Origin of the sequence: Rhizobium sp. P28RR-XV, from assembly GCF_012641385.1 — a bacterium.
Lineage (GTDB): Bacteria > Pseudomonadota > Alphaproteobacteria > Rhizobiales > Rhizobiaceae > Rhizobium.
This window is the reverse complement of the sequence record NZ_JABAIG010000020.1, coordinates 1-54718: the sequence shown is the minus strand read 5'-3', so window position 1 is coordinate 54718 and position 54718 is coordinate 1. Positions and strand designations below refer to the sequence as shown.

Sequence of the window (54718 nt, the reverse complement as noted above, 5' to 3'; positions counted from 1 at the left end):
TGTCGGAAAAGCCAATGGCATGGACGATGAAGTCCAGCTTGCCCCAGCGCTCCTTGATCGCGTCGAAGACGGCATCAACGGAGGCCAGATCCTCGACATCGCAAGGCAGCAGGAAATCCGAGCCGACTTCGGCTGCGAGCGGCTTGACGCGTTTGCCGAGCGCCTCGCCCTGAAAGGTGAAAGCCAGTTCCGCGCCTTCGGCCGCAAGCGCCTTTGAAATACCCCAGGCAATCGAGTGATTGTTTGCGACGCCCATGATGAGGCCGCGCTTACCCTGCATGATTCCCGTCATTGCCTTATCCGTTGTAGCGCTGGAACACGAGCGTGGCGTTGGTGCCGCCGAAGCCGAAGGAATTCGAAAGAGCGATATCGAACTTCGCGTTGTCGATGCGCTTGCGCACGATCGGCACGCCTTCGAATTCCGGATCGAGTTCGGCGATATGGGCGCTTTCCCCGATGAAACGTTCCTGCATCATCAGGATCGAATAGATCGATTCCTGAACGCCTGCCGCGCCGAGCGAATGGCCCGTCAGCGACTTAGTCGACTGGATCGGCGGGATCTTGTCGCCGAAGACTTCGCGAATCGCGCCGATTTCCTTGCTGTCGCCCACCGGCGTCGAGGTGCCATGGGTGTTGACGTAATCGATATCGCCCTTCACCGTGGCAAGCGCCTGGCGCATGCAGCGCACGGCACCCTCGCCCGACGGTGCGACCATGTCGTAGCCGTCCGAGGTGGCACCATAGCCGACGATTTCGGCATAGATCTTGGCGCCGCGCGCCTTCGCATGCTCAAGCTCTTCCAGAACCAGCACGCCGGCGCCACCGGCGATGACGAAGCCATCACGCTTGGCATCATAGGCGCGCGAAGCAGTTTCCGGATGGTTGTCGTTGAAGTCGGACGACATGGCGCCCATGGCGTCGAAGAGGTTGGACATGGTCCAATCGAGATCCTCGTGGCCGCCGGCGAACATCACATCCTGCTTGCCCCACTGGATCATCTCGGCGGCGTTGCCGATGCAGTGCGCCGAGGTCGAGCATGCCGACGAGATGGAGTAGTTGACGCCGTGGATCTTGAACCAGGTCGCAAGCGTTGCAGACGCGGTCGACGACATCGACTTCGGCACGGCAAACGGACCGATGCGCTTCGGGCTGTTGTTCTTGCGGGTGATGTCGGCGGCTTCTATCAGCGTACGGGTCGACGGGCCGCCGGAGCCCATGATGATGCCGGTGCGCTCGTTGGTGATGTCGCCTTCCTCAAGACCGCTGTCGGCGATCGCCTGCTTCATGGCGACGTGGTTCCAAGCGCCACCCTGCGACAGGAAGCGCATGGCGCGGCGATCCACCAGATCGGTCGTATCGATCTTCGGCGAACCCCATACCTGGCACTTGAAACCGTGCTCGGCGAAATCGGGAGAGAAAGAAATGCCGGATTTGGCTTCGCGCAGCGAGGCGGTCACTTCTTGAGCATTGTTTCCAATCGAAGAGACAATACCCAGACCCGTAACAACTACCCGTCTCATGTCGATGACCTTTTCTAAAACGTCTGTCTTTGTGGAGGCGGCGGCGCCGCGGTTCAGGCGACCTTGTCCTTCGACAGGCCCACGCGCAGATCCATCGCCTGATAGATGACCTCGCCGTCGGCCTTCAGCCAGCCGTCAGCGGTGCCGAGGACCAGGCGGCCGCGCATGACGCGCTTGAAGTCGATGCCGTATTCGAGAAGCTTCGTTTCCGGGCGAACCATGCCCTTGAACTTCACTTCCCCTGTCGAAAGCGCCATGCCGCGGCCGGGCTCACCGAGCCAGCCGAGGAAGAAGCCGGTCAACTGCCACATGCCGTCGAGGCCGAGGCAGCCCGGCATGATCGGGTTGCCGGCAAAATGGCAAGGGAAATACCAGTCGTCGGGACGCACGTCGTATTCGGCGCGGATGAAGCCCTTGTCGAAAGCACCACCGGTCTCGGAAATTTCAGTAATGCGGTGGACCATCAGCATCGGCGGCAGGGGAAGCTGTGCGTTGCCGGGGCCGAACAGCTCGCCGCGGCCGCAGGCCAGGATTTCCTCGTAATTGAAGCTGGATTGTCTCGTCGTCATAAAATTCCGTTTCCCCCGCATGAATGCCGATGGATGTGAAGCTTTAGTGCAAGATCGATAGAAAATGAAGCGCAACCATCACACTCTCATTCACCCGTCCGATCGAACGCACTAGCTCTTATGTGGTGGTCGCATACAGGAACGCCAGAGCCGCTACCAGTGCCAAATGCGGCAAAAGCCCGATTTTTCCGGCTTTTGAGCACCTTCCCACCCCATTGAAACTATTGAAAGCAATCAAGGCAAAAGTTATATGGTTTAGTAAAGAATTATAGAAATCAGGAATCCGGAGTCCCTGAATGGCGGAAGAAGCCGAAATCGCGATCGAAACCAGGCTGCGCACTGTCGGCCTGAGGCCGACCCGACAGCGGATCGCGCTGGGGGACCTTCTCTTCGCCAAGGGCGACCGCCATCTGACCGTGGAGGAGCTTCACGAGGAAGCCGTTGCCGCCGGCGTCCCGGTTTCGCTCGCAACCGTCTACAACACGCTGCATCAGTTCACCGAGGCCGGCCTGATCCGCGTGTTGGCTGTCGAAAGCACCAAGACCTATTTCGACACCAACGTTTCCGATCACCATCACTTTTTCGTGGAAGGCCACAACGAGGTGCTGGATATCCCGATCAGCAATCTGACGATCGACAACCTGCCGGAACCGCCGAAGGGCATGGAAATCGCCCATGTCGACGTGGTGATCCGCCTGCGCCGCAAGCATGGGCAATAGGCAATAGGCAATAGGCAATAGGCAATAGGCAATAGAATTGTCTTCCAGCAATTTGCTATTGCCTACTGCGTAACTCCGATTGCCTCCCATCTACATCACATCATCCGGATGCCGGCCAGGCTTGTGGCGATAGGTCGGGAAGGTCCAGCCGAACCAGAGCGCGCCGCCGCGCACCGCAAAGGCGGCGATCACGCCTAACCCCGCCGAGGCATAAAGCGGCAACATCGTCGCATTGGCGGCGGTGAAGACACCTGCGCCGACGAGCGAAGCGGTCACATAGATTTCCGGACGCAGCAGCACTGAAGGCTCGTTTGCCAGGAGATCACGCAGGATGCCGCCGAACGTTGCCGTCAGCGCGCCGGTGACGATGGCAACCGTGGGCGAACCCGTCGCCGCCATGCCCTTGGCCGCCCCCATCACACAATAGGCTGACAGCCCCACCGCATCGAGCCAGATGAGCAGCCGATAGCGCGATTCGAACAGATGCGCGGTGAAGAAGACCAGGACGCCGACCACGGCGCAGATGATGATATAGGTCGGATTCAGCACCCAGAACACGGGCACCCTTCCCAGGACGATATCGCGCAGCGTGCCGCCGCCAATGCCGGTCACGGCCGCCAGAAACAAGAAGCCGATCAGATCGAGCTGTTTGCGCGAGGCCGCGAGCGCGCCGGTTGCGGCAAAAAGAGCGACGCCGGCATAGTCCAGAAACGAGAGAAGCGACATCGAAAACTCCAACGAGGCGCCGGCGATTTTCTCGAAATGAATCACGACGGCAAGGGCCGCGCAAGCCGGCAGGTGCAAAGATGTCGCAGCAGCTGCGGCGACCACCGTGGCTGCGACGGCGCTTCGAAGAGGAATCCCCCTTGAAATCCCTGCTGATCGTGATCTTCAATCTCATTGCATTCGTGATCATGCCCGCCGTGGCCGAGGCGCAGCAATCGATCCTGCAGGATCCCGTGGCATTCGAGAAGGATCACTTCACCAAGAGCTGCGACGGCCAGGTGAGCTTCGGCGACAAGTTCGCGACCCAGCAGGACATCAACAACGACAAGTTGATGGATATCGTCGTCAACGAGGGCGAAATCACCTGCAAAGGCGAAAAAGGCCCCTACTGCACGGACGAGGGCTGCCCCTATAACTTCTACGTCCAGGTGGCCGAGGGCGGTTACCTGCTCGTCGCTACTGCGCAGATCTACGGCTATGATTTCATCCAGCGCTTCGGCAATATGGTGCTGGTCATGAAGATGCATCCGCGCTTCTGCGACCGCGGTGATGGCGAGGACCGCTGCGAGATCACCGTCCGGGTGCGGGGCGTCAAATTCGTCACCATCTCAAAAAAATAGGCTTTACGGCCCGGGCATATAGTTACGGCCCGGGATAGAGCGCCGACGTGCGGCCGACGGCGTAATAGCCGACCAGGCCGACCCATTCGCGCAGGCCCGTCGCCAGGAGCTGCGCATTGCGCGACGGCTGGGTGAAATCGAGGCCGAGGCTTTCCTTGCCGGTGCTGCGATAGTCGACCGGCCAGGGCACGACATCGATGCCTTGCTTGCGGAAGATGCCCATCGAGCGGGGCATATGGAAGCCGGAGGTGATCAGCAGGCAATTCGAAAGCCCGTTCTGCGCCAGCAGCTCCTTCGTATTGACCGCATTCTCGAAGGTGGTGCGCGAGGTCTTGTCCTCAACCATGCGGTCTTTGGGAATACCGAGCGCGGTGAAGAAGCGCTCGGAGATGACGGCATCGCCCTCATAGGTGCCGCCGATCGAGCCATCGCCGCCCGAGATCACGATGCGCGTCTGTGGGTATTTCTGCGCCAGACGCAGCGCTTCGACGAGGCGATCGCCGGCCGAATCGAATTCGTAGCCACCGCGCTCCGTCGTCACCTCATTCTGCGTGGCGCCGCCGAGAACGATCATGCATTTCAGATCCGCCGGATCGGCGGCGGCGCGCGGAAAGCGTTCTTCCAGCCCCTGAACGACATAGGCGCCGGCCGTCGTATAAAGCGAGACGAACAGGATCAGCACCGACAGCAGCGACGAGGCAATCACGGTGGCGCGCCAGCGCAGGAGAGCGGCGATGAAGGTCACCAGGATGAAAAGAAACGCCAGCGAGAGCGGCTGACCAAAAATCCAGACAAGTTTCGAAAAAACGAACACGGCATATCCTTACGCTTGTCGGCAAAACGATTCGTTTTTTCCCTAGCAGATTTTTGTGCACTGCAATGTGGCTATTTCGCTCGCCGCACCATCGATGCCGAAATAATGAACCGCTGATTGAAGCGGCGCTGCAGCGGGCGGGGGATAAAAAGGGTCGACAGCGCCAGGACGAGGGCGACCATCGACACCAGCCAGAGCGCGTGCGCACCAAAGGCGCCGGCCAAAAGCGCGCCGATGATGGCGCCTGAGATCATGCCGCTCCAGGGCACGATCTGCACTGTCCAGAGAAAATCCCGATCCCCCAGCAGGAAACGGCCGAGACCGCGACCGAAGCGCGAGAGCGCGCCGGTGACATAGGTGAGGCCGATCGGCAGACCTTCGATATGCTCGACCGTGGCATTGACCATGCCCATGGCCAGCACCACCAGATAGAACTGCACCAGAACCAGCGACGGCTCCGCAAAGCCCGCCGCCATGGCGAGAAGAATGCTGACGCAGGCAAGCACCATGAAAGCCCGCCGGTCTGCCGCATGGGCAATGACGATCCCGAGCGCATTGCCGAGAATGAATGTCAGGATGGCCGAAAACAGCACCGCCGCATGGCCGAACTCGCCCGTCCCCAGCGCAATCGCCGCCCGCGTCGTATTGCCGGTCATGAAGGACACGAAATTGCCCGTCAGCATCAGGCCGACGGCATCGGTCATCCCAGCCAGAAAGGCGATCGAGGCTACGAGCAGAAACCCCGTCACCGTGCGGCGGGTCTTGATAAGGCGGCGGCGGCGCTGTCTGGTCATGGCCGAATCGACGTGGTTGGCGGAAGATTTGAGGTTAGCATGAAGTTGGGGGAATGCGGAGGATGGATTAGATTATCGATACGCGGAAAACAGGCAGGCTTATTCAGAGCAGCCTCTTCTTTGACTGTGAGGCTAAAGGCCCCCTGGGTCGCGAACTCCTACGAGAACGACCTTGGCTACATAGAGAAACACCATCTTCTCGATGCCCTCAAATCCATCGGAACGGCGGCAGCGTGAACGCACACGTCAAAATCCAAAAGATGCGTCGCGCGCAGTTGGAGGCCCACCGGAAGCTCGCTTGGCTCATGAACTTCAGCCTCCCCGAAGCGATATCGGGAAGGCGAAAGTTCATGGCTTTTTCTGCTTACTAGACTCGACCGCCTTGGTACCAAGAGTAGGCGCAGCAGCAGGAGCGGCCTTGTCCTTCTTGGGTTTGCGGACCTCTTTATTGCTTTTAGCTTGACCCTTGGCCATCGATTCCTCCTGTTTGCGATAACGGAACATTACCAAGCAGCGTCGGAAAGAATGCAAGCTATATCTTGGCTTGGAGCTTTGAGGAGGGCTCCAATCGAGAAAGCGGGCAATCGCTCGAGTAGGTCGGGGTTTGTGCGTGGCCGTTCCTTCCCGTCGAGAAGCACCGGGAGCGCTATACCCGGAGAGACATTGAAGCTGTCTCACAGCCCGATCGGCATAGCTGTTGGTCGGGCTTTACTTCACCGTTTTCGGATTGAAAGCCTTTCGATGGTCAATCAGCTCCTTTCTCCGAATCTTCTGAACTTGTTTCCGACGGTCAGATTTGCTTTTCACAGGCGCCGCATCTTTTGCGAATTTTGGCTTGGGTGGTCCTGCGCTTTTGTTGCCAATGTTTTTCTGATGATTGGATTGTATTTCGCGCAAAACCAATTGTGAAATTGTCGTCTGTTTTTGCAGCAATTTCAGCGCTTCAGCTTCGAATTTGTCCGAAGAAACGCCGTCCTGAAACTGCAGATACAGTGCAATTAGCGAAATAAAGACGGATTTCTTTTGAGCGCGGCGTGCCGTTAAGCGACTAGGAGGTCTGACGGCGGACGCCGCCCAAACCCTCCTTACAACTTATTGTCGTTTTCGATAGGAGCCGCATCGTGTACGAACTCATCGCCAAAATCTGCCCCCCGTCGCTGCTGGGCGGCATCGTCCTCTACGGTATTGCGTGCGCTTTATGGTTCCAACCTCTGGTCGAGCACCGCATGGCCGCAAAGACGGTTATCCCCCAATGCGAGGCCATAGTGCAGAACGGGCTCGCCAGTGACAATCGCGCCATGCGCCGGGAATACAACAAGCAAAAGGCGGCGGTCGATATCTACCGCCGCCTGACGGAAGGTTTCGCGGATATGCCGTTCAAGAACACCATGGACGATCTGGTTGAAGATCTCACGGTGCCCGAGTTTCCGGACTTAGCGGCGTCGAACGATATAGACACCAGCACAGTCTGCGGATGCGCCGTTGCAACGGCCTTTGATGAGGCCCGGTTTCCGATGCTCCTGCATGTCATGAGCCTCCGAGCCTATCGACCCGCCGCAATAGAGACATTGCCGCAGATCGCCGCTGGATTGGCGAAGTCGGGTCAATGCGGGCCTGCGACATAACGAAGAGGTCTATCATGAACGTCAGCACCATTTACTATCGTGATCGCAGCGGCATTGTCATAACCGGCAGATATTTGCGCACGAAACATAAGGATCAGGCGCTTGCGCCGATCACGTCAATTCGGATCGGGCGCGAACCGCTTTATCTATCGCTGGCCCTCGGGCTCGGTATCCTGCTCTTCGCGTGGCGGTTCGGCGACCTCTTGTACTTGGATGAACAGCTCACGATGGCTGCGGTCGCCTGCGCCCCTCTTACGGCCGGATATTCCGTCGCGTCCTTGCAGATGGGAACTTATATCCACGAAAAAACCATGCTGTGGGCAAGTTACTGGACGGTTCGCAAAATCCGCGATGCGATCATAGAGGCAAGGCGTGATTTCGGCGATCAGGCCGCATCCGCCATCATCATCGATGAACATGGCCATTGAGCCAGGCTAAAATCGATCTGTTAATTGTAGAGATTTTAGAGGGGACAGCCCTATGGAACAGAGGCGACGGGAGCAAACCCCGTTTTGCGCATGAGATTGTCCATGTCATCGGGCAAGGCCGGTGCGCTGGCTTCCGGTTTCGCGTCCGGCTTCGATTTTTCAAGGCCGAGCTTCTCGCGCACGGCGTCCGGCATGGTTTTCGACAGATCGGCCTTGATCGAATCCGTCTCCTTGGCCGTGATGTCGCCCTTGTCGAGGCGGGCGCGGGCCTTATCCAGCTTGGTTTGGTATTCAATGAGTTGCTCACGTTCATAGGTCAGGCGCGTATTTTCATCCATCGAATCCTTGTACGTTTCCCATTTCGGCTTTTTGTCATCGATGCTGGATGCTTCGATAACTTCGGGCGCAAGCTCCTGACCGTGCTCATCGAACACGCGTTTGCCGTCCATCGTTTTGAAGACCCTGCGGCCATCGGGCAGCACTTCAGCTCTATCCAGCATGTCGTCCATCTTATGCCGCACGGCTTCCATCGCTTCCCGATTGTCCATCAGGGCGTCAACGGTCTTGGCGTCATAGCTGTCCAGTTGGACCCTGAACGCGGCGACCTGTTCTGTCGTCGCAAGAACGGTCTCGGTCCACGTCTCTAAATCCTCGCGCTCCTGCTTTTCCAGCTTTTCGCGCTCGTCACGTTTGTCACGTTCTTGCAGATTGAAACGGATTGTCTTTTCCCGATCCAGCATGTCCTCGCGCCGACCGATGGCCGCACGCTGGAATTCCTCCTGCCATGCTCTGGGAAGGACTGTCTCCATCATTCACCGCATTTCTTTTTGACAAGCACGTCCATGATCGATCCCGGCGGATACGAGGGATACTTGTCGAAAGCTTCATAGAGCGCTGGCAAGGTCTTCTTATCCTCGTAGTACCAAGAATAGATGCAATTCATGCCCGCGTTCTGCTTGCCGTCCTTCATATAGCGGGCGATGGCAAGCCCTTCGACCACGCCCGCAAAATAGGCTGCGCGTTCTTCAGGCTTCATCTCGTTCATGACTTTCGCGGCGGTGAAGTCGTTGGCCGCTGTCGCTGGCGTGGCGGTAACGCTCGCGCTTCCGGCCATGACAACAAGCAATTGTCCGGCAAGTACAACGGAAATATTCAGCTTTTTAAACTCTCTCAAAACCGTCCCGTTTTGTTTAGAATTGTATAACGGCACTGGATTCTGGTAATATGTTATAGAAAATAAGGTTTTGAGGTGGGGCAGACTTGCGGCGTGGGACGCCGATATGCCCGAAGCGATAGGGGACGATTGTGTGAGCCCAAATTATCCCCTAACCCACTGAAAGTGCATGAAAAAGATAGCATACATCCGTGTTTCCACCCCTGATCAGCGCCATGACCGCCAAGTCGAGGGCCTGAAAAACCTCTGTGACGAGCTTCACATCGAAACCCTGTCGGCTTGCAGCGCCCGAAGGCCGGTTTACGACAAGGTGCTGAAACGGCTGAAGTCCGGCGATATGCTGGTGGTGTGGGATCTGGACAGGGCGTTTCGCTCGGTGGTCGATGCGCTGACCGAAGCCGAAAAACTGCGGGCGCGGGGCGTGCATTTCCAGATCGCCAATTTGAGCATCGACACTTCCACGCCGGCGGGGATTTTCGTCTACACCATGCTGTCCGCCTTGGCGGAATTCGAGCGGCGGACGCTGTCCCAACGTACCAAAGAAGGCATGGAAGCCGCCCGCAAGCGCATTGCAGCCAGCGGCAAAAGCACGGCCAGCGTAGCACGGGAGATGGGCGTCAAGCACTGGACACTCAGCCGGTCCCTCAAGCGCCAAGACGCCATGCAGGAACACGTCCTACCATAGCGCCTGATTCCGCCGGAATCATTCAGCCTGTAGGGTTTGGAACGGTTCAAGCTGGAAGTCATGCGGTCGAAAATCTCCGTATCGAGCCCGAACCAGTCGTTATCTACTATTAAGCGATTAGATTCCCCAGCTTAAAATCAAGTCTTGAACGTTTCTTATGGTTGCGGGCAAACTAAACAACTCGCCGCGTTTTAGTGGCAGCGTTTTCCTGGGGGCCGGGCATCTCAAGCCATAGCATCGCCCGGATCTGCTCTTACGAAGAAAAGACAGGTAGCAGGATTTACCGGCGGTAGTGGGCCAGCTCGATCACATTTGAGGCGCTTGCGGCCTTCCATTCCAGATGTACGGCTATGGCCTCTTCCGTCCATAACACCATGCGGCGCAAATACTCGGCCCGCCATGTCCAGTGCGGCACGGTCGCCAGCTCGGCGCGATACTCGTTCAGTTTTTGCCGCTGCCGGAGCGTCCAATTATCTATCATTACGAAAAGACCCATGGGCCACGCTTAAGGCGGTTGCGGCCTGTCATAGTGGAAAGCCGTGACGGGCGATAATATCGCGGTCTCGTGCCCATAATTCCGTTTCCAGATCATCGAACGGTTCGAGCTGCGAGGCCATGCGTCCGAATATCTCGGCATCGAGGGCGAAGCGGTCGCGCTGAAAGGCCGTCAACGCCCTGTCCCGAAGGCCTGCACGTCGATCCGCCGCCAGCTCGCGGAAAAACTCCGGTGTCATGCCGTTTGGCAACGGGTGCAGGATCGGCGCGGGCACGGCGGGCGAGCTGGCCGGAATCCCGATTGATGCGATTGCCGCCATGCCGATCAGGGCCGTAGGTCTGGTAATCATTCGGGTTCCTCGTCTACCTTGAGTTTCACGCGGCAAAGCAGTGTGGCAAGGGCAACCCCGCAAGCATAAACCTGCGCGTCGTAGGTGAGTTGTTGCAGCGGCGTCTTGTCCGGCCAATGATCTTCGGCCAGTTGATTGAACCCTATGATGTTCAATATCAGGGCCTCGACCCGCTCAAACTCGGCGGCGGTCATGACAACCCCCTACCAGATCGCTTCGTCCAAAATTGCCGCCATCAAACATAAAGCAGTCCTTGCCGGACGGCTTTGACCAGTTCGCACTCATAGGAGTATTCGAGACCGCTCGCCAAAATCAGTATTTCGTGCTTGTTCAAATTGCAGCCGTCGCGCTCGTTGATGTACTGCATCGCCTCCATCCAATCGAGGCCGGAGAGGTGCAACATGGCCATATCGAGGGGAATAGCTCCCTTCTTCTTGCGTTTTGTCTTCCGGCGCTTACCTTCTTCCATCGCGAAAATTCTCCGCCTGTCTGCTCGCTGACATAGTACGGCGGATCGGTAAGGCTGTGAATCCTTCGGACAGGACAAATTTTTACACTCTTCAGTGTCCAATCTGCGGCCATTTTTTCTGCCGGAATGCGTCTGTAGTCACTATTGATTCTGCAGCACAGCAAATCATGATTTCCCTATGGGAAAGTGTTTTGTTCTCCGCTTGAACAGGATATGGGGCCGGGCTGTCGGCCTTTCGAACTCGCTATGCGTTGGCTATGCCCGCGTTTCAACCAGGAGGCAAAATCTTGCCCTCCAACTCGAAGCGTTGAGGGGTGCGAACTGCGACACCGTTTATGCCGATAGAGCCAAGGGCACTATCGCAAGGCGGCGTGGATTGGAGAAAGCGATCCGCAAATGTCGGAGCGGAGATCGGTTTGTCGTTTGGCGGCTGGACCGCTTGAGCCGGAAGAGCGTGCATTTGATATCGACGGTGGAATTTTTGACGGAGCGCGGGGTTCATGTCCGCGTGCTGAACGGGCGGGGAACTTCCGCCGATTTCGAGGCTCCCGAGGGCCGGTTCGTGCTCGGCGTTATTGCCAGTTTTACCCAGCTCGAACATGAGGTGATCTCAGTTCGAACTAAGCACGGGGTTCGCCATCGAAGCTCGTCCCCACCTCACGCGTGGGCTCTGCCTTGGAAGCCCGCCAAAGGGTGGCTCCTGAATCAGTTCCGCTTGCCGGCTGAGAGGGACCGGAAGCTTCCGACGACGATAAGCCGGTCCTGACTCAAGCCTTATCGAGCCTTCAACGATAATACCAGGGTCATGGGGTTTGCGGGCGAGGCCGTAAATCCATAATGCTCATAGAAGGCCTTGGCTTCTTCGGAGATGGCGTGAACCAGAAGGCCGCGAATGCCCATGATGTGGGCTGCCTGCCCGGTGCGCAGCACGGCATCCTGCAACAGCGCGGCTCCGATGCCTTTTCCCTGCCAGTTGCGGTCGATGGCCAGACGGCCAAGCACCGCCATGGGAACAGGGTCGGGCATGTTGCGCCGGATTGCCCCCGGCGCATCGGCGACTGCGAGCGCTCCCGATGACAGGCAATAATAACCGACGACGCGCTCGCCCTCACAAACCACATAGGTTCGAGATGCGCCGCTGACCTGATTGGCCCGCGCCCGGCGGCGCAGCCATTCATCGAGGCTGTCGTGGCCGCTATCGAATAGCTGGAGATCGTGCGCTTCGCTAAGAAGCGCCGGTGCTGACAACATTACGGCTGCCAGGGTTTGGGAGCGTTCATCAACCGTTCGAAGCCTTCGCCGCTTGGCGGCTGGTCGAGGACGGCGAGATAATGTTTATAGCTGTCAGGATCGACCTGCACCAATGTCTGATCAAGAAGAGCGTCTTCGGCGGCACGCCGCGAAGCGTCGATCATGAAATCCGAACGGGTTTTCCCGTGGGCCTTGGCGGCACGGTCGATCAGGACGCGAACGTCCTCACGAACCCTCAAATTGACGGCGCGGGTATGGGTATCGGTGGCGTTTTTGCTGGTCATGGCATTTTTTCCTTCAAAGCCAATATAGCATAAACGCATACACAATGTGTATCTATTTCTTGCGATATCGCGGCTCGATAGCCTTAAGCCGCCCTTTAAGCTCCTTCTGGACATGCGCGTCGATAACTTGCGAGGCGAAGATATCCGGCGTCAGTCCGGGGGCCAGTTGGGCCTGCAATCCCATGAAGCTGCGATACCCGGTTTCGGAGAGGAACGGCTTGTTCCAATGGACTGCATGGACGCTGAAATTCATCCAAGGGCTATATTGCGATCCGATGCCGAAAATACCATCCATATCGATCCGCACGTTCATGCCTTGCACTTCGATGATGAAGCTGCCGGTCTGTCCCCAGAGCGGAACGATCCCGTTATCGGCAACGGTCAGCCGTTCCAGCATGCAACCGGGTGCGTCCGGTCCGGCCAAAATGCCGGGCTCGCCGTTGTTCAATCGCAGGGCAAGATCATGCGCCTCTTCGCGAAGCTGCAGGGTCGTTTCAGTATTGCCCGCCAGCATGGCGGCGTGATGCCGTTTGATGATATCGCGATAGACCGGTAGGGCTTCGTCCATCGTGCCGGGCAGATGCGCGAAGCGTTTTTCGAGTGCGGCCTGCCGGTTGACGGTTTCGGCCTCGATCAGAAGGCTGTCGAAACCGAATTGATCCGGGTCGGCGGAAAAGGATTGGCGTTTCATGACCCTGCCCTCCATATGCTACTGCGGATTGGAGGGGTTCGGCATCCTGCTGCTCGGCCTTGCCGCTGAACTGGTGCAAGAAATCCACGGCCCGCTGCGCATGGGCGGCGGCGGTGAAGATGGCCCGCTTGTCGTCCTTCAGCACCTTCAGCCAGTTGCCGATATAGGCGGCATGATCTTCGCGCACTTCCGGCGTGATGGTGAGATCGGCGCAAAGAAACGCCGCGCCAAGCTCGGCAACCAGTTCCTCCGTCGCATAGCCTTCATCGCCCCACCGCTTGCGGCCAAGTTCACGGTCCAGCCTCTTCTTGTGCTTGGTCCAGTGGACGTTATTATGCCGATATCGGCATAACACGCATTATGCCGTAAGCCGGATTATGCCGCATGGCCGATTTTCTACGCGGTGGTAGCTGGTTCGGCCATGCAGCAGTTCGGCATAATCAGAGCGGTTCGAGGAATGCGAGCAACTCGTCGCTGGGGCGATACCGCCCCGGATGCGTTTCCGGTCGGGCGACTTGCGAGAGCGCCTTTTCCTTCAACCGCATATCGGCGTGGATATAGATCTGAGTTGTTTCCACGGATTCGTGTCCGAGCCATAGTGCGATCACGGATTGGTCTACGCCGTGATGGAGCAGTTCCATCGCTGTGCTGTGCCGCAGCGTGTGCGGCGTAACACGTTTGCCTGCGAGGCTTGGGCTGGCGCGCGATGCCGCGAGGCAGTGCTTGCGCACAAGATGTTCCAGCGCATCACGGCTGAGCCGCTCGCCCTGAATCGAAGGGAACAAGGGACTGTAGCTGTCATGACGCTCACCAATCCAGCCCTGAATCAGTTTTGCCGTATCGCGACGAAGAGGCGTGCTGCGTTCTTTTCGCCCCTTGCCGACGCACCGGATATGAGCCCCGACACCAAGGACCACGTCCTTGCAGCGCAGATTGATCAGTTCGGACGCCCGCAACCCGGTCTGAAGCGCAAGCAGCAGCAGGGCGTGATCACGCCGTCCCACCCAGGTTGTTCGATCCGGCGCAGCCAGCAGCGCTGCTATTTCCTCGGCGTCGAGGAACGTCACGCTTCGCTTCACGTACCGCTTGCTTGGCATCGAGAGAATGCGCTGGCTATGGAGGAGCCAGGTCGGGTCGGTCATCGCGACATAGCGGAAGAATGAGCGGATGGCAGCCAGGCGCGTATTGCGGGTCCGTGCCGTGTTACCGCGCGCCGTTTCCACATGGGTCAGGAAGTCGGCGACAAGATCGGCGTCAAGATCTTCGATCGTCAGCTTCGTGGGCGGCTTTCCACACCGTGAACTCGCGTAGCGGATCAGCAGCCGGAATGTGTCCCGGTAGCTGGCGATGGTGTGGTGGCTTGCCTCCATCTGTGTGCAAAGCCGATCAGTGAAGAAGCGCTGGATCAGTGCCGGGAAGCTTGTTGCTTTCATTGCCTCCCCTCCGCCGCACATGTCATCCGGGCGGAAGCCAATTCCAACAATTCCGGGACCGCCTCCAGATACCAATAGGTATTGGCCGGGCTCGCGTGCCCGAGCCAGGTTGTGAGTTTGATCATCTCGCGGCCCACATCTTGGTCGGATCGATACCAGTTCAGCATCGTCCGGACCGCGAAGGTGTGGCGAAGGTCATGGATGCGCGGCCCACGCCCATGGCGCCCGTGAACCTGTGTCGGCCTCAGGCCAATCTGCTGACAGACCAGCGCGAAGTTATAGCGCGCGCCGCATTCGCCAAGACGATGCCCCTCGCACGTGACGAATAGGGCTTGCGATCTGCGCCCCAATAGCCGGTCCCGCTCCCGCCCATAGCTTTCCAGTTGTTGCACCACGGTTGGATCCAGGGGCAATACTCGTTCCTTGCCGAGTTTGCCGTACCGAACACGAAGGACGCCAGATTCGACATCGAGATCAGCGTGGTCGAGACGCAGGGCTTCGTTGATCCGAAGACCAGTCACGGCGATCAGGCCGAAGAGCGTCGAGCAGGTCAGGCCGCGTATGCCGTAGACGGATGGCAACGTTCGGGCATGCTCGATAATCGCAATGATTTCAGCGTCGCTGTAAATGTGTGGATGCTTTCGTTGAACACGACCAGGCACCAACCCTTGGGGCGGGACCTCGTGCCGTGGATCCATACCATGCAACCACGCGGCAAACTGGCGAGCTACCCGGAAGCGAGCCCCCCGTGTTCCGGCGCCGGCGGAGGGGAGACTCTCGAGCCAGCGCATGACCAATCTTGTGTCGACGTACTCCGCGCCATCGTTGTCGGCAAAGACGGCGAAGCGGCGCAATATCCGTTCGTCTGTACTCAGATCGGCGCCCAGCCGCCTTCTCACACTCAGGTAGCGGTGATGTTCGGCAAGGAAGCTCATCGTGCTGCCTCCACGACCGGCCAAGGCTGGGCAATGGAGCGAAGGCCATCCGTGTCAAGCTTCGCATAGATCATCGTCGTTGCGCGCGATCGATGCCGCAGAAGATCGCCGATCTCCTCCAGCGAAGCGCCGGATCGAACCATGTGCGTCGCCAGGCTGTGGCGCAGAACATGCGATCCGACATACGGTGTCGGCGGCTTCACGCCCGTCGCCGCGAACGCTTCCCTCAAAATCATATTGATGATCTGGCTGTCCTTGAACGGGCGGTTCGGCGCCCGATGGGTCACGAACAACGTGCGGGTTGTCGTCGATGTTCGCTCCTCGCGTAAATATCTGCTGATCGCTTCGCCGACATCTGAGGGAATTGGCAGCCGATCATGACGTTGCCCTTTTCCGCGAACCAGTAGCTCGCCGGAACGCCAGTCGACGTCATCGAGCTGGATCGCCATGACCTCGGGCGCGCGCAGGCCAAGCCTGGCCATCAATAGCAACATGGCGTGGTCGCGCGCGCCTCGCCGCGGATTGGTTCCCACCGATGCCAGCACAGTCTCCACTTCATCGGGGGACAGATATCGTGGAAGTCTGGCGCCCCAGGGTTTGCGCACCCTGGGCACGCAGAGCGAGAGGTTTGTGGTGGTGAGCCCCTGGGCGAACAGATACTGGAATAAACTGCGGAGGTGCGTGGATAACGTCTTGTCGCGGTATGGGGTCTTGCGTGCGATGACATGCTCCATGAACGCCACGACATCGCGCGCGCTCAGCACTGTGAGATCGAGCAGTTGGTCTCCGAAGCGGTGATCGAGAAAGCGGGCTGCGAACCCCAGCACATGATCGACGGAACGAGGGCTTAGGCCGCGTTGCCCCAGAAGATAGGATTCAAAGTTGGCCAGCAATTGCTGGCGTTCGGCTTTGGCAGGCGTCAAGGCTGGTCGTGTGGCCACTCCGATTTCAATAAGATGCGCGACGAACAGCCTGGCAAGATTGGGGATCTTGATCTGGCTTTTCGGCGTGGTCGGCAACCGACATCCCAACTCGACAGCAAGGTCCGGCGTCAATGCCGACGGTGCAATGCCCTCGGCCTCCAGCAAATTAGCGAAGCGCCGTAACAGATGGCGATAATGCTTCAGCGTTGCCGTTTTGTAGTTCTTGGATGCGAGACTTGCCTCAAAGGACGCTAAGTAAGGATCGAGGCAGGTAAACTGATCGCATGTGTCCATCATTGTGCTCCTGGTTGGTGGAGCAACAATTTTCCCGTCAAACCTCTAATTTAACTCGATACCGGCCTTTGCTGACCTGGCCGATATACACGACAGACGGCAGGCTCATGCTGGTTGGCGACGGCCGGACTGTCTTCCTCGGCACATTTCAGCGGGGAAGAGATATGAGCGTTGACAGATTAGGACAATTGACCTAATCGTTGCGCTAGGACAGTTGACCTAATTCGATTTGAGGGAAGAATTAATGGCCGCAGATCTCTTCAGTGCCTTTCAGCTTAATGACTTGACGCTTTCCAGCCGCATGGTCATGGCGCCGATGACGCGCAATCGTGCCGATGGCAGTGGCAACGTGACGCCGATGATGGTTACGCACTACCAGCAGCGAGCCACGGCTGGACTGATCATCTCGGAGTCTACCCCTGTTTCTGCAGAAGCCGTCGGTTATCCCTACACTCCTGGTCTTTTCGCCGATACGCATGTGACCAGCTGGCTCCGACTGACCAACGCGGTGCACTCCTCCGGGGGCCGCATTTTCGTGCAACTGCAACACTGCGGTCGGATTTCCCATCCGAGCCTCCAACCGGAAGAGGCCGTCCCAGTCGCGCCGTCGCCGGTTCGTCCATCCGGCAGGGCAATTACATATGCCGGGATGCAGGATTTTGTGACACCGCGCGAACTCATGCTCGAGGAAATTCCAGGCCTCGTCGCTCAGTTTCGACATGCCGCGGAGTTGGCAAAGCGTGCGGGATTCGATGGAATCGAGATTCACGGAGCGAACGGATACCTGATCGACCAGTTCCTGCGTGATGGCAGCAACCGGCGAGGTGACGCCTATGGCGGCAGTGTCGGCAATCGTATGCGACTGCTGAATGAGATTCTCGACGCCGTCAGTGAGGTTTGGCCCGCAAGGAGGATTGGTGTGCGTCTGACACCAGAGAACAGCTTTAACGCCATGGTGGATTCCGACCCGCAAGCTCACTTCGAGTACATTATCCGGGAGCTTGGCACTCGGGGCCTTGCGTATGTCCACGTGCTTCAGGGGGACATGTCAAAAAGATCGTCCGCGGTTGACTATCGGGCTCTGCGGTCGTGTTTCGCTGGCACATACATCGCGAACAACGGCTATGACTTGGACCTTGCAAAACAGACAATCGCAAATGGCGATGCCGATCTCGTGGCATTCGGCCTGCCCTTCCTCGCCAACCCTGACCTCGTAAGGCGTTATCGGCAGGGGTTACCGTTGAATACGGCTGATCCGGCGACTTTCTATGGCGGGGACGACGCCGGATATACTGACTATCCGTTCTTCACGGGCGAAGAGGCCTCCGCTGCCTAAGGCATCCGAAGACCAACAGGAGGCACTACGATGGCAAATCGAGCGACACGCGAGGAGATTGTCGGCGTAGCGGACGATCTGTTCTACCGCAGGGGATTTGAGCACACATCCTTTGCAGACATCGCCGAGCTCGTGAAGATATCACGCGGCAATTTCTATCACCATTTCAAGACGAAGGACGACATTCTCGAAGCGGTAATCCAGAAACGCCTGGCTGATCGCAATGCGATGTTGGAGCGATGGGAGATAGAGGGCAAGACACCGGTAGAGCGGATCTCCAGCTTTATCGATATCCTCATCGTGAATGGGGATAAGATCAAACTGTATGGATGCCCGATCGGAACCTTAACGAGCGAGCTTGCGAAGTTGAACCACGCAGCTCGGGCAGACGCCGGCGGATTGTTCATGCTGTTCCGGACGTGGCTTCGCCGTCAGTTCGTCGCACTCGGCCGAGAAGCAGATGCGGATGTGCTTGCCATGCATCTTCTCTCCCGAAGCCAGGGCGCCGCGACCCTTTTCAATGCCTTCCAGGATCAAGACTTCGTTCAGCGCGAGGTTGATCAGATGAAGGACTGGTTGAAGGATATCGCGGCCGAGGGCTTCAAAACTGACCGGGGATAAGCTGCCTCGAACAAAACCGGCGACGCGTCATAGCGCGGCGAGGCCTTTCTCATTCCATCACAGCTCAAAAAACGGGACAGATCATGTTTATCGTATTTCTCAGATTTTCGGACAACAAGACGCAGGCCGCCCAATTCCTTGAGGGACACAATGCCTGGATCAAAAGAGGCTTCGACAGCGGGACTTTTCTTCTTGTAGGCAGCCTCCAGCCGAACGCGGGCGGGACACTCCTCGCCCACAATATTGATCGGAAAAGCCTTGAGGCGTTGGTTCAGGAGGATCCTTTCGTAGCAGAGCGTGTGGTCAGCGCCGAGATCCACGAAGTGACGCCGGGCCGCGTTGATGAACGGCTTATTTTCCTGAAAGGGTAATCGATGAGCGGAACTGTCCTGGGTCATGACGGGCGGCCGCGCTGCCGCTGGTGCGCGGCCGCACCGGAGTTTCTTCATTACCATGACGCCGAGTGGGGCTTTCCGGTCTCCGACGATTTTCGTCTTTTCGAAAAGCTCTGCCTCGAAGGCTTTCAGTCGGGTTTGAGTTGACGAACGATCCTCGCTAAGCGCGAGAACTTCAGGTCTGCCTTTTGGGCCTTCGATTTCAACCGCATCGCACTATTCAACGACGTCGACATCGAACGACTCTTGAGGGACGAGGGAATTGTACGCCATCGTGGCAAAATCAATGCGGTCATCAACAATGCGAAGCGTGCGCAAGAGCTCGTCAAGGCGGAGGGCTCTTTCGCCACCTACATCTGGCGCTTCGAGCCGCGACGGGAAGATTGCGCCAAACCGCAGACTGCATCGACTTCCGCAGCTTCAATTGCGCTATCGAAAGATTTGAAAAGGCGTGGGTGGTCCTTCGTGGGGCCAACCACCGTCTACGCTTTCATGCAGGCGATGGGGCTCATCAATGACCACGTCTGGGAATGCGAGATCAGGGCTTCGGTCGAAGAAGCGAGAGCGGAATTCCAGCGCCCAGTGTAGCCAACGGAAAGCAAACCGGGTTCTTACCGCTTGTAGCAATTATGCCGACCATCGAGGCGTAGTTGGTGTTCAATTCCAATGCCGTTCTTATCAGATTCGGCATAATCCGGCTTACGGCATAATGAATTTGTTCATGCGCCAGCGTGGCGTAGTAGCTTTCGGCGTCCTTAAAAGCCTCGAAGGGCGGGAGCTGAATCCGATCATCGCTCTGGCTGTAAAACGCCCGGTTGCCGCCGTGGCGGATGTCTGCGCCGGTCGCGGCAAAGAAGATGTCCGCGCCGTCAATTCGCTGTACCGGATCGAGAACCGGCACGGACGGCACCGTGTATTGCTCCGGCAGACCCTCTATCTGCTCGACATTGAACACGGTGTAGCCCTTCATATAGGGAATATCGCGCTCGATCTCCACGCCGCCTATGAGACTCAAATCAAAAAATTGGAACAAGAAAAGCGGGTTCTGACAAAGCGGACGACGAATTTCACTAAGCCGGCGGCCGGATTCAAAGAAACTTATCGAACCGCGATGGAATTCTTGGTAAGCCCTTGTAAACTATGGGCTTCCGAGCATCTTCGGGACAAAAGACTGGTGCTTCGGTTAGCGTTTTCAGGAAGGTTGCCCTATCTCCGAAATGAGGGCTATCGAACCGCAGAAAGTAGCTTGCCTTTCAAGGCGTTCGCATTGATTTCAGGCGGTAGAAAAGGATTGGTGGAGCTAAGCGGGATCGAACCGCTGACCTCTTGCATGCCATGCAAGCGCTCTCCCAGCTGAGCTATAGCCCCATCAAGGTGGTGCCGTTTGACCGGCCCTGGGTCCCTTCCGAGCACTTCGCCCGTCGGGGTGGCGGCTTATTACTTCTGGTTTTTGCAGATAGCAAGCCGAAAAATTCGGCCCGGGAAATTTTTCTTAGTTACCGGGCCGACTGTCTTTGAAATCAGACGTCGTCTTCGTCGCCGGTGACGCCGATAATGTCGCTCATATCGTCATCGTCTTCATCTTCGTCGGCTTCGAGGAAGGTATCGTCGTCATCGTCGCCGATTTCGACATCGTCATCGCCTATATCCGGAATATCGTCGCCGCTTGCCGCTTCGTCGGCATCCTCGAGCGACACCAGTTCGACTTCGGTGTTTTCGGTATCGACTTCGGCCACTTCCTCTTCTTCTGGAACTTCCTTCGAAGCGGAGGTTTCCTCGAAGAAGGACAAGGGCCAGGATTTGCCGGTATAGGGCGAGATCACCGGATCCCGGTTCAAGTCATAGAACTTCTTGCCGGTATCGGGGTCGGTACGTTTTGTTCCAAGTTCCGCTTTCGCCACTGTCAAAGCCTCATGAATGGCCGAATGAAAATTCGGCAATGCCGGGGAAGCCGGCGTTTTAAGGGAAATATCAGCCGGTCCCCTTAATCGTTGCGGCCGTTTCTGTCAAAGCTAAACTTCATGCCGCTTCGCACGCGGTTTCACACATTGCGGGATGACGGGGCGGCGCGCCTGTGCTAACCAGCCAATGTGAACCGCAGAACATCTGGCCAAGGACGATAGCAGCCAGCACAGAATGCGTAGGGAATATCGGCATCGCAAAGGAATTGCCCATGCCGCATGACACTCTCCCGCGTCCAGCTGTGGCACGCCGCTCGGCCGGTCTCTTTGGTACGATCCGCATTCCCGGCGACAAATCAATTTCCCATCGCTCCCTGATGTTCGGCGGCCTTGCTTCGGGCGAGACCCACATCACCGGCCTGCTCGAAGGCGAGGATGTCCTTAATACCGGCAGGGTCATGCAGGCGCTCGGCGCCGCGATCCGCAGGGACGGCGACGCATGGATCGTCAGCGGCACCGGCAATGGCGCGCTGCTGGCACCGCAGACGCCGCTCGATTTCGGCAATGCCGGCACCGGATCCCGCCTGACCATGGGCCTGGTCGGCTCCTACGATTTTAAGACCACCTTCGTCGGCGATGCTTCGCTTTCGAAGCGGCCGATGGGGCGCATTCTCGATCCGTTGCGCCGGATGGGAACGCAGGTCAGCGCCGCCGCCGGCGACCGGCTGCCCGTCACGCTGCATGGGCCACGCGTAGCGAGCCCCCTCACCTATCACGTGCCGATGGCCTCGGCACAGGTCAAATCCGCCGTGCTTCTGGCGGGTCTCAACGCGCCCGGCATCACGACCGTCATCGAGCCGGTCATGACCCGCGACCATACGGAAAGGATGCTCGTCGGCTTCGGCGCATCACTTGCAGTCGAAACCGACGCCGCCGGGATCCGCACCATCCGCCTCGAGGGCCAGGGCAGGCTCGCGGGCCAGACGATCGACGTTCCCGGCGATCCCTCGTCCGCCGCCTTCCCGCTGGTGGCGGCCTTGATCGTGCCCGGCTCCGACATCACCATCTGCAATGTGCTGATGAACCCGACGCGTACCGGCCTCATTCTGACGCTGCAGGAGATGGGCGCGGATATCGAGGTCATCGATCGGCGCGTGACGGGCGGCGAGGATGTTGCAGACCTGCGCGTGCGCTCCGGCGCGCTCAAGGGCGTTACGGTGCCGGCCGAACGCGCGCCGTCGATGATCGACGAATATCCCGTGCTCGCGGTCGCGGCCGCCTTTGCCGATGGCACGACGATCATGCAGGGGCTGGAGGAGCTCCGGGTGAAGGAATCCGACCGGCTCTCGGCCGTCGCCGAAGGATTGAAGCTCAACGGCGTCGAGTGCAGCGAAGGCAGGGATTCACTGACGGTTCAAGGCAGGCCTGATGGCAAGGGCCTGGGCAGGTCCAGCGCAGGCGCGGTCAAGACCCATCTCGATCATCGCATCGCCATGAGTTTCCTCGTGATGGGGCTTGCCAGCGAGCATCCGGTTTCGGTCGACGATTCCGCCATGATCCCCACCAGCTTTCCCGATTTTTTTGCTATGATGACAGGATTGGGCGCGACGATCGAAGCCGGGGGCTAATGGACCTGCGCTGCCCAGGGCAGTGGAAGATGCGCCGCCGGACTTCATCGCAGCCCGATGGAAGGCGTTATCGGCATTGAAATCGATATCGAGACGATTGACGGCAAATGGAAGGTGAGCCAGAACCGGCCGCTGGCTGACCGACGGGGCGTGGCCGAAGACCTCGGAGCGCTCGATCGTACGGAGGCGGCGGAAGCGGCCGAAGCGGTGCGTCGCTACAGCAAATAACGAGAGACCGCGTAGGGACGGAAGAAGACATGATCATCGCCATCGACGGGCCTGCGGCCGCCGGCAAGGGAACCCTGGCGCGCCGGATCGCCGAGACTTATGGTTTTCATCATCTCGATACCGGTCTCACCTACCGCGCGGCCGCCAAGGCTCTGCTCGATGCCGGATTGCCGCTCGACGACGAAGCCATTGCCGAGGCGATGGCGCGCAAAGTCGATCTGGGCGGGCTAGATCGGACCATTCTGTCCAGGCACGAGATCGGCGAGGCTGCCTCGAAGATCGCCGTCATGCCGGCCGTCCGCCGGGCTCTGGTGGAGGCTCAGCGCCGTTTTGCCGGGAAGACGCCGGGTGCCGTACTCGACGGCCGCGACATCGGCACCGTCGTCTGCCCGGACGCGCCGGTGAAGCTCTATGTGACGGCGTCCGTCGCGGTCCGCGCAAGGCGGCGCTACGAGGAGATCGTCGAAGCCGGTGGCAGCGCCGATTACGACGCCATATTCGAGGATGTAAAACGGCGCGACGAACGCGACATGGGCCGCACCGACAGCCCGCTGAAGCCGGCTGAAGACGCATACTTGCTAGATACCTCAGAAATGAGTATAGAAGCGGCGTTTCAGAAGGCAAAGTCGATCGTCGACACCGCTCTGAGCCGAAATGCCTGAAAATATGAGCGGCTTTCGCGCGCCCGGCGCCCGGAACCGCCGATTTCAAATAGCCTGACATTCCGTCCAAGCGCCGGATAGCTTTCCTGGAAGGGAAGGCGGACTGGGGTCAGGCCCATTTAACGCGAACCACCGGCGCGTCAGTGTCCAGATTGCATGATCAGGACACGCCAGGAGATTTTATGTCTGTAACTTCCCCCTCTCGCGAAGATTTCGCGGCCCTTCTCGAAGAATCCTTCGCCAAGAACGATCTGGCTGAAGGCTATGTCACCAAGGGCATCGTCACCGGCATCGAAAAGGATGTCGCGGTCGTTGACGTCGGCCTCAAGGTCGAAGGCCGTATCGCACTGAAGGAATTCGGTGCGCGCGCCAAGGACGGCACGCTCAAGGTTGGCGATGAAGTCGAAGTCTACGTCGAGCGCATCGAAAACGCGCTTGGCGAAGCTGTTCTCTCGCGCGAAAAGGCTCGCCGCGAAGAAAGCTGGATCAAGCTCGAAGCCAAGTTCGAAGCTGGCGAGCGCGTCGAAGGCGTCATCTTCAACCAGGTCAAGGGCGGCTTCACCGTCGATCTCGACGGCGCTATCGCCTTCCTGCCGCGTTCGCAGGTCGACATCCGTCCGATCCGCGACGTGACCCCGCTGATGCACAACCCGCAGCCCTTCGAAATCCTCAAGATGGACAAGCGCCGCGGCAACATTGTCGTTTCGCGCCGTACGGTTCTGGAAGAGTCCCGTGCCGAGCAGCGTTCTGAAATCGTTCAGAACCTCGAAGAAGGCCAGGTTGTTGACGGCGTCGTCAAGAACATCACCGATTACGGTGCGTTCGTTGACCTCGGCGGCATCGACGGCCTGCTGCACGTCACCGACATGGCATGGCGCCGTGTGAACCATCCGTCGGAAATCCTGTCCATCGGCCAGCAGGTCAAGGTACAGATCATCCGCATCAACCAGGAAACCCACCGTATCTCGCTCGGCATGAAGCAGCTCGAAAGCGATCCGTGGGATGGCATCCAGGCCAAGTATCCGGAAGGCAAGAAGATCTCCGGTACCGTCACGAACATCACCGACTACGGTGCGTTCGTCGAGCTGGAGCCGGGCATCGAAGGCCTCATCCACATCTCGGAAATGTCCTGGACCAAGAAGAACGTTCACCCCGGCAAGATCCTGTCCACGAGCCAGGAAGTCGAAGTCGTCGTTCTCGAAGTCGATCCGACCAAGCGTCGTATCTCGCTCGGCCTGAAGCAGACGCTGGAAAATCCGTGGGCAGCATTCGCCCGCAACCATCCGGCTGGCACCGAAGTCGAAGGCGAAGTCAAGAACAAGACCGAATTCGGCCTGTTCATCGGCCTCGACGGCGATGTGGACGGCATGGTGCACCTCTCCGACCTCGACTGGAACCGTCCGGGCGAGCAGGTCATCGAAGAGTACAACAAGGGTGACGTCGTCAAGGCCGTCGTTCTCGACGTCGACGTCGAGAAGGAACGTATCTCGCTCGGCATCAAGCAGCTCGGCAAGGACGCAGTCGGCGAAGCAGCCGCTTCCGGCGACCTGCGCAAGAATGCAGTCGTTTCCTGCGAAGTCCTCGCAGTCAACGACGGCGGCATCGAAGTGAAGCTCGTCAACCACGAAGACATGACCTCGTTCATCCGCCGCGCCGATCTGTCGCGTGACCGTGACGAGCAGCGCCCCGAGCGTTTCTCCGTCGGTCAGGTTGTCGACGCACGCGTCACCAACTTCTCCAAGAAGGACCGCAAGATCATGCTGTCCATCAAGGCTCTGGAAATCGCAGAAGAGAAGGAAGCCGTCGCTCAGTTCGGTTCTTCCGACTCGGGCGCTTCGCTCGGCGACATCCTGGGTGCGGCTCTGAAGAACCGCAACGCCGAATAATCTTCGGTAGAAGCCTGGAAACAAAAGACCCGCCGGAGCGATCCGGCGGGTCTTTCTTTGTCGGTTTAGCCGCGCCTATGCCACCGGCCGTTTCGAGGCAGCCTATTCCCAGGCCACCATGCGGCGGTAGAAATCGAAAGCGTGGTCGTGCAAGGGATCACGCAACGGCTGCGGCAAGGCAAGCTGTTCCGGCCCGGCCTCGTCAAGGGGAGGAGAGATAAGCCCTGCGTCCGCTTCGTCGGAAGCCTCTTCAGCCGCCTTCGGCGCCGGTTCTTCCGCTTGAGCTTCGTCTTTATCCTGCTGCTGGGCGGCCTCTTCGTCTTGAGCGTCTCCGCCCTCTTCATCGTCAACCGGATCGACGCGATCGAGCAGCTTCGATTGGCTGTTCTTGACGGGGACGTCGGCCGGCAGATAGTTCGCCACGACAAAGGGAACGCCAAGCGGCAGAGGCGTGGACATTCCCGCCTGCTCCGCGGTCTCATACATTGCCATCGACGCTGTCACCGACGACTGTGGCCTGCCGGAAAGTACCATGGCGGTGGCGAGCGCCTCGGGTTGGTCCGGCAACGATGCGGGGACGGCCAATGCCGATGCCGGGCTTCTGGCATTTGCATCGATGGACGGCGGTTGTGATGGCGCTTGCGTCGCCATATTGGCCGTCAGAGCCTGCGCGATGATCTTCTCGACGGAAGAGGCGGGATTGCTGATGATCTGCTGCAGGTCAGAAGCGGTTGCCATCGCGGGCGGACTGATGACAACCTGCAGCCCCTCTTTGATATCGGCTTGAATCTGCTGGATATCGCGCGGCGCCGGCGGCGGTGTCAGCGGCGATCTGATCAACGCGATTTCCGTCGGAAGGTCGGCTTCGTCAGCGATCGCGCCCAGCAATATTCCCACAGCCAGATCATCGACAAGAGAGGCAAGCTGGGAAGCCGGGGGCGGACCTGCGGCAACGCCGCCGCCAACGACCGCGGCTTGCGGGGCGGCCGCCGCTGGGCTTTGTGCGACCGGCTGGGACGGGGCCGGCTGGGCAGCTACCGATGCGGATTGAGTGGGAACATCCGGTTGGGGCGTCTGCAGCGGCAGGGTCGCAGGCTGGGCTGCGGATGACATTGGCACGGATACCGGCTGAGCAGCCATGGATGTGGAGGTGGAGGTTGGCGTGATCTTGGAAGGCAACGGCTCTTCTGCGGCGGCCGCAAGAGCCGTTGCCAGAGTGGCCAGATCGGTCGCTCGCTGCAGCGGGGTTGAGGCCGGTACCTGCGGGACTGAGGCTTCCATCTTGCCGGCATTCTGGCCGTAGGAATCGACGACGGCCTTCAGCACGGCGTCGGGTTCGGCGGCTGACGCCTGCTCCAGGCTGAGAGCCAGCTGGACCGCCTGCGGGGTTTCCGGGTTTTCCAGTGCCTCGGCCAGAAGCGGCAGCGGCACCCGCATGTTCGTCTGCGTATCCATTCGCTGCTGGGCGACGACGAGCTGCTGTGGCGTCAGGCTGCGGATGGCAGCGGCGACGCGCTGCGCATAGGCGGCATTGTTCTCGCCCGGTTCACGTGAAACATTCACCACCTGGCTGGCCGCGTCGATGGCGGATAGCAGGCTATCGAGCATCCGCTCGCGGGCCGCAACCAAGAGCATGTTCAGCTTGCCCTCGACGCTGGCGTTGATCGTATTCGATAGAACGGCCAGCGGTGTCGCCGCGGTCTGGAGCCCGGAGATCTCCGCTGTCGCAACGATCGGCTTTTCAATAGACGCACCCACGGCGGACACGGCAGCTACGGGAAGCAACATGACATGCTCCTTTGTCTGGCAAGGCGACGATGGAAGCGGGAGGCAGGTTCAATCAGGGTCCGCTCATGCGGCCGGTGGGTCTTCGAGCGCCGGATAACCGGAAGAGCGAAACGCGAACGCGTCGGGCTGGAAGCCACGTGGAAAGATAGCAGCCCGCTTCTTAACAGATTGCTAAATAAAAAGGCCAACTTTCGCGGCACTGGCCTGTGGATTTCTCCCGCCGAACGAGCCGATCAGCTATGCGCGAAGATATCCGCCTCTTCCCAGCCGAGAAGATCGAGCTTGGCGCGCGTCGGAAGGAAGGCAAAGCAATCATCCGCATAGTCCATGCGGCCGTCGCGCAGGAGGCGCTCCGTCAGCTTGGCGCGAAGCGCATGGAGATAGAGCACGTCCGAGGCGGCATATTCGAGCTGCGCCGGCGAGAGCGTGTCCGCCGCCCAGTCGGACGACTGCTGCGCCTTGGAGATATCGACATCGAGCATCTCCTTGAGATTGTCCTTCAGGCCATGGCGATCCGTATAGGTGCGGCAGAGGCGCGAGGCGATCTTGGTGCAGAAGACCGGCGTCGTGGTGACGCCGAACGTATGGAACAGGACTGCGATGTCGAACCGGCCGTAGTGAAAGATCTTCTGGTGTGTCGGGTCGGCGAGCATGGCGACGAGATTGGGCGCTTGCTTCTGGCCAGCGGCGATACGGATGACATCGGCAGTGCCATCGCCCGGCGAAAGCTGCACGAGGCAAAGCCGGTCGCGGCGCGGAACGAGGCCGAGGGTTTCGGTGTCGATGGCAATGGCGCCGGTGTAGCGGGCGGCATCCTCAGTGGAAATATCACCTTCGTGATAGCGGATGGTGGCAGCCATGAAATTCTCCCGGCCCTGTCTTTCAGAGTTCGCTTTTCGTCCGTTCTATAGAACAGACAGGGCGATAACGATACCGGATAACGATACGAGCGCCGCTCAAAATGTCGGCGGCGTGTTGATCCAGAGCAAAATGGTCTCGCCATCGTGCCGATTGCGCCAGGAATGATAGCGACGGCTTTCGAAATAAAGGGAATCGCCGGGCAGGAGATCGAAAAACTGGTCGCTATCGAGCACCAGCTCCAGACGCCCGGTAAGGACATGGATGAACTCCTCGCCATCGTGGCGATAGGCGCCTTCGCTCGCGGCACCCGGCGCAAGCACGAAGCGATGGCAATCCATCATCGTCCTTCCCTCGGCAAGCAGTTGGACGGTGACGCCGGGAGTCGTCTCCGGCCAGGCACGCCATTCGCCGGACCGGATGAGCGCAGGAATGTCCTCGCGCTCTTCGCCCGACAGGCGCGACACCGTCGTGCTATAGTATTCCGCCAGATCATGGAGCGTCTTGAAGCTGACGCCCTGTGAGGTGCGCTCCAGGGTGGACAGCGTCGAGGACGTCATGCCCATATCGGCGGCGACCTGCTCCAGGGTTTTCCCTGCCGCATGGCGCAGCGAGCGAAGCCGGCGGCCGAGATCCGAGGATGCTGATTGTTCGCCATTCTCAACGCTCGGCGCATTCCCCTCCTCCGTCTCCAGCGCCTCACGGATAGCCGCCGGATTGAGGCCGCGCTCGGCGCGAAACCACGAAATGCGCTTCAGCCGCGCCACGTCCTCGGGGCTATACTGGCGGTGCCCGGTCTCGGAGCGGGAGGGCACGACCAGGCCCTGGCTTTCCCAGAGCCGCAGGGTGGAGGCCGATACGCCGGCAAGACGCGCCGCTTCCGCCACCTTATAGCGCACGGGGTAGCGCTCTGGCTCGATGCTGCTCATTTGCCAATATCCCTGATCTCTTGTCTTTCGATCCGTCTAGCATGGATGAAGCGCTTTATCGCACCTTAAAAACTGCACGGCGCTTCATGCCGGCCTTTGGCGCCTTCTTCACAGCCGTACAAAATCCCGCTTGAAATCTTGCAGGAAAAATGTAGGAGTTTTGTAAATAAGTTGCAGAACTTCTGCAAGATAATTCGAAATTGCTTTCTGGGAGCAACTGCCATGACCTTGACCGAGCGGAAGAATGCCGCCATTTCCCGCGGCGTCGGCATGACGACGCAGATCTATGCCGATCGCGCCGAAAATGCCGAGATCTGGGACAAGGAGGGGCATCGCTATATCGATTTTGCCTCCGGCATCGCCGTGGTGAATACCGGCCATCGGCACCCCCGCGTCGTTGCCGCCGTCAAGGAGCAGCTCGATCGCTTCACCCATACCTGCCACCAGGTCGTGCCCTATGAGAGCTATGTGCATCTGGCCGAGCGGCTAAACGCGATCGTTCCCGGCGATTTCGCCAAGAAGACGATCTTCGTGACGACGGGTGCGGAAGCGGTCGAGAATGCCGTCAAGATCGCCCGTGCCGCCACAGGCCGCTCCGCCATCATCGCCTTTGGCGGCGGCTTCCACGGCCGTACCTTCATGGGCATGGCGCTGACCGGCAAGGTCGCGCCCTACAAGGTCGGCTTCGGCCCGATGCCGGGCGATGTCTTCCATGCGCCCTTCCCCGTGCCGCTGCATGGCGTCAGCGTCGAACAATCGCTGGCGGCGTTGAAGAAACTTTTTGCCGCCGATGTCGATCCGCAGCGCGTGGCCGCCATCATCCTCGAACCCGTACAAGGCGAAGGCGGCTTCTATCCGGCGCCATCAGCCTTCATGAAGGCGCTGCGCGAGATCTGCGATCAGCACGGCATTCTCCTTGTCGCCGACGAGGTGCAGACCGGCTTTGCGCGCACCGGCAAGATGTTTGCGATGGACCACCATGAGGTCGCGGCCGATCTCGTCACCATGGCGAAGAGCCTCGCCGGCGGCTTCCCGCTCGCCGCCGTCACCGGCCGCGCCGAAGTCATGGACGCACCGGGACCTGGCGGCCTTGGCGGCACCTATGGCGGCAATCCGCTTGGGGTCGCCGCTGCCCATGCCGTGCTCGACGTCATCGCCGACGAGGGCCTGTGCGACCGGGCCAACCAGCTCGGCGCGCGCCTGAAGCAGCGGCTGGAATCGCTGCGCGACAAGGTGCCTGAAATCGTCGACATTCGCGGCCCAGGCTTCATGAACGCCGTGGAATTCAACGACGTGACGACCAAGCTGCCGAGTGCCGACTTCGCCAACAAGGTGCGGCTGATCGCGCTCGACAAGGGCCTGATCCTTTTGACCTGCGGCGTCCACGGTAATGTCATCCGCTTTCTGTCGCCGATCACCATTCAGGACGGCGTGTTTAGCGAGGCGCTCGACATTCTCGAGGCATCGTTGCTGGAGGCAAGTGCCTCCCATTAACGGACGCGATCCACCTATTTCCCTTTATCCGCCCGTGCGGCCTGCCGGGCGAAACCTGTCGGAGTGCAGACGATGTCGTTTACAACAGCAATGACCAAGCACGTTCCCTTCTCCTCGCGCCTCCTGCGCGCCGCCGGCTATATTAACGGCGCCTGGACGGCCGGTGGGGCGACGAAGACCTTCGATGTCATCAATCCCGCGACCGGTGAAGTGCTCGCCTCGCTGCCGGATATGGGCGCTGCCGAAACGACGGCCGCAATCGATGCCGCCTACATCGCCCAAGTCGCCTGGGCCGCCCGCCCGGCCAAGGAACGTGCCGCGACCTTACGCAAATGGTTCGACCTCATGGTCGCCAATGCCGATGAGCTGGCGGCGATCCTGACGGCCGAGATGGGCAAGCCGCTGCCGGAAGCCAAGGGCGAAATCCTCTACGCCGCCTCCTATGTCGAATGGTATGCGGAGGAGGCGAAGCGCATCTACGGCGAAACCATTCCCGCACCGTCGAATGATAAGCGCATGATCGTCATCAAGCAGCCGGTCGGCGTCGTCGGCACCATCACGCCCTGGAACTTCCCGGCGGCCATGATCGCCCGCAAGATCGCGCCGGCACTTGCCGTCGGCTGCACCGTCGTCTCGAAACCCGCCGAGCAGACACCACTGACGGCGATTGCGCTGGCCGTTCTTGCCGAAGAGGCGGGCGTTCCAGCCGGCGTTCTCAACATCATCGTCGGCATCGACGGGCCAGCGATCGGCCGCGAGCTTTGCGGCAATCCGAAGGTGCGCAAGATCAGCTTTACCGGCTCGACGGAGGTCGGCCGTATTCTGATGCGCCAGTGTGCCGACCAGATCAAGAAGGTCAGCCTCGAGCTCGGCGGCAATGCGCCCTTCATCGTCTTCGACGACGCCGATCTCGACGCCGCCGTCGAAGGGGCAATGGTTTCGAAATACCGCAATGCCGGCCAGACCTGCGTCTGCGCCAACCGCATCTATGTCCAGTCCAACGTTTATGATGCCTTCGCCGCCAAACTCGCCGCCAAAGTGGGCGAACTTTCGGTGGGTGACGGCTTCAAGCCGGGGGTATCCGTCGGGCCGCTGATCGACGAACAGGGTGTCGCCAAGGCCGAAGACCATGTTCGGGATGCCGTATCGAAGGGTGCCCGCGTCGTCCTCGGCGGCAAGCGTATCGAAGGTGCCGGCACCTTCTTTTCCCCGACCATCCTGACCGGCGTCGACCGGAGCATGAAGGTGGCACGCGAGGAGACGTTCGGCCCGGTGGCACCGCTTTTCCGCTTCGAAACCGTCGAGGACGTAATTGCACAGGCGAACGACACCGAATTCGGCCTCGCGGCCTATTTCTTCGCCGGCGACCTCAAGAAGGTCTGGCGCGTCGCCGAAGCGCTGGAATACGGCATGGTCGGCATCAATACCGGCCTAATGTCGACGGAGACGGCGCCATTTGGCGGCATCAAGCAATCCGGCCTCGGTCGCGAAGGTTCGCGCCACGGTGCCGACGACTATCTGGAAATGAAATATCTCTGCATCGGCAATCTGTAGCCGGCAAATCAAGTCGAGGTAATGTGAATGCGGCCCTGCCATAGCCGAGCCGCAGTCAACCGACCGGTATAGAATGCCCCGGTGTCGAGATTGAGCCGCAAACCATGAACTTCGGCCTGCCGGATTGGTGTATGACCGTGCACGATCAGCTTCGGCAAAGGCTGCGCGCTGTCGTGGAAGCGCGAACGGATGTAGACAAGATCGTCGTCCTGCTGCTCGGAAATCGACCTGTCCGGATCGATGCCGGCATGAACGAACAGCACTTCGGGCGTGTCCAGCAGGATCGGTAAACGGCGCAGGAAATTGACGTGATCGTCAGGCAGCCAGGTCCGTATGAAGGTATCGAGCTGCTTCTGCTTGGGATATCGCTCTTTCAGTTTTTGGATATCCACGCCATAGGAAGCGAGCGTCGCATCACCGCCGAGCGCCACCCAATCGTCAAGCGATATCTCGCCGTCGATATAGCTGAGCATTGCCATCTCGTGATTGCCCGTCAAGCAAATACGGTCGAAGCCATTCGGCGGCGACGCCATCAGGCGGCCGACCACCTGCGCCGAAGCCGGGCCGCGATCGATGAAATCTCCGAGCATGATGATGAGCTTTCGGCCCGGCAGCCCTGCCGCATCGGCGAAAATCTTGCGCTCCAGCGCACTCAGAAGATCGTAACGGCCATGGACGTCGCCGATGACATAGGTGGGCATGTCGAGATGTTCGAGCCATTCGCGACGCCGGCGAGAGCCGAAGCCAGTAGCCATTTTTTCGCGTATCCTAGATGCCGCCATGAAACTGCCTTTCGAGCGCACACCCCGGAACGCCTCAACTATGTCTGCAAAAAGGACTCAAAAGCGACGATTCTTTGCCAAAAAAGCAGGAATCGCGCCCATGATCGATATCGCGATCGGCCAAGGCCTGCGACAGCGGATTGCCTTGCGGCAAAGCGTCCTGAACGGCGCCTTTATGCATGGAGAAAGTTGACAGTGCGTATCCGCAATCCTATCGCGCTCGCCAGGCCGGCGAAAGAGAGCCCCGCCATCCGAAGCATGATAAGGCTGTCGTCTGCCCGCCCCGGCATGACAGCTGCCCGCTTGCCCGGCGAAAGCGACACTGTATTGAACTGGAATGCTGCCCATGGCGCCCGTAAATTTGACGTGAAATCCTGATGGATCCGACGACAGCGCTCCAACTCTGCCGCTTTCTTCATGATGCGTCGCTGATGCTTCTGTGGGGCGCCTGCGCCTATCTCTGCCTGCTCGTGCCGAAAACGCTCGCCGATACCGTCTGGCGCGTGTCGGCAAGGCCACTTTTCGCGATTACCACGATTGCAGCCGTGACGGTACTCGCGGCATTGCCCGCAACGACGGCGACTATCGGCAATGGATGGAACGATGCACTCGATGCCGACACCATCCAAGACGTGCTCTTCCGGACCACGGTCGGCCTGGCTTGGCAGGCACAGGCGGCTGCGGCCGTGGTCATGGTCAGCGCCTTCCTGTTACCGGAAAGCTGGCGGCGGCGCGGGCTGGCGTTGGGTTCGGGCCTGGGGCTTGCCTTCCTTTCCTTAACCGGGCACGCCTCGATGCTGGAAGGCTGGCTAAGGCAGATGCATCGTGGCAACGATGTGCTGCATGTGCTGACCGCCGGCGGCTGGCTGGGAGCGCTCGTGCCGCTGATACCCATTCTGCGCCTTCTCGACTGCAAGGATTGCCGAGCGGAAGCGCTGGTGGCGCTGCGACGCTTCTCCAATGCGGGGCATGTGGCCGTCGCGCTCGTCATCGCCTCCGGCATCGTCAACACGATGCTGATCCTGAAACGGCTGCCGACGGACTGGTCGTCGCCCTACCAGAAACTGCTTGGCATTAAGATCACGCTGGTCGCCGCCATGGTGCTTCTGGCGATCGTCAATCGCTATGTCTTCGTTCCTTGGATCGGCCGCAACCATAACCGCGCGCTGCAGGCGCTCCGGCTTGGAAGCATCACCGAGATCGTCATCGGCATGGCAGTAATCGGGCTCGTCGCCGTCTTCGGCATATTGGAGCCGGTGTAGGTCAGGACGCAGATCCTCGCGGAGAGCCGCCGAGCGATTTCACCACCGCGCGAACAGCTTCGGCATCGCTGGTCGCCGGCCTATATTCCAGGCCCACCCTGCCACGATAACCCTGGGCGAATACCCAATCCAGCCGCTCCGCCAGATCGATATGGCCGGTACCAGGATCGCCTCGGCCGGGATGATCGGCCACATGGAGATGCACGATCCGGTTGATGCGATCGCCGACGACCTCACGCGTATCCTCGCCCATGACGGCCGAGTGATAGAGATCGTAGACGATGCCGATTTCGGCGCGGCCGACCTCGTCGACGATATCCAGGCCTTCCTCCGTCGAAGACAGATAATAGCCGACATGATCGATCTTCGTGTTCAACGGCTCGAGGCCGACGCGAACGCCGGATCCTTCAAGAACATCGGCGCCGGCGCTGAGAGCTGCGACGAGAGCCGACCGCTGCTCGGCGCGCGAAAATCCCGGCAGATCATCGCCGGCCTGCGCGATCAGAACCGGCGCGCCGAGGCGCTGCGCCACGGCAACGGACTCGCGCAAACCCTTCAGCCAAGTCTCTTTGTTTGCGGGACTCGTCAATGCGATCATCGGCTCCGCCACCAGGCCGGACACCGCAATGCCGGTCTCGGCAACGGCGGCGGCAATCGCATCGAGATCCTTGTTCGTCCAGCGCCAGAACTCGACGGCATCGAGCCCCGCCTGATGCGCCAACCGGATGCGATCCGCAAAGACATCGCCATCACGCGCAAACAACCACTCGATACAAGCCGAAAACCGCCGCATTGAAATCTCCTCCCGCATTCCCGCCGACAATATTCCCGCCAGCAATGCGCGGGATCGGCGGTGACCGCAAGAGGCGTCAGCGCTGAATCTGCGGAGGGCGCCGCGCGGACGAATCGATGGCTTCCACGTTGATCGCGGAGAGTACGCGCATGTCGCGGCGGAAATCGGAAGGCGTCATGCCGGCAATGTGGCGAAAGGATTTGTTGAACGCGCTGATCGAGCCGAAGCCGCTGTCCATGGCGACCTGCAGCACATTGGCGCCGTCGCGCATCAGCATCGCCTGGGCGCGCGAAAGGCGCAGCAGGTTCACATACTTGGCGAGCGTCATGCCGGTGGATTTCTTGAAGAGGTTCATGGCGTATTTCGGATGGAGATGCGCCGCCTTGGCGATATCGACCGTATCGATGTCATCCAGAAAATTATCGGCGATGAAATCGCACATTCTCGCCAGGCTGCGTGAGGACTGCGGATGGGCCTGGTCGTTCGCCAGGTTTCCCGGCTTCTCCGGCACCATGCGATAAGGTTCGAAAGCAATTCGCTCCAGACGCAGGAGAAGTTCGGCAACGGCATGTTCGGCCTTGGCGCCGTCATTCGACATGACGTAACGGTGCCATCGGGCGAAATTTTCGTCGTCAGCGGCATCGGTCGCCGAACTTATCAAGGCCTGCCCGCGAATGAGGCGACCGGAAATATCGAGCGGCAGCCGCAGGCGGAAGAAATGCACGAGCGGCAGATGCGCGCCCGCATAGATCGAATCCTCGGACAATTCATCCAGCTGATGCGGCTGCCCTCCCCAGAACAGACAGATCTCGCCGGCCTTCAGGGTAAGGTCGTGATTGCCTATGCGGTAGTGCACGCTGCCGCGCACGATATAGTTCACCTCTACCTGCGCGTGCCAATGCGGCTTCGCCATCGGCAATGGATGATTGTGAAACATCTGCAGGATCGTCGGCAGCCCTTCGACGCTGCTCGCACCCGGCTGATAAACCGCCCGTAGACCCACCTTACTTTTCGCCAAGTCGATGTTCCCTTTTTAGGAGACAGAAGCGTACCGGCAGCTAGTTTAAGCGCGTTCGCTTGCGGACGGCAATTGAAAAGGGAGGATTTTCAATGCGTTTAAAACTAGCTGGAGCGACGGCCATCGCGGCCCTACTCGCTTCCGGTTCTGCCTTTGCGGAACAAACCACCATTACCGTCTGGAGCTGGAACATCGCCGCATCGGCGCTGAAATCCACGGTCGAGGGGTTCAATAAAAAATATCCGGACATCAAGGTCGAAGTTCAGGACATCGGCAACCCGCAGGTCTTCGACAAGATGCTGGCCGCATGTGCTGCCGGCGGCGACGGCCTGCCCGACGTCATGTCGATCGAAAACCACAAGGCCTCGATCTTCTGGAATCGCTTTCCGGACTGCCTGACCGATCTCACGAAGCTCGGCTACAACGATGAACTGAAGAAGCAATTCCCGGAATTCAAGCGTGCCGAACTTGAGGTCGGCGATGCCGCCTATGCCATGCCTTGGGATTCCGGCCCAGTCACCATGTTCTATCGCCGCGATTTTTATGAAAAGGCGGGGATCGATCCGGCAACGATCAAGACCTGGGACGATTTCATTGCCGCCGGCAAGAAGATCTCCGCCGCCAATCCGGGCGTAATCATGACGCAGGCCGATCTCAACGGCGATACCGAATGGTTCCGCATGCTCGCCAATGAACAGGGCTGCGGCTATTTTTCGTATGACAGCCAGAGCATCACCGTCAACCAGCCGGCGTGCGTAAAAGCCCTGGACAAGGTCAAGGAGATCAAGGACGCGGGCTTGATGAGCGCCGCGAACTGGAACGAGAAAATTCAGGCGAACACTGCCGGCAAAGTGGCGTCTCAGCTCTATGGCGGCTGGTATGAAGGCACCGTCCGCTCTACCTCGCCGGATCTCGCCGGCAAATGGGGCGTCTACCCGATGCCGAGCATGACGGCGGACGGCCAGCATGCGGCCAATCTCGGCGGCTCGTCGCTCGCAATCGCCAGCGGCTCCAAGAACAAGGAAGCCGCCTGGAAATTCCTAGAATACACGCTTGGCACCAATGAGGGCCAGGTGACCATGCTGAAGTCCTTCGGGCTCGTGCCGTCACTGCTGACGGCAGTTCAAGATCCCTTCGTCAACCAGCCCCAGCCCTATTGGGGTGGGCAAAAGGTCTGGGCCGATATCCTCGCCACCCTGCCGAAGATCCGCCCGAGCCCCGGCACCCAGTATTTCAGCGACGCGGATGAGGTCATAAAGGCCGTCCAGACGAAATACCTCGCCGGCGGCTATCCAAACGGCAAAGCCGCGCTCGACGACGCGGCCCAGCAGATCGCTTCGGCGACAGGTCTGCCGCTCGCGAAATGAGTGACACTGCCGGGCGCGCATCCCAAGCCGCGCCCGGCATCCCCGCCGCCCTCAGGGCGGCGGGGATGCGACGTCACGTGTCATTCCACTGCGCATAAAGGAGAAGGCTTTCATGCGGTTGCGAAACCGGAGCGCCTATGCGTTCCTTGCACCCTATCTTCTGGTGTTCGCCGCTTTCTGGGTCTGGCCGATCATCGATTCGTTCCTGATCTCGTTCCAGAACACCCGGGTTAATCCGTGGACGTTCAATCTGTCGCTCAATTGGGGGCGGCTGTTCGGCGACCCAGCCTTCTACAACGCGCTTCAAAACACGCTGATCATCCTGATCGTCCAGGTACCCGTCATGATCACGCTCGCCACGGTCATGGCTGTGCTGCTGAATTCACCGCTGTTGAAGGCTCGCAGCATTTTTCGCTTTGCCTTCTTCGCGCCCGTCGTTGTTGGAGAGGTGGCCTATGCCGCGGTCTTCCGTCTGATGTTCAACGTCGATTTCGGTATCATCAACAAGCTCATCGGCACGGTCGGCTTCGCACCGGTGTCGTGGTTCGCCGAATCGCATGCCGCAATGGTGCTCATCGTCATCGCCGTCACCTGGCGCTGGGCGGGTTACAACGCCATCATCATCCTTTCCGGGCTGCAATCGATCCCCGAGGATGTTTACGAGGCTGCGACCCTCGACCGCGTCAACCGCTTCCAGCAGTTCATCCACATCACCCTGCCGCTGTTGAAGCCGATCATTCTGTTCTGCGTCGTCCTATCCGTCATCGGCACCATGCAGCTCTTCACCGAACCATATCTGATCACCAACAGGGGTGGCCCCGGCGGCGGGACCGAGACGCTCGGCCTTTTGCTCTATCGCCAGGCCTTCCAGTCGACCAACTTCGGCTATGCCTCCGCGATCGCCTACACGATGGCGGCGCTCGCCGTGGCCATTTCTCTTCTCAATCTGTGGGTGGGGCGCGAACCGAAATGAAATCGAAGTCCAAATCCACTCTGATCCGCTCGCTCGCCTTGCATGGCCTGCTGGCGCCCCTCGCCATCATCTGGCTGTTTCCGCTCTGGATGATGTTCGTCTTCTCGACCATGCCCGATTACGGCATCTTCAGCCCCGGCATCATCCTGACACCGTCGACGGGTTTCATGGACAACGTCCGCAACCTGCAGGCAGACACCAACTTCATCGGCGCCATGACGATCTCCATCGTCGTTGCCGTCGTCTATACCTGCCTGTCGGTGCTGCTGACCTCGATGGCCGGATGGGCCCTGGCGCGCTACCAGTTCGCCGGCCGTTCGGGCGTCATCGGCATCATCCTCGGCACGATCACGCTGCCCTACTCCGTCGTCGTCATCCCGCAGTTCATCATGGTGGCCCGCGATTTCGGGCTGGCCAATTCATGGGTCGCCCTGATCGTACCGCCGCTCTTCAATTCGCTCGGCGTGCTATTCATGCGCCAGGCCTTCTCGATGATGCCGGGCGAGCTCTTTGACGCCGCCCGCGTCGAGGGCGTCAAGGAATGGCAGATCTTCCTGCGCATCGCCTTGCCGCTCGCAAGGCCAACCATGGCGGCGCTCGCGATCATCCTGTTCCTGGCCTCCTGGAACAACTATCTCTGGCCGCTGCTCATCAACTCCCGCCCGGGAATGATGACCGCGCCCGTGGCGCTCGGAACGCTGATCGGCCTCACCAGGGTCTCCTGGGGCGGCATCATGGCCGGTGCGGTCATGCTGACGGCACCGATCCTCATCATCTTCGTTCTCCTGCAGCGCCACTTCATCGCCGGCATCGCCGCCGGCGCAATCAAATAATTCCGGGAGATCCGTATGGCTGAACTGTCCCTTACCAATATCGTCAAACGCTACGGTTCGCTGGAAATCATCCACGGCGCTAATCTCGACGTGAAGGACGGCGAATTCGTCGTCTTCGTCGGGCCGTCCGGATGCGGCAAGTCCACGCTGCTGCGCATGATCGCCGGGCTGGAAGACATTACCGGTGGTGAACTCAAGATCGGCGGCCGCGTTGTCAACGACGTGGAACCGGCCGATCGCGGCATCGCCATGGTCTTCCAGTCCTATGCTCTCTACCCGCATCTGACGGTCGAGCAGAACCTCAATTTCGGCCTGCGCATGAACGGCAATCCGAAGGCCGACACCGACCGCCGCGTCAAGCAGGCGGCCGAGATCCTGCAGATCACGGAGCTGATGCAGCGCCGGCCGAAGCAGCTCTCCGGCGGCCAGCGCCAGCGCGTCGCCATCGGCCGCGCCATCGTGCGCGAGCCGAAGATCTTCCTGTTCGACGAGCCGCTGTCCAATCTCGACGCCGAGCTGCGCGTGCAGATGCGCGTCGAAATCTCGCGCCTTCACAAGAAGCTCGGGACGACGATGATCTACGTCACGCACGACCAGACCGAGGCCATGACGCTGGCCGACAAGATCGTCGTGCTGCGCGGCGGCAATATCGAACAGGTGGGAGCGCCGCTCGATCTCTATGACGATCCGGCAAACCAGTTCGTCGCCGGCTTCGTCGGCTCACCAAAGATGAATTTCCTGCAGGCCGAAGTCACGGACAATCAGCAGGGCCGCATCGCCATCGTGCTCAAGGGCCAGCGCAACGTCCGCCTGACGCTGCCGGTCACCTCGGCCAAGCTAGAGGTGGGCCAGCCGGTGACGCTCGGCGTTCGCCCGGAACATTTCCTCGAAGCCGGGCGCGGCGAGGTCGACATGACTGTCGCCGTCGATGTCGCGGAGCATCTCGGCAACACCAGCTACATCTACGCCAATATCGAAGGCGGCGAGCAGATCGTCATCGAACGCGAGGAATCCCGTAACACGGGCAACCGCGACAAGCTCACCGTGGCGCTCGCGGCAGACAAGACATTCCTGTTCGACAGCGCCGGCAACCGATTGCGATAGGCGCTGCCCATCCTCCCAAGACAGCATGCAGATTTAGGAAAGGATCGTTCCATGACCACTGAGACCTCAATCCGCTGGGGCATTATCGGCCCCGGCAGGATCGCACAGACTTTTGCCGATGGTATCGCTCATTCCCGCAGCGGTAAGCTGGTGGCGATCGCCAGCCGCAATCCGGACAAGCCGGGCCTCAGTGACGGTTTCCCAGGCGCGCGCATCGTCAACGGCTATGAAGCCCTGCTCGCCGACAAGGAGATCGACGCCGTCTATATCGCCACACCGCATACCGGCCACGCCGAATGGGCGATCAAGGCGATCCGCGCCGGCAAGCATGTGCTGGTCGAAAAGCCGATCGCACTCTCGGCTTTCGATGCGGAAGCCATCTATTACGAAGCCAGGAAGGCCGGCGTCTTCGCCGGCGAAGCCTTCATGTATCGCGTCCACCCGCAGACGGCGAAGCTGATAGAACTCATCAAGAGCGGGGCGATCGGCGATCTGCGCATCATCCGCACCTCCTTCGGCTTCAACATGGGCACGGTGAAGCCGGAACACCGGCTGTTTGCCAATGAAACGGCCGGCGGCGGCATCCTCGATGTCGGCGGCTATCCGGTATCGATGGCGCGCCTGATCGCCGGCGCCGTCGACGGCAAGCCGTTCCTCGATCCCGACAAGGTCTCGGGCGTCGGCCATCTCGGCCAGACCGGCGTCGATGAATGGGCTTCCGCCGTGCTGAAGTTCCCGAACGACATCATCGCCGAAGTGTCCTGCTCGATCATGGCGAACCAGGACAACACGCTGCGCATCATCGGCTCGGAAGGCCGGATCGAGGTTGCCGACTTCTGGTTCGCATCCGGCCACAAGGGCGGCGTCGGCAAGATCGAACTGATCAAGGGCGACGAGACGCAGACGATCGAGGTCAAGGAAGAGCGCTGGCTCTATTCCTTCGAAGTCGATGCGGCCGGCGATGCCATCCGTGCCGGCAAAAAGGAATTCGCCTATCCCGGCATCAACTGGGCGGATTCGATCGGCAATCTTAGGGTTCTCGACCAGTGGCGCGCCTCGATCGGCCTCGAATACGAGGTGGAGAAGGCAACACGCCGGACGAAGAACATTGCCGGCGCGACCGTCACCAAGGGCAACAGCATCCCGAGGCGCAGCATTCCGGGCATCTCCAAGCCGGCATCGCTCGTCACGCTCGGCTTCGAGTTCTTCCCGAATTTCGCCGCCGCCTCGCTGACGCTCGACGCCTTCTACGAAGCCGGGGGCAACGCCTTCGACACAGCCTATGTCTATGGCGGCGGCAAGACGGAAAGCATCTTCGGCGACTGGCACACCAGCCGCAACGTGCCGCGCGAGGAGATCGTGCTTATCGGCAAGGGCGCGCATTCGCCACTTTGCTACCCGGACATGATCCGCAAGCAGCTCGACCAGTCCCTTAACCGCCTGAAGACCGACTATGTCGACATCTACTTCATGCATCGCGACAACACCGACATTCCGGTCGGCGAATTCGTCGATGCCATGGATGCCGAAGTAAGGGCTGGCCGCATCCGCGGCATCTTCGGCGGTTCGAACTGGACGCGTGCCCGTTTTGATGAGGCGATCGCCTATGCTGAGAAGAACGGCAAGGCGGCACCGGCGGCACTTTCCAACAACTTCTCGTTGGCGGAGATGCTCGATCCGATCTGGGCCGGATGCGTCGCCGCATCCGACGACGAGTGGAAGGCGTGGCTCAATGCCAAGCAGATCCCGAACTTCGCCTGGTCGAGCCAGGGCCGCGGCTTCTTCACCGATCGCGCCGGCCGCGACAAGCGTGATGAGGAGGAATTGGTGCGCGTCTGGTATTCCGACCGCAATTTCGGCCGCCGCGACAGGGCGATCGAACTGGCGCAGAAGCTCGGCCGCCATCCGATCCACATCGCGCTCGCCTATGTCGTCGCGCAGGCCTTCCCGGTCATCCCGCTGATCGGCCCGCGCACGATCGCCGAGCTGGAAGACAGCCTTTCGGCGCTCGACATCAAGCTGACGCCGGAACAGGTGAAGTGGCTCGAAGGCTGAGATAGCTAGTCGATTCAAAGTGAAAGGCCCATCCGGGAAACCGGAGGGGCCTTTTGCATGGTATACCGTCTGTCATCGCCGAGAGATCAGGCGGCGAAGTCGAATGTCTTCGTATCAGCCCCTTCGAGCCGCAGGAGATAGGCCTTGCGCTCGAGACCACCGGCAAATCCTCTGAGATCGCCTGCTGATCCTACCACGCGGTGGCAGGGCGCGATGATCGAGATCGGGTTGCGGCCGTTGGCGGCGCCGACAGCACGGATCGCCTTTGCCGAACCGATCTCGGTGGCGATCTGGCTATAGCTTCGCGTCTCGCCGAAGGGGATGGCAAGCAGAGCCTGCCAGACCTTCTGCTGGAACTCCGTTCCGGCAAAGTCGAGCGGCAGATCGAAAGACTGCCGTTCGCCGGCGAAATATTCGCGGAGCTGCCGTTCGGTTTCGAGCAGCACGGGATGGCTGTCATCCTCAGCCACGATCAGCAGTGGCACGCGGCCCGGCCGATCATTGTCCCAGAGGATCGCGGCAAGCCCATCATCGCTGCCAACGAGCTTCAATGCGCCAACAGGCGAATTCACGATCCGATAGACGTAGTGGTTTTCTGCATTTTTCGGAGCTTTGGTCATGCCGATATCCTTTCCTTGAATTGCGCTCATAGTATCGGGCGTGATTGCCTCTGAAGAAGCGCTGATGTGCGTATTGGACCTCAAATGAGGTTCTCCAGCCACCCGAAAACAGATAAGTGGCAGCGAAATCCCGGCATTTCTGAACTCGCGCGGACAGCCTCACGATGACGCAGGCCAGATGGTCACGCTTGGGAAATGAGCTGGAATTGTGTAAAATCGAGCAGAGGCAGATCATACAGCATGCGGAGTCCGATATGACAGTTCGCCCGCCGCGCAACTTCAATCCATCGCAGACGAACGAGACCGGCCTCGGGATCCTCGAATATGAGATGATGTCGGAACGGGCGAGTTCGCTCGGCCGTCACGGCATGAAGGTCGAGGCAGCGCTTGCCGCATTGCAGGAGGGCGAGGCCAAGGGCAAGCTGGGCGTGGAACACGAGCGGCTGGTTGATGCCGCCGCCGAAGCCGTCTGGGGAATGTTCATCCACCGCGAGATCTGTGGCCTGCGCAACGGCCGCGACGTCATCCAGCGCTATGGCATTCCGAATAAGGTGCTCGCGCGTCTCGGCGCCAGTCCACGGCATTCCTAAATATCAGGATTTCAGGATCGCCTGAAAGCGCGGATCGAAGGCGTGGCCGATCGGCTCGACCGCCGCGCCACGCGCTACGGCCCATGGGTCGGTCATGCCGAGCTGCAGGCGCGGCAGCAACCGGTCGGGACGATCGGCATTGGAAGGCAGGAGCGGCTGCATGGCGGCGATCAACCGCGTTGCCAGCGCCGGGGGTGCGCCGCCGCACAGAATCACCGTCTGCGGATCGAAGATGGTTTCGATGATCTGCACGCTCCAGCGCAGGTCGACCGCCGCCCTTTCGATCCAAGCGAGAATATCGGGGTCATCGGCCGCAGCGCGCGCGTCTATTAGCGAATAGATATTCGCCGCCATCGGATCGACACCGAGGTGATCGTAGAGCGAGGCAAGCGACGCGCGATGCTCCAGCTGGGTCAGCCGGCCACCTGCCCCCAACAACGCCATGCCGATTTCGCCGGCATTGCCGTGCGCGCCGCTATAGAGCTCGCCGCCGAGAATGAGGCCCGCGCCGATACCATAGCCGACATAGAGGCAAACGGCGTGATCGAGCCCATGCGCAGCTCCGACCATGCGCTCAGCGGTCGCGCAGGCTGCGGCGTCGTTCTGCAGGGTGACATTGAGACCGGTTCCGGCCGATAGCGTTTCCAGCAGCGGAAAGCGTTGCCAAGCGCCCATCATCCAGGGATTGTCGGCCTCATCCTGCTCGATACCGAACGGACCCGGCATCGCCGCGCCGAGGCCGACGAGGCGCTTCTCCGCCTGCGCCACGCTCTGCCTGAGCTCGGCACGCACGTCTTCTATCAGCTTCAGGACGACGGGCGTGCCCGTCGCCGGTCCGCCCGCCGGCAAGTTCGCTTCCTTGCGGATGAGGACATTGCCGACGAGATCGACGGCGATGGCGCGCGTGATGTGGCGGTCGATCTGCAGGCCGATGGCGAAAGCACCTTCCGGCACGAGACCATACGGTGTCGAGGGCTGGCCCCTGCCGCGGCGTACCGTTTCCCGAGAGGTCACCAGCCCGTCGTTTTCCAGCTCCTCCATGATGTTGGAGACCGTCTGCTTCGTCAGGCGGGTGGCGCGGGCGAGATCGGCGCGGGAGAGAGCACCGTTGAGCCGCAGGGCATCGATGATCACCCGCCGGTTATGGGCGCTGGTGCCTTCGTGGTTCGTTCCGCTCGTGGCCCTAATCGGGCGATTATCGTTCATCTGCATTTGCCTCTTGACACCAATAGAATATTGAAGAACAAATTAGTCAAGACAATTGACTTAAAAGAAACCAGAGAGTTTCATCAGGGAACTTGAGCGAGCCAAGGGGCTCCGAAGACGCTCCGATCGATGCTCGGCAGCCGGCCCGGCCAATTGCCTGCTCGACAGCCGATGGCGACACTTCCGCCGCCATTGGAAAAAAATCGTGTGACTGTCAAAAAAACTGGAGGATGGAATGTTGAAATCATTAAACAAGACATTGCTCGGCGCAGCACTGATCGGCGTATCCTTCGCCTCGCATGCCTTTGCCGAAACCACGATCAATGCCCTCTTCATGGCGCAGGCCGCCTATAGCGAAGCCGATGTGCGCGCCATGACGGATGCCTTCTCCAAGGCCAATCCGGACATCAAAGTCAATCTCGAATTCGTCCCTTATGAAGGCCTGCACGATAAGACCGTGCTCGCTCAAGGCTCCGGCGGCGGCTATGACGTCGTGCTGTTCGACGTGATCTGGCCGGCCGAATACGCAACCAACAAGGTTCTGGTCGACGTGTCCTCCCGCATCTCGGACGACACGAAGAAGAATGTCCTGCCGGGCGCATGGACGACGGTCCAGTATGACGGCAAATATTACGGCATGCCGTGGATCCTCGATACCAAGTACCTGTTCTACAACAAGGAAATCTTGGAAAAGGCCGGCATCAAGGCGCCGCCGAAGACCTGGGACGAGCTCAACGAGCAGGCCAAGGCCATCAAGGACAAGGGCCTTCTGGCAACGCCGATCGCCTGGAGCTGGTCGCAGGCCGAGGCCGCGATCTGCGACTACGCCACGCTCGTCAGTGCCTACAAGGGCGACTTCATCAAGGACGGCAAGCCGGACTTCCAGACCGGCGGCGGTCTCGATGCCCTGAAATACATGGTCACCAGCTACAAGTCCGGTCTCACCAACCCGAACTCCAAGGAATTCCTGGAGGAGGACGTCCGCAAGGTCTTCGAAAACGGCGATGCCGCCTTCGCGCTAAACTGGACCTACATGTACAACATGGCAAACGACCCGAAGGACAGCAAGGTCGCGGGCAAGGTCGGCGTCGTGCCGGCACCCGGCGTTGCCGGCAAGAGCGAAGCTTCGGCCGTCAACGGCTCGATGGGCCTCGGCATCACGTCTGCCAGCAAGCATCCGGACGAAGCCTGGAAGTACATCAGCTACATGACCTCCCAGGCGACACAGAACCAGTATGCCAAGCTCAGCCTGCCGATCTGGGCATCATCCTATAGCGACCCGGCCGTGACGAAGGGTCAGGAAGAACTGATCGCAGCCGCAAAGGTCGGCCTCGCCGCCATGTATCCGCGTCCGACGACGCCGAAATATCAGGAACTGTCGACAGCACTTCAGCAGGCGATCCAGGAATCGCTGCTCGGCCAGTCTTCGCCCGAAGATGCGCTGAAGTCGGCTGCCCAAAACAGCGGTCTCTGATACCCTTATCGGGCGGTGCCAGTCGCCGCCCGCCTCTCTTGATCCTCCATGAAGAATGAAAGAAGGGGCCCGCCATGTCCGGCACCTCTATGACAACCCGCGCCTGGCTTTTGATGCTGCCGTTGCTTGTGGTGATGATCGCGGTGATCGGCTGGCCACTCGTCGACACGGTCGGCCTTTCTTTCACCGATGCGAAGCTTGTGGGAACCGGCGGCAATTTCGTCGGCATCGACAACTACGCCAAGATGCTGGCGAACTCCAATTTCCAGCGCACCCTGATCACCACGACCTGGTTTGCGATCGTCTCCGTCGCCGCCGAAATGGTGCTCGGCGTCCTCGCCGCGCTGCTTCTGAACCAGGATTTCAAAGGCCGCGGCGTGCTGCGCGCGCTGATGATCCTGCCCTGGGCGCTGCCGACCGTAGTCAACGCGACGCTCTGGCGGCTGATCTATAATCCCGAATATGGTGCACTCAACGCAGCACTCACCCAGCTCGGCCTTATCGACGCCTACCGCTCCTGGCTCGGCGAACCGGGCACGGCGCTGACAGCGCTCATCGTCGCCGATTGCTGGAAGAATTTTCCGCTGGTGGCGCTGATCGCGCTGGCCGCCCTGCAGGCGGTGCCGCGCGATATCACCGCCGCATCGCTCGTCGATGGCGCAGGACCCTTCAAGCGTTTCCGTTTTGTGATCCTTCCCTACCTCGTAGGACCGCTTATGGTAGCGCTGGTGCTGCGCACCATCGAGGCCTTCAAGGTCTTCGACATCATTTGGGTCATGACCCGCGGCGGCCCGGCCAACAGCACGCGCACGTTGTCGATCCTCGTCTATCAGGAGGCCTTCTCTTTCCAGCGAGCGGGGTCGGGTGCGTCGCTCGCCCTTATCGTAACGCTGCTGGTCACGGTGCTTGCCGCCGCCTATGCCGCCCTTGTCCGCAAAACCGCGGGGAGTGCCACCTGATGGAACGCAAGAGCCCGTTTTTCACCTGCTTCATCTATGTCTGCGCCATCCTGCTCGCCGTCGTGATTCTAGCGCCGATCGCCTGGCTCTTCATCATGAGCATTTCGCCGGCTGCCGATCTTGCTGCCAAGCCGCTGCGCTGGTGGCCGCAGACGGCGGATTTCTCGCGCTACAAAGTGCTGCTGTCGACGCTGGAAAACAGCGAGGGCGCCGCATTCACCTCGTCGTTGCGCAACAGTATCGAAGTGGCCGGCATGGCGACCATCGCCGCGATCGCGCTCGCCATTCCCGCGGGCTGGGCCGTATCGCGCACGCCGTCCGTGGGATGGTCGCTTTCCATGGTCATCGCCACCTATATGTTGCCACCGGTGGCGCTCGCCGTACCGCTCTACATGGGCCTTGCCCATCTCGGCCTGCTCAACAACGTCTTCGGCTTGGCGCTGGTCTATCTGACGATCCTGGCGCCATTCACGACCTGGCTGATGAAATCCGGCTTCGATTCCATTCCGAAGGAGATCGAGGCTGCGGCGATGATCGACGGCGCCGGGCTGTTCCAGACGCTGAAGATCATCACACTGCCGCTTGCCATGCCCGTCATGGCCACCTCGGCGCTCTTCGCCTTCCTGCTTGCCTGGGATGAATTCTTCTATGCGCTGCTCTTCACGTCAGACCAGCGCGCCAAGACCCTCACCGTCGCCATAGCGGATCTCGCCGGCGGCCGTGTCTCGGATTACGGACTGATCGCGACTGCCGGCGTGCTGGCCGCCCTGCCGCCGGTGCTGATCGGCCTTGTCATGCAACGCGCCCTGATCTCGGGCCTGACCAATGGCGGCGTCAAGGGATGACCATGACCAAAGAGAAAACACGCCCCGCCGGCCTTGCCGCCATCGACCGCGAAATGGTTCGCCAACATACAGATGCGCTTGCCTCCCTCGGAGCCGCCGCCGATATGGCTGCCAAGGCTGCCGCATCGCTGAAGCGCACCGGCAAGTTACTGCTGCTCGGCATGGGCGGCTCGCACGCTGTCAACCGGGCTGTCGAACCGCTCTATCGCGCCGGCGGCATCGATGCCATCGCCCTGCCGCTCTCCGAACAGCTCGGTCAGCCGCTGTCGCTGGAAGGGCGCACGATCTTCATGACCTCGCAATCCGGCGAAAGCGCCGAGGTGCTGCGCTGGTTCAACGAGACGGGCGGCACTGGCGATACCTTCGGCCTGACGCTGGAGGGCAGCTCCTTTCTCGCGAGAACCGCGCCTTCTCTCGTCGGCACCGGCGGCACCGAGCTTGCCTTTGCGGCAACCCGCAGCCTCACCGTAACCTTCGCACTGCATTTGGCGATCTTCACCGCCCTCGGGCAGGATCCCGCCCGTGCTTTGGCCGTGCTTCGCGCGCCTGAGACGCTCGATATCGCGCCGGCGCTTTCAGCTCTCGCCGATGTCGAGACGGTCGTCACCTCGGGCCGCCGCCTGCAGGGCATCGCTGAGGCACTGGCGCTCGGCCTCACCGAACTTTCCCGTCGCCCCTGCTTCTCGCTTGAAGGTGGCCAGCTGCGCCATGGTCCGATGGAAATGCTCGGTCCCTCGATCGGCGTCGTCCTCTTCCGTGGCAATGATGCGACGGCCGGCCTCGTGACGGCCATGGCCGTTTCCGCGCTCGAAACCGGCGCGCCGGTTATCGTCTTCGATGGTTCCGAAGAAGAGCCGGTGCCCGGCTGCGTCACCCTGCGCTTCAAACCGGAAACCGGCCTTGCCGCCATCTTCCAGATGCTGCCCGTCGCCCAATCGCTGATGATCGCCTTTGCCGACGAGCGGGTGGAGAATGCCGGCACGCCGGTGCGCTCCACCAAGATCACGCGGAGCGAATGAATGAAGCCGCTTGCAGTCATCGGCAACGTCAATATCGACCTGATCCTAGGGCCTGCAGCGCCATGGCCGAAAGCCGGCACCGAGGTCATCGTCGATCATGACGAGCTGCGCGTCGGCGGCCAGGCGGGCAACAGCGCGCTCGCCTGGGAGGGGCTGGGTATCGATTATGAGATTGCCGCCAACGTCGGTAGCGACCAATTCGGACGCTGGCTCGGCGACGCGTTCGGCGCTCGCAGCAGTAAATGGCCTGTCAGACCGGAGGGCACGACGCTCTCGGTCGGCATCACCCATCCCGATGGCGAGCGCACCTTCTTCACAACGCGCGGCCACTTGCCGCACTTCAGTCTCGACGACGTGCTTGCGGTTCTCGACAGCAAAAGGCTTGCCGGCGGCTATGCCCTGCTGTGCGGAGCTTTCCTCACCGAGAATCTCGCCCGTGACTACAACGCCCTGTTCGACTGGGCCGACAAGCACCGGATCACGGTTGCTCTCGATACGGGCTGGCCGCTCGATGGCTGGACGCAGGCGAATTGTGATTCCGTCAGGCGTTGGCTGTCGCGCTGCGGCATCGCGCTGATGAACGAGGTCGAGACCACGACTCTTGCCGGCATGGACGATCCGGCCGAGGCGGCACGCGCGCTTCATGCGCTGATGCCAGAAGGCGCCATCTTCGTCGTCAAGCGCGGCCCGGACGGCGCGCTTGCCATCGATGCCGATAGCACCCTCGTTTCGGCCACAGCGCCGCGGGTCACGGTCGTCGATACGATCGGCGCCGGCGATGTCTTCAATGCCGGCTTCCTGGCCGCCCTTGCCCGCGGCGAGCCGCCTGCAGCCTGCCTTTCGGCGGGGACCGCGATCGCTTCCCGCGCCATTTCCACTCTGCCGCGCAGCTATGGCCCGGCTAAAGCACCCGAGGAGGCCGTTCGATGAGCGCGCTCGAAATCCAGAATATCCGCAAAAGCTATGGCGAAGTGGAGACCCTGAAGGGCATCGATATTTCGCTCGAAAGCGGCGAGTTCCTGGTGCTGCTCGGCTCGTCGGGCTGCGGCAAGTCCACGCTTTTGAACATCATCGCCGGGCTTGCCGAGGCAACCAGCGGCGATATCCGCATCGGCGATCGCTCCGTGCTCGGCGTGCACCCGAAGGACCGAGACATCGCCATGGTGTTCCAATCCTATGCACTCTATCCGAACCTCTCAGTCCATCGCAACATCGGCTTCGGCCTGGAAATGCGCAAAGTGCCTGCAGCAGTGCGCGACAAGGCGGTGCGCGAGGCGGCGAAACTGCTGCAGATCGAGCCGCTGCTGGAACGCAAGCCGAGCCAGCTTTCCGGCGGCCAGCGCCAGCGCGTCGCAATCGGCCGGGCGCTGGTACGCAAGCCGGACGTCTTTCTCTTCGACGAGCCGCTGTCGAACCTCGATGCCAAGCTGCGCATGGAGATGCGCACCGAACTGAAGCGCCTTCATCAGATGCTGAAGACCACGGTCGTCTACGTGACGCACGACCAGATCGAGGCGATGACGCTCGCGACCCGCATTGCCGTGATGCGGGACGGCCGCATCGAGCAACTCGGCACGCCCGACGAGATCTACAATCATCCGGCAACGCTCTATGTCGCGACCTTCGTCGGCGCGCCGCCGATGAACCTGCTGAATGCCACCGCCGATCAGGGTTCACTCCGCATCGACGGAACCTCGATCACCCTGCCAATGCCGTCAACGGAAGCCGAGATCAAACAGGGGCATGAGCTGGTGGTCGGCATCCGTCCGGAGACGTTGCACCTCGACGAAAGGGGCCAGCTTGAGGCCGTTTGCGAAGTGGCGGAATTGACCGGACCCGAGCTTATCGTGACGGCGCAGGCGGGTTCGCAGCGACTGATGGCCTGCCTGCCGCCACGCACCGCCATTGCCGAAGGGCAGAGCTTGAAGCTCGGCTTCGACGCCAATGCGCTGCATCTCTTCGATCGCGCCACAGGCCGGCGCTGCGAATAGGCCTTTCGAACCCAGGCATATCTTCGCCGAGGGTGGCACGCGAACTGTTTCGGTTGCCGATGCCGTCCCCATGAAATTTCAGCCTGTGTAATGTTACCGCAAGGCAGAGACCCGAACCTGACGATCCAAACCATCGTCGGGGAAAGAATCGTGTTTCGACAACTTCAACGCAGCGTACGATGGCCTTTCGTCGGGCTTCAATTGAGCAATGTCGCCTTGAACGCCAGCCATGCCTTCGCGACCGTCCTATATCCCTGGATCATGTATGACCTCACCCGCAGCGTGGTGTTCATGGCGCTGGTGGCCTTCGTGAACGGCGTCGTCCTCCTGATCGGCATGGTCTTTGGCGGCTATATCGCCGAGATGCTCGGGATCCGCTACACCGCGCTCATCTCCGCCAAGGTCGGAATGCTGACGTCGCTGCTGATCGCGATCCTCTACATGGCGGATTTCCTGCATGCGGGCACTTTCCTCATTCTGAGCTTCACCGGCTCGATCCTCGACGGGCCGGCGACCGTCGCCACCGAAGCGAAGGCGCCGGAAATTGCCCGTCTTTCGAGGTTGTCGTCGGCCGCCGCCAGTTCCGTCGACGATATGATCGACGGCCTCATGCTGCTGACGGCGTCCGCGGCCAGCGCTTTCGTCATTGCCGTCATCGGCCCGAAGGATGCGGCGTGGTGGGTCGTCATCGGCAATTTCATCGCGATGATGCTCCTGTCCTTCAGCCTGCCAAGATTCCGTCTGCGTCCGGCGCCAAGGCTCGGCGATATCGCCAATGCCGGGAAACGGCTCCGCGATTCGGCCGTGTCGCTGCCATTCGCGCTTTGGGGAAGCGCGGCGCTCGGCTTCTTCATGACGCTGCAGATTTTCATCGTACCCGCCGCCTTGCGGCTGCAGGGTGAATCGGTGGCGTGGCTCGGCCTCTTCATCGCGGCGTCGGCGACGGGCACGATCATGATGAACCTGCATCTGGCATCGCGCCATGCCACGCCGACGCCCGCCTCTGTCATTTGCGGGGCTCTCCTCGGCCTGGCGCTCTCGATGGGCATCCTGTGGATGGAGATTTCGCCAGTGACGATGATGCTTGCCGGTCTCGTCGCCGGACTGGCCAATGGCTGGCTCTCCCCCGCCTTCGTTGCGATCCTGCAAATGAAGGCGCCGCGCGACGGCCGGCCCTATGTGACGGGTCTTTGCTATTCGGTCGTCTTGCTGTTTCTGCCGCTGGAATACATGCTGACGGGTCTCGCGATCGGCCTGACCTCGTTCCGCACCACCTGCATCCTCCTCGTCTTCCTGCTGTCGCTGGCGGCAGCCGTCGCCGCCGCCTGGCTGGAATGCATCCAGAATGACCCGTCGAAATCAGCGGAGTAAATATTGAGGACGCCGCATGCATCCGATTGCACATGATGGATGCGGGAATGTCGCTGCTCATGCCTTCGACAACACTATTTCGATCGACGGCCAAGCCTGACGGCAACCTCTCTTCCTTAAAATATAATTAAATAAATCTACTCAACCACCTAAAAATACTTGCTAATTTTTCGATACTTTCAAAAATCTGCAATGTATCCGCAATTCTCGCGAGCAAAATGACCTGCATCTCCCGAGGCCAATCCGTTTCCCAAGACGGACGGCACCGGAGAGAAGCAGGAACCGTTTCCGGTTCTCCAACGCAAACAGAGACCTTGCGGGCGCCGAGGATGGCGCATGGGTTTCGTATGGAGTTATCAATGTCTCTCAGCGCAAAAACGATTCTGTTCGCGGCTTTGGCTTTAGCGACCGCGACCAATGCCTTCGCCGCCGATTTCACGACCTACCAGGCTCCGGATGCCTCCGCCTATGACCGCCCGTCGGCCTTCCAGTGGAGCGGCGCCTATTTCGGCGCGCATGGCGGCATCGCCTCGCCGAAACTGAGCCCCTTTGCCAGCGGCAAGGGCCTGACCGGTGGCGTGCAAACCGGCTACAACTTCCAGGTCGGCCCAGGTGTCCTCGGCGCCGAACTGGAGGGCTCCTACCTTGGGAACAACGAGATACGCGTACCAAACGGCAAGGTGGAAGAGCGCTTTCGCGGCGCCGCCAAGGCGAAGGCGGGCCTGACCTTCGATCGTACCCTCATCTACGGAACAGCGGGCCTGACGATGACGAAATTCGAGGGCGGCAGGGGCGTTTCCAGTCCTGGCGGCTGGAAACAGGGATATCTCTTCGGCGGCGGCATCGAACAGGGCTTCGGTGGCGGGCTCTCGGCTAAGGTCGAATACAACTACGTCATGACCAACGACGTATCTACGACGACATCGACCGGCAAGTCGAAGAGCGATGTGCACGACCACGTCATCAAAGCCGGCCTGAACTATCGCTTCTGACCGGCGAAGTTTGCAGAGGTCGGCATGCCTTTTTCAAGACAAGACATGCCCGACGGGAGCGGCGAAGGATGACTGATCAAACCCCGAATCAGTCCCTTCGCCGTTCTTAATCATGACAGTCAGACGCCCATCCGCATGCAATCGAACCATTCGTATCCACCGCGTCTGGCCTAATTTTCCTGAGAAGGCCGAGCAATGACGGCCAAGTTCATGAGCTGCCTTTCAGATCTCGGAGTCCGGCAGCCAGGGGATCTATTCGCACTCGAGCGAGGGCTGGCGGAAGCTGGTCACATACCAATCGGCCCCGGAGCTTCGGGTATAGAAGGTATAGAAGCATTCCGTCTGCTCGACATAGCCAGGCGTTTCGGTGACTTCGTAGCGCTTGCCCCGGCGCGTTTCCTTGACTTCACCGCTGGATTGACCTGATACCACTTGCGTCTTCGGCTTGCGCCACTGATAGGCGCGCTCACCCTGGCGCAAATCATAAACGTTATCAGGCGGGCCATAATCGAGCATGACGCTGCTGATCGGCGCGCCGATATAGCTCTTCATGATTTGCGAGGCGCAGGCCGGCAGGACCAGCAAAACTGCGAGCGCGGCAATACCGGCCGGCCGCCGCTTCATGCGAGTAACAGACATCAGGAAGTCCTTTGCGACTGGAGAGGGATCGCAGGCAGGGGTACGTCGCGGGGATTACGGCAGCATTGCGCGCCGCGATATCAGCTGCTTTTTGTCGAGCAGCCAAATCTGGTCTCGGATATTCATATCGATCGAGGATCGGGCGGGCTGGGCTGGGCTGGGCTGGGTTGAGATAGGTGCTAGACAATCAATCCAGCAATTCACGCCAGGTTCGGACTCACCCATGGTTGAAACGCCCATCCGTGCACGGATCTACACGAGGCGCCTCTCGCCGACCACACTCGATCTCCGATCGCGTCACCATCGATCATACTTTTTGAGGGATGAGGCGATGGGAGATGGCTTCATCCCAGCAAGAGCGGTTGGACCTGCTCAGATGCAGGGGATGGTCTCCATAGCCGACGCTTGTACGGGGAGCTTGGGAGCGAAGAGATAGCGTTGTGAGCGCAGTGGCCGCTTGTTGCGCGCTAGGAAAGCCCTGGGGAATTTGAGAGAGGTATTTATATTATTTCCCGGCTTAATATTTTTCTGCGCCTTGGGGTTTGCTTTGGCTTGTTGCGGGCTGCGGGGGTAAAAACGACTTCGGCCTCCCGAAGGAGGCCGACAAAGTCTTGATAGTCTTTTGTATTTGGTTGCGGGGGCAGGATTTGAACCTGCGGCCTTCAGGTTATGAGCCTGACGAGCTACCGGGCTGCTCCACCCCGCGCCATTGACGCAAATCGCGAGGCGATTTGTCGTCTTATCCA

At 60.2% G+C, this 54718-nt stretch carries 61 protein-coding genes, 2 tRNA genes and 2 pseudogenes (1 of these 65 cut by a window edge); 32 read left to right on the top strand and 33 right to left on the bottom strand.

Annotated elements, in window-relative coordinates:
- The 3 genes in view from fabI to fabA are tightly spaced (at most 53 nt apart) and all read right to left on the bottom strand, a layout consistent with a single transcriptional unit that may run on beyond the window.
- Positions 1-292: the 5' end (the start) of an enoyl-ACP reductase FabI gene (fabI, locus tag HGP12_RS30345; RefSeq protein WP_168843449.1), read on the bottom strand. It extends 515 nt beyond the left edge of the window; the window shows 292 of its 807 coding nt (coding positions 1-292); the start codon lies at positions 290-292; its stop codon lies off the left edge, out of view.
- 4 nt (positions 293-296) lie between these two features.
- Complete coding sequence (gene fabB / locus HGP12_RS30340; protein WP_168843450.1) at positions 297-1520, bottom strand: beta-ketoacyl-ACP synthase I; 1224 nt, start codon at positions 1518-1520, stop codon at positions 297-299.
- Between the two features lie 53 nt (positions 1521-1573).
- On the bottom strand, positions 1574-2089 hold the full coding sequence (gene fabA / locus HGP12_RS30335; protein WP_168843451.1) for a 3-hydroxyacyl-[acyl-carrier-protein] dehydratase FabA: 516 nt from the start codon (positions 2087-2089) through the stop codon (positions 1574-1576).
- Between the two features lie 296 nt (positions 2090-2385).
- On the opposite strand from fabA, the gene irrA reads away from it, so the two are divergent.
- Positions 2386-2808: an iron response transcriptional regulator IrrA gene (gene irrA, locus HGP12_RS30330; protein ID WP_168843452.1), complete on the top strand. Its 423-nt coding sequence runs from the start codon at positions 2386-2388 to the stop codon at positions 2806-2808.
- Between the two features lie 90 nt (positions 2809-2898).
- Here the strand turns inward: irrA and HGP12_RS30325 are convergent, their stop codons facing one another.
- Complete coding sequence (locus HGP12_RS30325) at positions 2899-3534, bottom strand: trimeric intracellular cation channel family protein (RefSeq protein ID WP_168843453.1); 636 nt, start codon at positions 3532-3534, stop codon at positions 2899-2901.
- A 140-nt stretch (positions 3535-3674) separates the two neighbouring features.
- On the opposite strand from HGP12_RS30325, the gene HGP12_RS30320 reads away from it, so the two are divergent.
- A complete protein-coding gene (locus HGP12_RS30320) occupies positions 3675-4154 on the top strand; it encodes a hypothetical protein (RefSeq protein ID WP_168843454.1) in 480 nt (159 codons plus the stop codon).
- Between the two features lie 22 nt (positions 4155-4176).
- On the opposite strand, the gene HGP12_RS30315 is transcribed toward HGP12_RS30320, so the two are convergent.
- The 3 genes from HGP12_RS30315 to HGP12_RS34565 all read right to left on the bottom strand — a co-directional run bounded on the left by HGP12_RS30315 (position 4177) and on the right by HGP12_RS34565 (position 6236).
- Positions 4177-4968 carry a YdcF family protein gene (locus tag HGP12_RS30315; protein WP_168843455.1) on the bottom strand — a complete coding sequence of 264 codons (792 nt, stop codon included), beginning with the start codon at positions 4966-4968 and terminating at the stop codon, positions 4177-4179.
- A gap of 71 nt (positions 4969-5039) precedes the next feature.
- Entirely contained in the window at positions 5040-5762 is a 723-nt protein-coding gene (locus tag HGP12_RS30310) for a YoaK family protein (RefSeq protein WP_168880080.1), read from the bottom strand.
- Between the two features lie 348 nt (positions 5763-6110).
- Positions 6111-6236: a hypothetical protein gene (locus tag HGP12_RS34565; RefSeq protein WP_281408275.1), complete on the bottom strand. Its 126-nt coding sequence runs from the start codon at positions 6234-6236 to the stop codon at positions 6111-6113.
- 647 nt (positions 6237-6883) lie between these two features.
- On the opposite strand from HGP12_RS34565, the gene HGP12_RS30305 reads away from it, so the two are divergent.
- Together HGP12_RS30305 and HGP12_RS30300 are read left to right on the top strand one after the other, a co-directional pair.
- A complete protein-coding gene (locus HGP12_RS30305; protein WP_168843457.1) occupies positions 6884-7387 on the top strand; it encodes a hypothetical protein in 504 nt (167 codons plus the stop codon).
- 14 nt (positions 7388-7401) lie between these two features.
- Complete coding sequence (locus HGP12_RS30300) at positions 7402-7815, top strand: hypothetical protein (protein WP_168843458.1); 414 nt, start codon at positions 7402-7404, stop codon at positions 7813-7815.
- Positions 7816-7865: 50 nt separating this feature from the next.
- Here HGP12_RS30300 and HGP12_RS30295 read toward each other — a convergent pair whose 3' ends face one another.
- Positions 7866-8555 (bottom strand): hypothetical protein, encoded by a 690-nt coding sequence (locus HGP12_RS30295; protein ID WP_168843459.1) that lies wholly within the window; start codon positions 8553-8555, stop codon positions 7866-7868.
- Between the two features lie 68 nt (positions 8556-8623).
- Positions 8624-9025: a hypothetical protein gene (locus HGP12_RS30290; protein WP_168880079.1), complete on the bottom strand. Its 402-nt coding sequence runs from the start codon at positions 9023-9025 to the stop codon at positions 8624-8626.
- A gap of 133 nt (positions 9026-9158) precedes the next feature.
- On the opposite strand from HGP12_RS30290, the gene HGP12_RS30285 reads away from it, so the two are divergent.
- Positions 9159-9674: a recombinase family protein gene (locus HGP12_RS30285; protein ID WP_168843461.1), complete on the top strand. Its 516-nt coding sequence runs from the start codon at positions 9159-9161 to the stop codon at positions 9672-9674.
- A gap of 280 nt (positions 9675-9954) precedes the next feature.
- Here HGP12_RS30285 and HGP12_RS30280 read toward each other — a convergent pair whose 3' ends face one another.
- From HGP12_RS30280 to HGP12_RS30265, 4 genes are read right to left on the bottom strand one after another with little or no spacing between them, the layout of a single operon-like run.
- Positions 9955-10170, bottom strand: a complete 216-nt coding sequence (locus tag HGP12_RS30280; protein WP_168843462.1) for a hypothetical protein — start codon at positions 10168-10170, stop codon at positions 9955-9957.
- A 28-nt stretch (positions 10171-10198) separates the two neighbouring features.
- On the bottom strand, positions 10199-10519 hold the full coding sequence (locus HGP12_RS30275; RefSeq protein ID WP_168843463.1) for a hypothetical protein: 321 nt from the start codon (positions 10517-10519) through the stop codon (positions 10199-10201).
- The gene (locus HGP12_RS30270; protein ID WP_168843464.1) at positions 10516-10713 is read right to left on the bottom strand and encodes a hypothetical protein; all 198 of its coding nucleotides are present in this window, start codon (positions 10711-10713) and stop codon (positions 10516-10518) included. Before HGP12_RS30270 ends, HGP12_RS30275 begins: the two co-directional genes overlap by 4 nt.
- A 41-nt stretch (positions 10714-10754) precedes the next feature.
- Positions 10755-10988, bottom strand: a complete 234-nt coding sequence (locus HGP12_RS30265) for a hypothetical protein (protein WP_168843465.1) — start codon at positions 10986-10988, stop codon at positions 10755-10757.
- Between the two features lie 178 nt (positions 10989-11166).
- Here HGP12_RS30265 and HGP12_RS34955 point away from each other — a divergent pair, with 178 nt between their 5' ends.
- Positions 11167-11754: a recombinase family protein gene (locus tag HGP12_RS34955; protein ID WP_168843466.1), complete on the top strand. Its 588-nt coding sequence runs from the start codon at positions 11167-11169 to the stop codon at positions 11752-11754.
- An 8-nt stretch (positions 11755-11762) separates the two neighbouring features.
- On the opposite strand, the gene HGP12_RS30255 is transcribed toward HGP12_RS34955, so the two are convergent.
- The 7 genes and pseudogenes from HGP12_RS30255 to HGP12_RS30225 form a co-directional block, all read right to left on the bottom strand.
- A complete protein-coding gene (locus HGP12_RS30255) occupies positions 11763-12239 on the bottom strand; it encodes a GNAT family N-acetyltransferase (protein ID WP_168880078.1) in 477 nt (158 codons plus the stop codon).
- Positions 12239-12523 (bottom strand): DUF1778 domain-containing protein, encoded by a 285-nt coding sequence (locus HGP12_RS30250; RefSeq protein ID WP_168843468.1) that lies wholly within the window; start codon positions 12521-12523, stop codon positions 12239-12241. The genes HGP12_RS30255 and HGP12_RS30250 overlap by 1 nt, the downstream gene beginning before the upstream one ends.
- A gap of 52 nt (positions 12524-12575) precedes the next feature.
- Positions 12576-13214 carry a hypothetical protein gene (locus tag HGP12_RS30245; RefSeq protein WP_168843469.1) on the bottom strand — a complete coding sequence of 213 codons (639 nt, stop codon included), beginning with the start codon at positions 13212-13214 and terminating at the stop codon, positions 12576-12578.
- A gap of 73 nt (positions 13215-13287) precedes the next feature.
- Positions 13288-13551: pseudogene (locus HGP12_RS30240) on the bottom strand (zincin-like metallopeptidase domain-containing protein); the annotation flags it as partial.
- 103 nt (positions 13552-13654) lie between these two features.
- A complete protein-coding gene (locus tag HGP12_RS30235) occupies positions 13655-14647 on the bottom strand; it encodes a tyrosine-type recombinase/integrase (RefSeq protein ID WP_168880077.1) in 993 nt (330 codons plus the stop codon).
- The gene (locus tag HGP12_RS30230) at positions 14644-15582 is read right to left on the bottom strand and encodes a tyrosine-type recombinase/integrase (protein ID WP_168880076.1); all 939 of its coding nucleotides are present in this window, start codon (positions 15580-15582) and stop codon (positions 14644-14646) included. Before HGP12_RS30230 ends, HGP12_RS30235 begins: the two co-directional genes overlap by 4 nt.
- The gene (locus tag HGP12_RS30225; RefSeq protein ID WP_246703600.1) at positions 15579-16802 is read right to left on the bottom strand and encodes a tyrosine-type recombinase/integrase; all 1224 of its coding nucleotides are present in this window, start codon (positions 16800-16802) and stop codon (positions 15579-15581) included. The genes HGP12_RS30230 and HGP12_RS30225 overlap by 4 nt, the downstream gene beginning before the upstream one ends.
- A gap of 241 nt (positions 16803-17043) precedes the next feature.
- Here HGP12_RS30225 and HGP12_RS30220 point away from each other — a divergent pair, with 241 nt between their 5' ends.
- The 4 genes and pseudogenes from HGP12_RS30220 to HGP12_RS30205 all read left to right on the top strand — a co-directional run bounded on the left by HGP12_RS30220 (position 17044) and on the right by HGP12_RS30205 (position 19739).
- On the top strand, positions 17044-18135 hold the full coding sequence (locus HGP12_RS30220) for an alkene reductase (protein ID WP_168843470.1): 1092 nt from the start codon (positions 17044-17046) through the stop codon (positions 18133-18135).
- Between the two features lie 30 nt (positions 18136-18165).
- Complete coding sequence (locus HGP12_RS30215; protein WP_168843471.1) at positions 18166-18756, top strand: TetR/AcrR family transcriptional regulator; 591 nt, start codon at positions 18166-18168, stop codon at positions 18754-18756.
- An 83-nt stretch (positions 18757-18839) separates the two neighbouring features.
- Complete coding sequence (locus HGP12_RS30210; protein WP_168843472.1) at positions 18840-19127, top strand: YciI family protein; 288 nt, start codon at positions 18840-18842, stop codon at positions 19125-19127.
- 3 nt (positions 19128-19130) lie between these two features.
- A pseudogene (locus HGP12_RS30205) lies at positions 19131-19739 on the top strand (DNA-3-methyladenine glycosylase I).
- Here the strand turns inward: HGP12_RS30205 and HGP12_RS34950 are convergent.
- The 3 genes from HGP12_RS34950 to HGP12_RS30190 all read right to left on the bottom strand — a co-directional run bounded on the left by HGP12_RS34950 (position 19690) and on the right by HGP12_RS30190 (position 21052).
- Entirely contained in the window at positions 19690-20184 is a 495-nt protein-coding gene (locus HGP12_RS34950; RefSeq protein WP_409527243.1) for a zincin-like metallopeptidase domain-containing protein, read from the bottom strand. The pseudogene HGP12_RS30205 and the gene HGP12_RS34950 sit on opposite strands and share 50 nt — an antisense overlap.
- 259 nt (positions 20185-20443) lie before the next feature.
- A tRNA-Ala gene (locus tag HGP12_RS30195) sits at positions 20444-20519 on the bottom strand.
- A 152-nt stretch (positions 20520-20671) separates the two neighbouring features.
- Positions 20672-21052, bottom strand: coding sequence for a TIGR02300 family protein (locus tag HGP12_RS30190; protein ID WP_168843474.1), 381 nt, complete (start codon positions 21050-21052; stop codon positions 20672-20674).
- A 272-nt stretch (positions 21053-21324) separates the two neighbouring features.
- Here HGP12_RS30190 and aroA point away from each other — a divergent pair, with 272 nt between their 5' ends.
- The 4 genes from aroA to rpsA all read left to right on the top strand — a co-directional run bounded on the left by aroA (position 21325) and on the right by rpsA (position 25456).
- The gene (aroA, locus tag HGP12_RS30185; RefSeq protein ID WP_168843475.1) at positions 21325-22680 is read left to right on the top strand and encodes a 3-phosphoshikimate 1-carboxyvinyltransferase; all 1356 of its coding nucleotides are present in this window, start codon (positions 21325-21327) and stop codon (positions 22678-22680) included.
- A 57-nt stretch (positions 22681-22737) separates the two neighbouring features.
- Positions 22738-22908, top strand: a complete 171-nt coding sequence (locus tag HGP12_RS30180; RefSeq protein ID WP_205926733.1) for a hypothetical protein — start codon at positions 22738-22740, stop codon at positions 22906-22908.
- Positions 22909-22937: 29 nt separating this feature from the next.
- On the top strand, positions 22938-23570 hold the full coding sequence (cmk, locus tag HGP12_RS30175) for a (d)CMP kinase (RefSeq protein ID WP_168843476.1): 633 nt from the start codon (positions 22938-22940) through the stop codon (positions 23568-23570).
- 182 nt (positions 23571-23752) lie between these two features.
- Positions 23753-25456, top strand: coding sequence for a 30S ribosomal protein S1 (gene rpsA / locus HGP12_RS30170; RefSeq protein WP_168843477.1), 1704 nt, complete (start codon positions 23753-23755; stop codon positions 25454-25456).
- Positions 25457-25558: 102 nt separating this feature from the next.
- Here rpsA and HGP12_RS30165 read toward each other — a convergent pair whose 3' ends face one another.
- The 3 genes from HGP12_RS30165 to HGP12_RS30155 form a co-directional block, all read right to left on the bottom strand.
- Entirely contained in the window at positions 25559-27244 is a 1686-nt protein-coding gene (locus HGP12_RS30165) for a hypothetical protein (RefSeq protein ID WP_168880075.1), read from the bottom strand.
- Between the two features lie 233 nt (positions 27245-27477).
- The gene (locus tag HGP12_RS30160) at positions 27478-28104 is read right to left on the bottom strand and encodes a ribonuclease D (protein WP_168843479.1); all 627 of its coding nucleotides are present in this window, start codon (positions 28102-28104) and stop codon (positions 27478-27480) included.
- Positions 28105-28200: 96 nt separating this feature from the next.
- Positions 28201-29031, bottom strand: coding sequence for a MerR family transcriptional regulator (locus HGP12_RS30155; RefSeq protein ID WP_168843480.1), 831 nt, complete (start codon positions 29029-29031; stop codon positions 28201-28203).
- A gap of 222 nt (positions 29032-29253) precedes the next feature.
- Between HGP12_RS30155 and HGP12_RS30150 the strand changes: the two genes are divergently transcribed.
- Positions 29254-30525: a 4-aminobutyrate--2-oxoglutarate transaminase gene (locus tag HGP12_RS30150; RefSeq protein ID WP_168843481.1), complete on the top strand. Its 1272-nt coding sequence runs from the start codon at positions 29254-29256 to the stop codon at positions 30523-30525.
- Positions 30526-30597: 72 nt separating this feature from the next.
- On the top strand, positions 30598-32079 hold the full coding sequence (locus tag HGP12_RS30145) for an NAD-dependent succinate-semialdehyde dehydrogenase (protein WP_168843482.1): 1482 nt from the start codon (positions 30598-30600) through the stop codon (positions 32077-32079).
- A gap of 8 nt (positions 32080-32087) precedes the next feature.
- On the opposite strand, the gene HGP12_RS30140 is transcribed toward HGP12_RS30145, so the two are convergent.
- Positions 32088-32861, bottom strand: coding sequence for a metallophosphoesterase (locus HGP12_RS30140; RefSeq protein WP_168880074.1), 774 nt, complete (start codon positions 32859-32861; stop codon positions 32088-32090).
- Here HGP12_RS30140 and HGP12_RS30135 point away from each other — a divergent pair.
- Positions 32860-33054: a hypothetical protein gene (locus HGP12_RS30135; RefSeq protein WP_168843484.1), complete on the top strand. Its 195-nt coding sequence runs from the start codon at positions 32860-32862 to the stop codon at positions 33052-33054. The two genes, HGP12_RS30140 and HGP12_RS30135, sit on opposite strands and share 2 nt — an antisense overlap.
- A 184-nt stretch (positions 33055-33238) precedes the next feature.
- Positions 33239-34123, top strand: a complete 885-nt coding sequence (gene copD, locus HGP12_RS30130; RefSeq protein ID WP_168880073.1) for a copper homeostasis membrane protein CopD — start codon at positions 33239-33241, stop codon at positions 34121-34123.
- Between the two features lies 1 nt (position 34124).
- Here the strand turns inward: copD and HGP12_RS30125 are convergent, their stop codons facing one another.
- Both HGP12_RS30125 and HGP12_RS30120 read right to left on the bottom strand, forming a co-directional pair.
- A complete protein-coding gene (locus tag HGP12_RS30125; RefSeq protein WP_168880072.1) occupies positions 34125-34916 on the bottom strand; it encodes a TIM barrel protein in 792 nt (263 codons plus the stop codon).
- Between the two features lie 76 nt (positions 34917-34992).
- Positions 34993-35940 carry a helix-turn-helix domain-containing protein gene (locus HGP12_RS30120; protein WP_168880090.1) on the bottom strand — a complete coding sequence of 316 codons (948 nt, stop codon included), beginning with the start codon at positions 35938-35940 and terminating at the stop codon, positions 34993-34995.
- Between the two features lie 86 nt (positions 35941-36026).
- Here HGP12_RS30120 and HGP12_RS30115 point away from each other — a divergent pair, with 86 nt between their 5' ends.
- The 5 genes from HGP12_RS30115 (at position 36027) to HGP12_RS30095 (ending at position 42266) form a co-directional block, all read left to right on the top strand.
- Positions 36027-37301: an ABC transporter substrate-binding protein gene (locus HGP12_RS30115; protein WP_168843487.1), complete on the top strand. Its 1275-nt coding sequence runs from the start codon at positions 36027-36029 to the stop codon at positions 37299-37301.
- 112 nt (positions 37302-37413) lie between these two features.
- On the top strand, positions 37414-38274 hold the full coding sequence (locus tag HGP12_RS30110; protein ID WP_168880071.1) for a carbohydrate ABC transporter permease: 861 nt from the start codon (positions 37414-37416) through the stop codon (positions 38272-38274).
- Positions 38271-39107: a carbohydrate ABC transporter permease gene (locus HGP12_RS30105; RefSeq protein WP_120662463.1), complete on the top strand. Its 837-nt coding sequence runs from the start codon at positions 38271-38273 to the stop codon at positions 39105-39107. The genes HGP12_RS30110 and HGP12_RS30105 overlap by 4 nt, the downstream gene beginning before the upstream one ends.
- 15 nt (positions 39108-39122) lie before the next feature.
- The gene (locus tag HGP12_RS30100) at positions 39123-40211 is read left to right on the top strand and encodes an ABC transporter ATP-binding protein (RefSeq protein WP_168880070.1); all 1089 of its coding nucleotides are present in this window, start codon (positions 39123-39125) and stop codon (positions 40209-40211) included.
- Between the two features lie 51 nt (positions 40212-40262).
- A complete protein-coding gene (locus HGP12_RS30095; RefSeq protein ID WP_168880069.1) occupies positions 40263-42266 on the top strand; it encodes an aldo/keto reductase in 2004 nt (667 codons plus the stop codon).
- An 86-nt stretch (positions 42267-42352) separates the two neighbouring features.
- Here HGP12_RS30095 and HGP12_RS30090 read toward each other — a convergent pair whose 3' ends face one another.
- Positions 42353-42886: a methylated-DNA--[protein]-cysteine S-methyltransferase gene (locus HGP12_RS30090; protein WP_168880068.1), complete on the bottom strand. Its 534-nt coding sequence runs from the start codon at positions 42884-42886 to the stop codon at positions 42353-42355.
- A gap of 254 nt (positions 42887-43140) precedes the next feature.
- Here HGP12_RS30090 and HGP12_RS30085 point away from each other — a divergent pair, with 254 nt between their 5' ends.
- A complete protein-coding gene (locus HGP12_RS30085) occupies positions 43141-43476 on the top strand; it encodes a DUF6665 family protein (protein ID WP_168880067.1) in 336 nt (111 codons plus the stop codon).
- Positions 43477-43479: 3 nt separating this feature from the next.
- On the opposite strand, the gene HGP12_RS30080 is transcribed toward HGP12_RS30085, so the two are convergent.
- Positions 43480-44682, bottom strand: a complete 1203-nt coding sequence (locus HGP12_RS30080; RefSeq protein WP_168843494.1) for an ROK family transcriptional regulator — start codon at positions 44680-44682, stop codon at positions 43480-43482.
- Between the two features lie 235 nt (positions 44683-44917).
- Between HGP12_RS30080 and HGP12_RS30075 the strand changes: the two genes are divergently transcribed.
- The 8 genes from HGP12_RS30075 (at position 44918) to HGP12_RS30040 (ending at position 53333) form a co-directional block, all read left to right on the top strand.
- Positions 44918-46156, top strand: coding sequence for an extracellular solute-binding protein (locus tag HGP12_RS30075; RefSeq protein WP_168843495.1), 1239 nt, complete (start codon positions 44918-44920; stop codon positions 46154-46156).
- A 74-nt stretch (positions 46157-46230) separates the two neighbouring features.
- Entirely contained in the window at positions 46231-47115 is an 885-nt protein-coding gene (locus tag HGP12_RS30070) for a carbohydrate ABC transporter permease (protein WP_168843496.1), read from the top strand.
- The gene (locus tag HGP12_RS30065; protein ID WP_168843497.1) at positions 47115-47960 is read left to right on the top strand and encodes a carbohydrate ABC transporter permease; all 846 of its coding nucleotides are present in this window, start codon (positions 47115-47117) and stop codon (positions 47958-47960) included. The genes HGP12_RS30070 and HGP12_RS30065 overlap by 1 nt, the downstream gene beginning before the upstream one ends.
- Positions 47957-48979, top strand: coding sequence for an SIS domain-containing protein (locus HGP12_RS30060; RefSeq protein ID WP_168843498.1), 1023 nt, complete (start codon positions 47957-47959; stop codon positions 48977-48979). Before HGP12_RS30065 ends, HGP12_RS30060 begins: the two co-directional genes overlap by 4 nt.
- Entirely contained in the window at positions 48980-49909 is a 930-nt protein-coding gene (locus HGP12_RS30055; protein WP_168843499.1) for a PfkB family carbohydrate kinase, read from the top strand.
- Positions 49906-50970 carry an ABC transporter ATP-binding protein gene (locus HGP12_RS30050; RefSeq protein ID WP_168880066.1) on the top strand — a complete coding sequence of 355 codons (1065 nt, stop codon included), beginning with the start codon at positions 49906-49908 and terminating at the stop codon, positions 50968-50970. Before HGP12_RS30055 ends, HGP12_RS30050 begins: the two co-directional genes overlap by 4 nt.
- Positions 50971-51120: 150 nt before the next feature.
- A complete protein-coding gene (locus tag HGP12_RS30045; protein WP_168843501.1) occupies positions 51121-52341 on the top strand; it encodes an MFS transporter in 1221 nt (406 codons plus the stop codon).
- Positions 52342-52700: 359 nt separating this feature from the next.
- The gene (locus HGP12_RS30040; RefSeq protein ID WP_168843502.1) at positions 52701-53333 is read left to right on the top strand and encodes an outer membrane protein; all 633 of its coding nucleotides are present in this window, start codon (positions 52701-52703) and stop codon (positions 53331-53333) included.
- Positions 53334-53585: 252 nt separating this feature from the next.
- On the opposite strand, the gene HGP12_RS30035 is transcribed toward HGP12_RS30040, so the two are convergent.
- Together HGP12_RS30035 and HGP12_RS30030 are read right to left on the bottom strand one after the other, a co-directional pair.
- The gene (locus HGP12_RS30035; protein ID WP_168843509.1) at positions 53586-53957 is read right to left on the bottom strand and encodes a hypothetical protein; all 372 of its coding nucleotides are present in this window, start codon (positions 53955-53957) and stop codon (positions 53586-53588) included.
- A gap of 644 nt (positions 53958-54601) precedes the next feature.
- Positions 54602-54678: transfer RNA gene (locus tag HGP12_RS30030), tRNA-Met, on the bottom strand.
- Positions 54679-54718: the final 40 nt, after the last annotated feature.

Coding starts and splice junctions, on each gene's coding strand:
- HGP12_RS30300 (WP_168843458.1), top strand. CDS start 7,402: ATGAACGTCAGCACCATTTACTATCGTGATCGCAGCGGCATTGTCATA.
- HGP12_RS30100 (WP_168880070.1), top strand. CDS start 39,123: ATGGCTGAACTGTCCCTTACCAATATCGTCAAACGCTACGGTTCGCTG.
- HGP12_RS30215 (WP_168843471.1), top strand. CDS start 18,166: ATGGCAAATCGAGCGACACGCGAGGAGATTGTCGGCGTAGCGGACGAT.
- HGP12_RS30145 (WP_168843482.1), top strand. CDS start 30,598: ATGTCGTTTACAACAGCAATGACCAAGCACGTTCCCTTCTCCTCGCGC.
- HGP12_RS30125 (WP_168880072.1), bottom strand. CDS start 34,916: ATGCGGCGGTTTTCGGCTTGTATCGAGTGGTTGTTTGCGCGTGATGGC.
- HGP12_RS30155 (WP_168843480.1), bottom strand. CDS start 29,031: ATGAGCAGCATCGAGCCAGAGCGCTACCCCGTGCGCTATAAGGTGGCG.
- HGP12_RS30255 (WP_168880078.1), bottom strand. CDS start 12,239: ATGTTGTCAGCACCGGCGCTTCTTAGCGAAGCGCACGATCTCCAGCTA.
- HGP12_RS30105 (WP_120662463.1), top strand. CDS start 38,271: ATGAAATCGAAGTCCAAATCCACTCTGATCCGCTCGCTCGCCTTGCAT.
- HGP12_RS30220 (WP_168843470.1), top strand. CDS start 17,044: ATGGCCGCAGATCTCTTCAGTGCCTTTCAGCTTAATGACTTGACGCTT.
- HGP12_RS30165 (WP_168880075.1), bottom strand. CDS start 27,244: ATGTTGCTTCCCGTAGCTGCCGTGTCCGCCGTGGGTGCGTCTATTGAA.
- HGP12_RS30275 (WP_168843463.1), bottom strand. CDS start 10,519: ATGATTACCAGACCTACGGCCCTGATCGGCATGGCGGCAATCGCATCA.
- HGP12_RS30075 (WP_168843495.1), top strand. CDS start 44,918: ATGTTGAAATCATTAAACAAGACATTGCTCGGCGCAGCACTGATCGGC.
- HGP12_RS30310 (WP_168880080.1), bottom strand. CDS start 5,762: ATGACCAGACAGCGCCGCCGCCGCCTTATCAAGACCCGCCGCACGGTG.
- rpsA (WP_168843477.1), top strand. CDS start 23,753: ATGTCTGTAACTTCCCCCTCTCGCGAAGATTTCGCGGCCCTTCTCGAA.
- HGP12_RS30090 (WP_168880068.1), bottom strand. CDS start 42,886: ATGACCAAAGCTCCGAAAAATGCAGAAAACCACTACGTCTATCGGATC.
- HGP12_RS34955 (WP_168843466.1), top strand. CDS start 11,167: ATGGGAAAGTGTTTTGTTCTCCGCTTGAACAGGATATGGGGCCGGGCT.
- HGP12_RS30060 (WP_168843498.1), top strand. CDS start 47,957: ATGACCATGACCAAAGAGAAAACACGCCCCGCCGGCCTTGCCGCCATC.
- fabB (WP_168843450.1), bottom strand. CDS start 1,520: ATGAGACGGGTAGTTGTTACGGGTCTGGGTATTGTCTCTTCGATTGGA.
- HGP12_RS34565 (WP_281408275.1), bottom strand. CDS start 6,236: ATGGCCAAGGGTCAAGCTAAAAGCAATAAAGAGGTCCGCAAACCCAAG.
- HGP12_RS30035 (WP_168843509.1), bottom strand. CDS start 53,957: ATGAAGCGGCGGCCGGCCGGTATTGCCGCGCTCGCAGTTTTGCTGGTC.
- HGP12_RS30245 (WP_168843469.1), bottom strand. CDS start 13,214: ATGAAACGCCAATCCTTTTCCGCCGACCCGGATCAATTCGGTTTCGAC.
- HGP12_RS30055 (WP_168843499.1), top strand. CDS start 48,980: ATGAAGCCGCTTGCAGTCATCGGCAACGTCAATATCGACCTGATCCTA.
- HGP12_RS30280 (WP_168843462.1), bottom strand. CDS start 10,170: ATGGGTCTTTTCGTAATGATAGATAATTGGACGCTCCGGCAGCGGCAA.
- HGP12_RS30210 (WP_168843472.1), top strand. CDS start 18,840: ATGTTTATCGTATTTCTCAGATTTTCGGACAACAAGACGCAGGCCGCC.
- HGP12_RS30265 (WP_168843465.1), bottom strand. CDS start 10,988: ATGGAAGAAGGTAAGCGCCGGAAGACAAAACGCAAGAAGAAGGGAGCT.
- cmk (WP_168843476.1), top strand. CDS start 22,938: ATGATCATCGCCATCGACGGGCCTGCGGCCGCCGGCAAGGGAACCCTG.
- HGP12_RS30235 (WP_168880077.1), bottom strand. CDS start 14,647: ATGAAAGCAACAAGCTTCCCGGCACTGATCCAGCGCTTCTTCACTGAT.
- irrA (WP_168843452.1), top strand. CDS start 2,386: ATGGCGGAAGAAGCCGAAATCGCGATCGAAACCAGGCTGCGCACTGTC.
- HGP12_RS30270 (WP_168843464.1), bottom strand. CDS start 10,713: ATGACCGCCGCCGAGTTTGAGCGGGTCGAGGCCCTGATATTGAACATC.
- HGP12_RS30080 (WP_168843494.1), bottom strand. CDS start 44,682: ATGAACGATAATCGCCCGATTAGGGCCACGAGCGGAACGAACCACGAA.
- HGP12_RS30180 (WP_205926733.1), top strand. CDS start 22,738: ATGGAAGGCGTTATCGGCATTGAAATCGATATCGAGACGATTGACGGC.
- aroA (WP_168843475.1), top strand. CDS start 21,325: ATGCCGCATGACACTCTCCCGCGTCCAGCTGTGGCACGCCGCTCGGCC.
- HGP12_RS30160 (WP_168843479.1), bottom strand. CDS start 28,104: ATGGCTGCCACCATCCGCTATCACGAAGGTGATATTTCCACTGAGGAT.
- HGP12_RS30285 (WP_168843461.1), top strand. CDS start 9,159: ATGAAAAAGATAGCATACATCCGTGTTTCCACCCCTGATCAGCGCCAT.
- fabA (WP_168843451.1), bottom strand. CDS start 2,089: ATGACGACGAGACAATCCAGCTTCAATTACGAGGAAATCCTGGCCTGC.
- HGP12_RS30250 (WP_168843468.1), bottom strand. CDS start 12,523: ATGACCAGCAAAAACGCCACCGATACCCATACCCGCGCCGTCAATTTG.
- HGP12_RS30230 (WP_168880076.1), bottom strand. CDS start 15,582: ATGAGCTTCCTTGCCGAACATCACCGCTACCTGAGTGTGAGAAGGCGG.
- HGP12_RS30115 (WP_168843487.1), top strand. CDS start 36,027: ATGCGTTTAAAACTAGCTGGAGCGACGGCCATCGCGGCCCTACTCGCT.
- HGP12_RS30325 (WP_168843453.1), bottom strand. CDS start 3,534: ATGTCGCTTCTCTCGTTTCTGGACTATGCCGGCGTCGCTCTTTTTGCC.
- HGP12_RS30225 (WP_246703600.1), bottom strand. CDS start 16,802: ATGATGGACACATGCGATCAGTTTACCTGCCTCGATCCTTACTTAGCG.
- HGP12_RS30150 (WP_168843481.1), top strand. CDS start 29,254: ATGACCTTGACCGAGCGGAAGAATGCCGCCATTTCCCGCGGCGTCGGC.
- HGP12_RS30050 (WP_168880066.1), top strand. CDS start 49,906: ATGAGCGCGCTCGAAATCCAGAATATCCGCAAAAGCTATGGCGAAGTG.
- HGP12_RS30065 (WP_168843497.1), top strand. CDS start 47,115: ATGGAACGCAAGAGCCCGTTTTTCACCTGCTTCATCTATGTCTGCGCC.
- HGP12_RS30040 (WP_168843502.1), top strand. CDS start 52,701: ATGTCTCTCAGCGCAAAAACGATTCTGTTCGCGGCTTTGGCTTTAGCG.
- HGP12_RS30135 (WP_168843484.1), top strand. CDS start 32,860: ATGAAACTGCCTTTCGAGCGCACACCCCGGAACGCCTCAACTATGTCT.
- HGP12_RS30085 (WP_168880067.1), top strand. CDS start 43,141: ATGACAGTTCGCCCGCCGCGCAACTTCAATCCATCGCAGACGAACGAG.
- HGP12_RS30095 (WP_168880069.1), top strand. CDS start 40,263: ATGACCACTGAGACCTCAATCCGCTGGGGCATTATCGGCCCCGGCAGG.
- HGP12_RS30110 (WP_168880071.1), top strand. CDS start 37,414: ATGCGGTTGCGAAACCGGAGCGCCTATGCGTTCCTTGCACCCTATCTT.
- HGP12_RS30295 (WP_168843459.1), bottom strand. CDS start 8,555: ATGCTGGATCGGGAAAAGACAATCCGTTTCAATCTGCAAGAACGTGAC.
- HGP12_RS30140 (WP_168880074.1), bottom strand. CDS start 32,861: ATGGCGGCATCTAGGATACGCGAAAAAATGGCTACTGGCTTCGGCTCT.
- copD (WP_168880073.1), top strand. CDS start 33,239: ATGGATCCGACGACAGCGCTCCAACTCTGCCGCTTTCTTCATGATGCG.
- HGP12_RS30070 (WP_168843496.1), top strand. CDS start 46,231: ATGTCCGGCACCTCTATGACAACCCGCGCCTGGCTTTTGATGCTGCCG.